Consider the following 57,671-nt stretch of genomic DNA (forward strand, 5'->3'; position numbering starts at 1 on the left):
TGAACTTGAACCAGTATGTCCTGAAATGGGCGTTGGTTTACCTACCCCGAGACCAACTATTCGTCAAACAAGACACCTTGATGATGTCATACATGTTTCTCGCCCAGATGGCACAGGAGACGTCACCCAAGAACTAATTGAATTTGGTCAGAAACATTCACAAAAAAGCCAGCACCTAGCCGGTTTCATCGTGTGCCAGAAAAGCCCAACATGCGGCATGGAACGAGTGAAAGTTTATCATCATCACGGGAGAGGATCTGAATCCACAGGTGTTGGTCTATTTACCCAACAGCTAATGGATGGAAATCCGCTACTTCCTATTGAAGAAAACGGAAGGTTGAATGACCCCGTGCTAAAAGAAAACTTCATGACTCGCGTGTTTACTTATTCTAAATGGTTGAACTTGGTAGATGAAGGGATCACCAAACATAAGCTCATTCAATTCCACAGTGCGCACAAATATTTGGTAATGAGTCATCACATAGCTGGATATAAAAAACTTGGCCAGCTGCTTGCTAACGCAGATCTTGATGTAGATACCATGGCCAATCAATACATCACAGGGTTAATGGAAGCGTTGTCTCACCACGCTAACCGAGGAAGCCATGCGAACACTTTGCAGCATCTCCAAGGCTACTTTAAAAAGCAACTAACTAGTATTCATAGACAAGAGCTTTCAACTCAAATTAATGATTTCCGAGAGGGGCTGATTCCATTGCTCGTACCACTCACGCTCATTAACCATTACCTGTTGGAATATCCAAACGAGTACTTACAGACACAAGTTTACTTAAACCCGCACCCTCAAGAACTCAAACTGAGATATGGCTATTGAACAACATACTTTGGGTAAGACGAGATCTAAGAACTCATGATAACCCTGCTCTGCTAGCCGCAATAGAAAATGGCGCAACATGCGCTGTTTTCATATCTACGCCAAAGCAATGGAATCAGCATCATCTTGCTCCCATGAAAGCCGATTTAATGTGTCGCCACTTACAACTGCTATCCGAACAATTGGATGAATTAGGTATAAAGTTTATACACATTACAGCCACTGACTTCGCAGACCAAGTCACCCAACTACAGGCATATTGTTCAAACAATAATGTCGAAAAAATCTTCGCCAATACAGAACCTGAATGCGATGAAGTAAAACGAGATCAGGCAGTGATTGAGCAAGGTTTACCATTGGAACTCTTCCAAAGCGATACCATTGTGCCTGTAGGAAAAGTACTCAATAAACAAGGCGAGATGTTTAAGGTATTCACGCCTTTCAAAAACGCCTGGTTAAAGCGCGTGCAGCAAACAGGAATTGAATGTAGCCCTTCTCCACCTAGTGATTCAACCTCAACTTTAGGTCCTGTAAGCAACCATTCAGATATTGATGGAAACAGTAAAGCGAATCACCATCTCGATATAAGTGCAGAGTCGAGTGGGAATTTCGATATAGGCTATCCTAGAGAATCTTCAGATCGTTGGCCACTTAGTGATACAGTCATAAAGCAGGTCATACCTGAATTCCTCGCGAACAAAGTGTCTAGTTATCACGACAGCAGAGATATTCCTTCAATCAAAGGAACATCCGGCTTATCCCCTTATCTCGCCATTGGTGCGATTAGCCCAAGGTGGCTGGCAATACAATTAATTCAGCAGAACCCTGAAGTATTGTTCGACACTCAACATTCGGCATTTTCATGGCTCAATGAATTAATCTGGAGAGATTTCTACAAGCACCTGTTGTTCCATTACCCACAGCTTGCCAAAGGAAGTAACTTCCAAACCAAATACGACGGTTTAATCTGGCACCCAGATCATCAAAACTTCAAAGCTTGGTGTGAAGGTAAAACAGGCTACCCTATTGTTGATGCTGCTATGAGACAACTCACCACCACAGGGTGGATGCATAATCGCCTAAGAATGATTGTTGCCAGCTTCCTAACCAAGCACTTACTCATCGACTGGAGATGGGGTGAACGTTTCTTTATATCTCATCTTATTGATGGTGATTTGAGCGCCAACAATGGCGGTTGGCAGTGGGCAGCAAGTACCGGTTGCGACGCTCAACCTTACTTCAGAATATTTAATCCGATAACTCAGAGCGAAAGATTTGATCCAAAAGGTATTTTCATTCGTAGATATCTACCAGAGCTTGCCGATCTGCCTGATAAAGATATTCACTTTCCTCATGACTATCTTAAAAAGCATCCAGATCAAGACCAGTATTGGGCACCAATAGTGGAGCACAAGCAAGCCAGGTTGAGAGCTCTAGCTTTCTTTAAATAGAAGCTTTCTTATAAATAAATGCCTGTGACGGCAAACAAGAGTTGAGAACGCTGGTTATGGATAATTCAGTTTGGTTACAGAATTTTTTAGTTGTATACCAAGAGCTTGGTACAACTGACTTTGATTCACTCAAGTCAGTTTATCACCCAGAGATTGAGTTCAAAGACCCAATGCACCGCGTTTATGGGTTACCAGCTTTGACCCACTATTTCGAGCAAATATACACAAAAGTAACGAGCTGTAATTTCATTATTGAACATACATTTGAATCAAAAAGTGGAGAAGCGGCTGTTTATTGGAGAATGACCTTTGTTCATAAGCAATTAAACGGTCAAGACCCGATAACCGTACATGGTCATTCTCATTTAAAAGAACAAGATGGCTTAGTTATCTTCCACCAAGACTACCTTGATGTGGGCGCCATGCTTTATGAGCATATTCCTTTGCTTGGATCTGCCGTCAAAGCCATCAAAAAAAGAGCGAGCCAATAATGCGTATTATGATCACAGGTGCTACATCTGGGATAGGGCACTCTCTAGCGCTGAGTTATGTAAATCAAGGTCATGATGTCATAGCATGTGGGCGCAGCCAGCCTAAATTAGATGCGCTGATGGAACAGCTACCTTCTCATGCCACCATCACGCCTTTATGCTTCGATCTTACCGACTATCACAACTACCCTTCTCTTGAGAATCAAGAACCTATTGATTTACTGATTCTCAATGCAGGGGACTGCGAATACATCGACGACCCGCTAAACTTTGACGCTCAAATGTTTGAACGTATTATCAATGTTAACTTGATATCCATTGGTTATGCTCTACAAGCTTGGCTTAAGCACCTAAAACCAGGAGGGCGCTTGGTTCTGGTTAGCTCCAGTGCGAGTTTACTGCCCTTGCCAAGAGCAGAAGCCTACGGTGCATCAAAAGCGGGATTAAGCTACTTAGGAAAAACACTGTCTGTGACGCTTACTCAGCACAATATTAACGTCACTCTGGTTCACCCTGGGTTTGTTGAAACCCCTCTCACCGATCGTAATACTTTCACAATGCCAATGCTGATAAGCAGCGAACAAGCGACTCACAGAATCATAAAAGGCATTGAACAAGGTAAAGCAGATATCAGCTTTCCGCGAAAGTTTATTTTCATCATGAAATGCCTACGATTTCTCCCAACGTCTCTCTGGCAAAAACTCGCAACAAGGATGGGTTAGCAAATGAAAAGAATCGCGATTATTGGATCTGGAATTTCAGGGCTAACTTGCGCCCATGTATTAGATGAACAGCATGATGTCACTGTATTTGAAAAGAATGACTATGTGGGTGGGCACACTGCAACTGTTGATATAGAACATAAAGGGCAAGCCTATTCTATTGATACTGGGTTCATTGTTTTTAATGACAGAACTTACCCAAACTTTAATCAGCTGCTTATTCAACTAGGGGTTGATCGCCAGCCTACAGAAATGAGTTTTAGTGTGCATAACACTACAACTAAGTTTGAATACAACGGACACGGTATCAACTCACTATTCGCTCAAAGACGTAACATCTTCAAACCCAAGTTTTGGAAGCTTATTTCTGAAATCATCAAATTTAATAAGCTATGTAAACAAGCCTATGAAGTGAATGACTTTCCTGAAAATGTCACGTTAGGTGATTTTCTAAAGTCTAATAGTTTTTCTGACTTTTTCAGCCAGCACTACATCTTGCCTATGGGCGCTGCAATTTGGTCAACTAGCTTGAATGAAATGGAGCAGTTTGAGCTCAAATTTTTCATTAAATTTTTCTACAACCACGGTCTACTAGACATTGTAAACCGCCCTCAGTGGTATGTTATTCCGAAAGGTTCGCGTTCTTATGTAGACGTAATTTTGTCACGATTAAGTAAACCGGTTCAGACAAATACCTCAATCAAAAAAGTGATTCGTGATGAACCCGAAAGCGAAAATCAAATCGTTATAGAATTTGAAAACGGTGAAAAACAAAACTTTGATGAAGTCATATTTGCGTGTCATTCAGATCAAGCACTGAGTTTACTTGAAGCCCCAACCTCCCAAGAGTATGAAGTATTAGGTGCGATTCCTTACAGCCGAAATGAAGTCATATTACATACCGATCTTAGTTTGCTTCCAGATAGAAAATTAGCTTGGGCAAGCTGGAATTATATGCTTGATGGGAACAGCCAACGCCCAGCCTGCGTGACCTACAACATGAATATCCTGCAAGGTATTCAAAGTGATGACACTTTCTGTGTCACGTTGAACCAAAGTGAAGCAATTGACCCAAGTAAGATAATCAGAAGCTACGTTTATCACCACCCGGTACTCAATACCACAACGGTTACAGCGCAGCACAAGCGTGAGCTAATTTGTGGCAAAAATGGCTGCCACTTTGCTGGTGCATACTGGTATAACGGCTTTCATGAAGACGGTGTACGCAGTGCTTTAGATGTGACTAAACGTTTTGGTCTCGGTTTATGAAAACGAATTCAGCACACTCTAGCTCGACACACTCTGACTCAGCACGTAGCGAAGATGAGTTCAGCGGCATCTATTGGGGCAATGTACGCCACCGCCGTTTCGGTGAGATTACCCATAAGTTCAGCTATCAACTGTTCATGATGGGTATTGATCTTGATGAGTTGGCTAAAACCTCATCGCGTAGCCTTGTTTTTGGGCTGAGGTGGTTTAACCCAATTCGATTTGTCGAATCCGACTACATTAGAAACGAGCCCGGCAATTTAAAAGATAGAATATCAGATAAAGTAAAACTATTGGGTGGTACTTGGGATACTTCAAACAGAGTGACAATGCTGGTTCAGTGCCGCTGCTTAGGGCTCTATTTTAGCCCTATAAATTGCTATTTTTGTTACGATTCAGCAGGAAAATGCCAGTATATGCTGGCAGAAGTCAGTAACACTCCTTGGCGGCAAAGGCACTATTACTTAATTGATATGGCGAAAGAGATGAAAGTAAAAAAGGACTTTCATGTGTCACCTTTCATGGATCTTAATATGATGTACCACTGGAAAATTAAACCGCCAGCGCATAGCACATTAGTCCATATTGAAAACCGAAAGCCCAATGACCAAAATATAGAACGCAAGGTATTCGATGCGACATTAGCCCTATCCAAAAGACCAATTTCGTCGCAAAGTTTATGGAATACTTTGCTTAGTATTCCTGCTATGACCTTCAAAATTGTGTTTGGTATTTACTATCAAGCCCTAAAACTCTTTATTAAAAAAGTCCCTTTCGTGGCACACCCTGAAACCAAAAGTGAGCCATCACAACGTTAGTTTTGAGACACAATAATCAATGTAATTTATGTCTCCAAGCCCCTCAACATCGAACACTATAATAAATAGTTATAGTGTCTATCTTTTAATCTCAATTTTTAGCCTATAATCTACACAAATACTGATGGTATAACGCGATTAAGGTTAACAGTCATTTGAACACCGATAAAATTAAAGCATTTGTGTACGCAGCTGAATGTGGCTCTTTTTCCGCAGCAGCCAAAAAACAAGGCAAAGCTCAGTCTTGGATTAGTAACGCCATCTCAGATTTAGAAATTGACCTAAATTTATCATTGTTCGATCGTAGTGGTTATAAACCAACTATTACTAACGAAGGTGCTGCCTTATTGTTTCATGCGAAGAACATGATCGCATCTGAAACGACGCTACTCAGCCATGCCCACCATTTATCTTCCGGCATTGAAGATCGGATTGTGCTTGCTATTGATGATTGGTTGATGACTAAAAAGATGCGCCAACTCATTGTCGATTTCCAACTAACATTCCCAACGGTTGAATTAGTGGTCAGGCAGTTAATGACTCAAGATATTGTTTACCTTATTGAGAAAAATGAAGTCGATGTAGGGCTCGCGACTGGACGCTGGTTCTTTGATAAAAGTATACGTTTTCAAACCATAGACTACATAGAAACCTGCTTAATTTGCTCCAAGGGTAATCCATTAACCAAAACACCTGTTGGGCATGCCGATTTGTTTGGTTTTAAACAAGTTTCACGCTCTAGTATCTATAACCTTGAACATAAATACATAGATTTACCGGATATCGAGAGAGTGAATGTTAGTGATATGGAGTCAGTGATCACCTTGGTTGAAAATGACATTGGCTGGGCAGTCATTCCAAAATCAGTCGCATTAGAAAATCAAGAACGAATCGATATCATTGAATCGGAAATCAGTGAAAAGGGGCACTTACTCAGAATTGAGCTTATCACCCCAGAGTTAAAGGCAAACGGAGTTGCAACGCAATGGCTTAAACGTCATTTGATTAATCATTACTAAATCGCCTTTAAAATTACGTCCTGGACTCCAATGCTAAATAAAACTCCAAAGTTAAAAAAATTGCTGGCTCTTAGCGCCTTACCTACCCTTATTGCATGTAACGATGTTGATGTTCAAAGCAAGGCTTCACTTCCAGAAAATAAACTAAGTGAAACCCAGATAGACAATAAACTAAAAGAGACTTATCAAGACGTTTCTGAACATTTAGGCATTGATTATGCGCACATTATTAGCATCTGCCACACCAATTACACCAATGCCATTGCTACGGATACAGCATACAATTTAAGTTGTCATTGGGACCCAACCACTGAAGATTTTTCTATCCATTATTCTGAGTTTGACGAACAAAATGAAGCCAATGCTCGTGGTGAGTTTTCAACCCTCAAACTCACCGTTAACCGCAGCCTTATAGAAGATAACCTAATCGGTATCGACGCTATGTTGTACTATCCAACCGGTTCAAAAATCAATGATGTCGAAAACTTGAATTTTGATATCACTGACGACTCAAAAAGCTGGAAAAATGCGCTTTCATATAGCTTTGATTTCGAGGCAATCTCGTCTGATAGCTCGTCTGTAATTAAAAGTACGAATGGTTCAACAACGAATGGGGTTCATATCTACAACCTTATCGATTCAGAACTGAAACGCTTTAGGATCTCTTCAGATGTTGAGTTGGCGAACAATCAAAAAATGATTAAAGATGAAATCGTCAATGATGTGCTTTTTTCAAACATCCATAACGCCATTGGTTATCTTTAACTCAAACGTAAATTAAAACTTATCATCCCATTTAGAATATCTACTTTAAGACTTTATAATATACTTAGGCTGTCTAAAATCAGTACCCCAAGGTAGGAAGTACTGTTATGATTATGCTCAATAGTCGGGGGGCAAATACAGTTATCTGAATTTGCTGAGATCGTGATTCGAGACCCGTTGAACCTGATTCAGTTAGCACTGGCGTAGGGAACTATAAGCATTGATCTGCGTAGTACTTCAATAGGGTCTTCACTCATTGTTCTCACTGCACGCCTTTCATCGATCTATGCCTGTTCTCCTGCGTCTTTTCGACAGTAGGAGCCATCATGACATCACCAATACAATCGCTTCATTCAGAATACCTTTCACAAAATACCATTTCAGATTTAACGACACCGATCGTTTTAACCATCGCAGGTTCAGACAGTGGCGGCGGCGCGGGTATTCAAGCTGATATCAAAGCTATGTCTGCAACTGGCAGCTTCGCTTGCTCTGTCATCACAGCTATCACTTCGCAAAACACTCAAGGCGTATCTGCCATTTTCCCCATCCCCTTAGAACACGTGGCAAGCCAGTTAGACGCTGTTTTCACCGATCTAAATATTGTGGCTGTCAAAGTCGGCATGCTGGCAGACTCTGAGATTATCAAAGTTGTTGCCGAAAAAATTAAGCAGTACCAACCAAAACATTTAGTTATCGACCCAGTAATGGTAGCGACCAGCGGTGATTTACTGCTGAAAGAATCGGCCATCAGTACATTAAAAGCAGAGCTGATCCCACTTGCGGATATTATCACCCCGAACCTACCGGAAGGTGCGGCTTTAACAGGGAAACCAGTGCCTGAAAGCGAATCTGACATGCAAGACATGGTTGAAGAGTTAAGAGCATTAGGCGCAAAGGCGGTTTTACTGAAAGGTGGTCATTTAGAGAAAGACGAAAACAGTAATGATTTGCTCATACTACCAAGTAGCTCATCTCTAATCAGTGCAAAGCGCTACCCGACCAAAAACACTCATGGTACTGGCTGTACCCTTTCTTCCGCTATTGCGTCTTTTCTAGCTCAAGGTAATGAACTAAACCAAGCGGTAAATTTAGGTAAAAAATACATATCTGAAGCGATTGCTCACGCGGATGAACTACAAGTTGGGCAAGGGCATGGACCAGTAAACCACTTCTATGCAGGGCATGCTAATGTCCGCTAATACTGCTGACATACAGGAAGCACCTGAATGTCAGCCAAAGAAACCAGTGCACGTAGACCATACAAGCCAGTTAAAAGTCGGTATTGAAATAAACAAGGTAGATGTCGAGATAAGCAAGGTCGGTATTGAAATAAATAATGCCAGCTTGCGTTACCAAGATAGTGCTGTAGATACCTTAGCTAACCTGCATTTACACCTTGAAGCTGGGAAATGGACAGTACTACTTGGTCGAAGTGGTTGCGGGAAAACCACCGTCTTACGTTATTTAGCTGGTTTGCTAGAAGACAAAGTCGAATGGAATGGCTCACTGTCTACCTCAGATACCCTGCCTTTGCAGGGTCGTATCGCCTACATGGCGCAGCAAGATCTTCTACTGCCTTGGCTTTCAGTGATTGATAACGTCTGTTTAAGTGAGCGTTTTATGACTCAGTCAAACGGCTCTATTTCTAAGCATTCAGCTTCTAAACACGATATTTCAAAACAGGCTACTTCTGCTAACAATGTTCAAGCAAAGGCTCTCTCACTCTTAAAAGCAGTCGGGCTGGCTGACTACGCAGATGCAAAACCTGCTCAACTTTCTGGTGGAATGCGCCAGCGCGTTGCATTAGCTCGAACGCTGATGCAAGACAAACCCGTCGTATTGATGGATGAGCCATTTTCAGCGCTTGATGCTGTCAACAGACATAAGTTACAAACTCTCGCCAGTGAGTTGCTTCAAGATAAAACCGTTGTGTTGATTACTCATGATCCCCAAGAAGCGGTCCGTTTAGCAAATAACTTGTATGTATTACAAGGCACTCCAGCTAATGCTCACCCTCTTTCAGTGCCTTCGACTTGTCCTCCTAGAATATTGGATGCGAAATGCGCAGAGCTCCAACAGGCGATACTCAATCAGCTGGAGCGTGATTATGAGTAACCAAACCAGTAATAACGCATTACAGAATACGGCATCAGTTGAAACGACGTTTAACCAAAAACAAGGCACCCACCCAGCGGTACGTTTGCTGATAAGTGGCACCGTGGTGTTAGGTTTATGGCAGCTCGTTGTAACGGCATTTGCCATGCCGAGCTTCATATTACCAGCCCCGCTAGAAGTCATGATAAAGCTCATAGAGCGCCATGACGTGTTACTCAAGCACACATGGGTGACCGCTCAAGAAATCATATTCGGCTTACTGCTTGGGCTTTCTATGGGGCTATTTTTCGCGTTGCAGATGTTGATGTTTGAGCCGCTCAAACGCTGGTTATTGCCCATCTTAATTGCTAGCCAAGCCATTCCTGTTTTTGCTATCGCACCAGTTTTGATGCTTTGGCTAGGCTATGGCATGGCTTCTAAAGTCGTGATGGCAGCCATCATAATCTTCTTCCCTGTCACCACTTGTTGTTATGACGGACTAAGAAATACGCCAAATGGCTACCTAGACCTTGCTAAAACCATGGGCGCATCTAAATGGCAACTACTCCGCCATATCCAATTGCCAGCAGCATTGCCAACATTAGCCTCTGGGATACGTGTCGCCGTTGTCATTGCCCCAATAGGCGCAGTCGTAGGCGAGTGGGTCGGCTCTAGTGCTGGGCTCGGATATTTAATGCTACAAGCGAATGCGCGAATGATCATTGATGAAATGTTTGCCGCACTATTCATTCTGGCGGTGCTATCCATCTCGCTTTATTTCATCACCGACAAAATACTAAAAAAAGCAATACCTTGGGAAAACCAATAATAAACCCAAGCTGCGAGCAATCTTAAAAGTAAAAACTCAGAACATGTCTCACAGACAACCATAATGCAAAAGGAAATGACAAAAGTGAAAAGTACTAATCTATTAAAGACTAAGCCATTAAAGACCAATTTACTAAAAACTAAGCTATTAAAAACCAAGCTAATGAGTGCTATCGCCCTGCTTACTTCTCTTACTTCAGGTCACGCGTTAGCAGCTGAAAAGCCAATGACACTTATGCTTGATTGGTTCGTGAACCCCAACCATGGTCCAATCGTTATTGCGCATGAACGTGGTTACTTTAAAGATCAAGGCATCGAAGTTGAGATACAAGAGCCTGCGGATCCAAGTACCCCAGCCAAACTGGTTGCAGCAGGTCGCGTTGATCTTGCGGTTACTTACCAACCAAGCTTAACCATGGATGTGGCAGCAGGCTTACCACTGGTTCGCGCTTCTACACTTATCGCAACACCACTCAATACTTTAATGGTGCTAGATAACGGCAAGAATGATTCATTAGCCGACTTAAAAGGTAAAAAAATTGGTATCGCGATAGCAGGCAATGAAGAAGCGACGATCGGCACTATGCTTGCTCAAGAAAATGTCGCATTTGAAGATGTTGAAACGATCAATATTGGCTGGGCGCTGTCTTCATCTCTTGCTTCTGGAAAAGTAGATGCTATTTGGGGCGGGTTACGTAACTTCGAAACCAACCAATTAGCACTAGAAGGGTTTAAAGCTAAAGCCTTCTTCCCTGAAGAGCACGGCGTGCCTGCGTATGATGAATTGGTTTTTGTCGCCAATGCAGATAAACATGATGCGAAAGCAATTCAAGCATTCAATAAAGCACTAGAACAAGCGACGACTTACATCGTCAACCACCCTCAAGAATCGTGGAAAGAGTTTGTGGCTTACTCGCCAGACACACTGAACAACGAACTCAACAAACGTGCATGGAACGACACACTTACTCGCTTCGCTTTGCGCCCGTCGGCTGTCGATCATAAACGTTACGATGACTACGCACAGTTTATGTATGACAAAGGCATCATCAAATCTCTACCTAAAGCGTCAAGCTACGTACCAACGTTTAACTAAGCTGATCTCAATAATTTAAGCCGAACTCATAAAATCATTCTGGATAAGTACCGAGAACTGGCTCTCGGTGCTTACTTCGATTAGGAAAGCACCATGAAATACCAAGATTTAATTCAAGCTTGCGAACAAGATTGGCAAGACTATACCGAGCATTCATTCGTTACTCAGTTAGCGAAAGGTACCTTAGAACAACCTTGTTTTTTACATTATCTCAAGCAAGATTTTTTGTTCCTGAAGCAGTATGCGCGTGCTTATGCCTTAGCTATTTATAAGGCAAAAACATTGGCTGATATGCGCCGAGCTTTACCTAGCGTCCATGCTTTGTTGGATTCTGAAATTGCCCATCATGTGACTTACTGCGAGCAATGGGGTTTAACCGAAAGTGATCTTGAAAATGAGCCTGAGGATTTCGGTACCGTTGCTTATACCCGCTATGTATTAGACGCGGGAATGACGGGAGACTTGGTTGATCTTTACGCGGCTTTAGCACCTTGCTCAATCGGCTATGCGGTCATTGGAAAAGCGTTAATAGAAAGTGACACTACGGTGCTGGAAGGTAACCCATACGCAAGCTGGATAAACCTTTATGGCGGTGAAGAGTTCCAATCAGGAGTAGCAACTGGCGCGGAATACTTCAACCAGCTACTGGCGGATATTGATATTAATAGCGAACGTGGCCAAAACATCGTTCATATTTTTAAAACCGCAACTCGCATGGAAGTGGCTTTTTGGCAGCAAGGGCTCAATATACTGAGTTCGATTAACAGCCAGTCTCACCCTATCCAATCTCAGGCTCAATCCGAGCACCCTCAGCCAAGCCATTCATGAATAAGGAACTAGCCGTGTTAATCGAAAAAATTACTCAAGCACTTAGTGCCGTTCGAGAGCAAAAGCCACTGGTCGTTAATATTACGAACTACGTAGTAATGAACAATACTGCGAATGCCTTATTGGCAATTGGTGCGTCTCCTATCATGGCGCATTCCACTCAAGAAATGGCAGAGATGATGTCATTTTCAGGCGCACTGGTGATCAACATTGGTACGCTAGACAGTGTATGGATCCCTCGCATGAGCTACGCTGTTGAGCAAGCGAATCTACACAATAAACCTGTCATTCTCGACCCAGTTGGCTGCGGTGCAAGCGCACTTCGCACTGAAACCGCACGTACTATCGCTCGACTAGCGAATAAACTCATTATTCGGGGTAATGCCTCTGAGATTATTGCTCTTGCCGGCGAGCAAGCACAAAGCAAAGGGGTCGATGCCCTAGATAGCAGCGATGCAGCGTTAGGAGCTGCGCAATGCTTGGTTTCAGAATACGGTGCTAACGTGGTTATTTCTGGCGAGACGGATTATGTCGTCACCCAAGACCAAATCGTAAAACTAAACAATGGGCACCAAATGATGCCCTACGTGACAGGTATGGGCTGTACTTTAACAGCACTAACTGGCGCATTCGCCGCGGTGGGTGATGATACTGGGCTAGCGGCGGCTGCAATTCTTGGAGTCGTGGGAGAAATCGCAGCAGAGCAATCTCGCGGTCCAGGCAGCCTACAAATGAATTTACTTGATGAGCTTTATCAACTTGATGAAGCAACATTGCTACAGCGTCTTAAAATACAAAATTAATCATCAATAAATAGCACTTAATCATATAGCCCTGCTCCTTAAATTAGAAAGAGGAAAGGGCTAATGCATCTCTCAGAACTTTGACTTGAAGGTCCCTATGAACCCTTACACACTTTATCTGGTTACTGATGACCAACAAGATCTCGATACCTTAAGGTTTGTTGTTGAACAAGCAGTGCAAGGCGGTGTCACTATGGTACAAATTCGTGAAAAGCATGGCGATGTGCGCGCCTTTATTGAACGAGCTCAAGCGGTTAAAGCAATTTTAGCGAACACTGATGTACCGTTAATCATTAATGATCGCGTTGATGTAGCACTCGCCGTTGATGCCGATGGTGTTCATTTAGGGCAATCGGATATGCCCGCCACTGTCGCTCGACAATTAATAGGACCAAATAAGATACTTGGGCTGTCTATTGAAAATGAGCAGCAGTTAGAAGAGTCCAATTCTTTGCCAATCGACTACATTGGGTTAAGTGCGATTTTCTCTACACCGACCAAGACCAACACCAAGAAACATTGGGGGATTGAAGGGTTAGAAATGGCGCTAAAAGCGACGCAATTACCGATTGTCGGTATTGGGGGGATTAATGAATCCAACATCCCACAACTCTCACAAACAGGCGTCCATGGTTTGGCTTTAGTTTCAGCCATCTGCCACGCTGAAGATCCGAAATCTGCTTCTGAACATTTACTGTCTTTGATAGAAAAATCGAAATAAGTAGGAAGTGAAAAACATAAAATAAAAAAAGAGAGTAAGGAACACTCTCAAATCACAAAGTGAGAGCCTAGCTAAGGGGAAACTAAGCTCTCATAAGCGTTCTGGCTATAATTCAGTGCTCAGGCTAGGATTCAGCGGTGAACAGCTCACCAGCGCCTTGTGCAGAACGTTGGCTCGACTCGACTAAGATAGCCGTCGCGGTTTCTTTCAATGTACTCCATTGAGAGTCATCAATATAAATCCCTTCATTCCACGCTTTTTTCTGTTTTTCAGCCAGCTTATGAGACTCAATATGAGTCGTGTAGCCTTGTGATAAATGCACCACATCAAAATCATGGACCGATAATTCAATCGTCATATTATGTAGGCTCTCTTCTGATTCCATAACCAAATCAGATAGAAACAGTTCAGGTGCAACACAACCACGGTTCAATACATACAAGGTGCGTTTTGGGCTAGTCCCGTTATCCCACTTCGCTGTGCATGCGATCCCTTTTGCTGCTAACTTAACTAGTTCACTGTATGCCAACCAACGGTTGTGACAGTTATTTAGTTCAATCTTTAATGCTTTAACACCAATCATTTTTTCGATGGCATAGTCCATTATTACAGGCAAATGGCACGCTAAGCTGCATTTGTGTAGATCGACTTCAATGGTATTGTCAGAAGTGACAGAAATATCGACAGGGCAATCATCTTCCAACCCCATAAAGTCACTCGCATTATTGAAATGGCGAACACCGTCTAACCCTACCATTTGTAGATCAGCCACCATACCGGCGATAACATCGGCTTCACCGCATGAGCGGCGCATACCTAAAAAGGCTTTGTTTACCGCAGCCACCAATTCATTGTGAGAAACGATCATAACTCAGCTCCCGGTACGATACCTTGGTGTTGTTGATGCTGTTGTTGACCTAATTCCAACTTGCTCGGAAGCAATGGGAATAACCACTCACCTTCGCTGATTTCATCCAGTAATGGTGCCCCTTGGAAGAAGGTCACGCGAACCCAGCGGTCCGATCTTGGATCAAACTTCGTGGCACCAAATACCGCTAATTTGCAACGTAGCAAATGCATAGGTAGAGATGACTGATGCAACACATTCATCTGAATATCACCCATCGCTTTATGACCCAATGTCCAAACTCGGCGAGCAATCGCACGATATTTAGGTCTCTGTATTAGAAACTCAGCAAGTGATAGCTCAGGCGCATGTTCCTGTAAAGCATGGTACAAACGATAAGCTTGGCGACCAATATCTAATGGTAGCTCGCGCTCTTCACCTGGCTCTTCGCCGCGTACTCCTAATCTTGGTTCTTCTTTATCTTGTGAGCGATACCAAAACCAGTAGTTATTATCAGGCTTAGTGAAATCAGTATTGATTGCCCAACCGTAATTCTCTTCTAAGATCACAAGTAGATCTTGGATTTTCTTGCCGCTTGGTAGAAACAAGGTTTCATCACAGTTCATATTATCTTGATGGGCGTCCACTAATTCTGGGTACAATTCCATCAAGCACGAGAGCAGGATTTCTTGGGCTTCCAAACTCATATGCTGTGTTTTATTAACAAGATCATTCCAAGTTGAGCTTTGGCTTTGGTTCGGATTAGAACTAAGGCTAGATTCAATATTGGTAGACATGAAAGAATCGAATTTGCTATTCAACTGTTTTAAATCGTGCACCGCTATCGCGTTCAGCTCTTTTTGGTGTTCATTGATAGTGATGACTTGCTCTAAATGGCTGATACCTTTTTGAATCAATGACTGCAAAGAATCATACAGTGCAGGTTCGCTTTCACAGGCAAGCACAGCAGCTAAAGCGGTTTCACGCGTCGTCATCCATTGATCAACAACACTTGGGTGATTAATCAGATAAGGCGCCATGCCAAGGCCCGTCGCATTACCAACACCAAGATATCGCTGTAAGCCTCGATGAAGTGGAATGGCAGCCGCACCACCTTGTTGCTCAGCCAAGTAGTGAACCCAGTCTAAACTAAATTCACGAAGCATATACACCGCGCACATTTGAGCACTAAATGACTGATTGAAATCTGGGTTATTTTCTAAAATCTTAAAGTCAGCAATACCGAACTTGCCATTACCATATACAGCGGTTGTGCGGAGAATATACCCAACTTCAGCAAGTTCATCAGTAGTGGGTTGAACACCTTTCGCTAAATGGCTAACAATATGCTCAAACACACGAACACTCTTGTTTGCACGCGCCAGCACCAAAACATTGTTTGGATTACGCCCCGCTTCTTGAAGCGGTACATTCGCTCGCAGTTGTTCCAGCAAGCTCACATCAACATCACCATAGACTAAGGCAAAAGTTACGTCCCACTTTTCAGCAATTACACGATCATTGCGTTCATCGTCGGCAATCTCATCACAAAATACGACTAAATGATAAACATGGTTAGGGGTCGCTAATTTGTAGATAACGTGGCCAAAACCGCGTGGGCATAGCTTCCATTCATGCTTTGTGACTTTCCATTGCTGTTGCGCCATTTTTCGAATCAGAGTTCTCACGAAACTGATTCGGTTTTGGTGCATTGCACCGAGCCTTTCAGGTGCCATGACGATGTCTGCATTGCGCAGTTGTGCTTCAGTGTAAGTAGAACGATGTGCATCCATTTTGCTCACCACCTTTATAGTTATAGAGTATTGCTCGTTATTGGATTTCATTGGAGGCGGACGATCCCGCCTCCTGCATTGGCTGCTTATTTGCAGCTCTGATCTATCGGCTTATTGCGAATTTTTATATAGCTTTTCGTTTATAGCCCTTGCTCTTTTGCCATCTTCATTGCTATTTGTGGTGCATTCCAAAGAGAAGGGAGCAAGATTAATGAAACCGGTACTGCGGTTATCACAATGAATGATTGCAGGGCAGAAATACCGCCAGATCCAAGGGAGATAAGGATTAATGCCGTTACCCCCATCATCACACCCCAGAACACTCGAATAACAGCATTTGGCTCAGTTTCACCACTGATTACTACACTGATGGTGTAGGTCATCGAGTCACCGGTTGTCACAATGAAGATTGTGGTCAAAATCAAGAACAAGATTGAAATCAGCATTGGCATAGGGAGTTGCTGTGTCACTGCCAGTAATGCTCCAGGTAAGTTAAACCCTTCGAATGCTTTACTTACTGTGCCTGGTTCTGCAATTTCAAACGCGAGACCCGTACCGCCAACAATCGTAAACCAAAAACAGGTAACTAATGGAGCAATAATGCTGATGGTGCTGACCAATTGGCGAATGCTACGCCCACGAGAAATACGAGCGATAAAGATAGCCATCATCGGGCCGTAACCTAGGAACCAGCCCCAGAAGAACACCGTCCACCAGCTTAACCAGCCTTCATCACCACGGTAAGTTGCCATTGGAATGAAGTTATCAATCATGCTGCCTACACCTTGAATGTAACCATTGAAGATGAAGTTAGTTGGACCAAAAATCAGGATGTAAATCATCAATGCCATCGCAAGGATAACGTTATAACGACTCAACATTTGCATGCCGCGATTCAAACCACTCAAAGCTGACAACGTATAAAGTGCAATCGCAAACAGAATGATGATGAGCTGAGTTGTGAAGCCGTCTGGAATATCAAACAAAGCGTTCAACGCATAGCTGACTTGTAAGCCAAGAAAACCAATAGGACCAATCGTGCCGGCCGCTACCGCGACAATACAACATGCATCAATTAAAGCGCCGGTATGACCTTTCAATGCTCGCTCGCCAAGTACTGGGTAAAGCAAGATTCGAGGTTTAAGAGGTAAACCTTTATCGTAATGTAAATGCATGACCACAATAGACGTTAAGCTGCCTACAATTGCCCACGCTAAAAAGCCCCAGTGCATAAAAGATTGAGATAAAGCGTTAACTGCACCTTGCTGGGTATTTTCTTGCGCGCCATACAATGGAGGAGGACTAACATAATGCGCGATAGGCTCAGCCGCCGCCCAGAACACACCGCCACCAGCTAGAAGAGTACAGAAGATAATCGCCATCCAACGGAACCCATCCATTTCAGGCTTTGCGATTCCCCCTAGAATCACCTTACCGGTTCGCCCTGCTGCCAAGCCAATACCAATCAGAAATGTCAACAGAAGAAGTATTTGCCAATAAGGGCCAAACACTTTGACTGACCATCCAAACCCCGAGTTCACTAGGCTTGATAACAGCTCCCCATCAAATAAAGCGAGGGCAACAAACAGAGCGATGAACCCGCCGCTGTACCATAAGGCAGGGTTACTTAACCCCAGTTTATCGGATGTTGATTCAGGCTGGCTCGCCTTATCTGAGGCAGAACGGTTTGCCGCAGATAGATTTGCATTTGCTACATTTGAAGCTTTCACGCTATTGGTTAAATCAGACATACTCTGACTCCAGAGGTTTCTTTGCAGCGCCATTAACAATGGCTACAAAAGGTTGTGTTTAACACCTGCCCTATTATTTTTTTGTTGAGCAGGAGGTCCATGTTCGGGTGACTTTTTAAACAAGCATTCGCCTTAATTTCACTAAAGGCCCGCCATTTCACTAGAGGTCTATGACACTAAAACGGCTCGTTAAATCGTTTTTGCATTTAGTTAAACTAGCTTGAGCCTTTGGTTAAATAGGTTTGAGCCCTTGTTTAAGAAAGTTAAACCAGTTTTCACCCAGTATTTGTCCCGCCTCAGATTCACTGAATCCGTGACGTATTAATCCGTTGTAAATATTCTCCATACCCGCACTTCCACAAAACCAAGGTAAAGCATCAGGCCAACCAGAGTTATTTGCCGATCCTTCACCGTAGTCCATCGCTTTTGACCAGCGACCATTACGCATCCACTCAAGTACGGCCTGAGGTTGGTTTAGGCATAAATCACTACCAATCCCTAAATGTTCAACACCGACAAGGTCTGCGGTAGTCGCCACCATTTGGCAAAAGTCTTCAAGGGTACATTGGCTACCATTAGGTAAATGGAATGGGTATAAGCTGAAACCGATTAAGCCATCACGAGCCGTTAAGGCTTTGATCACATCATTCGATTTATTACGAAGAGCATCATGAGCAAAAGTGGGATTGGCGTGGCTAATGCAAATTGGGCGAGAAGACATATCAATGGCTTCTAGAGTTGAACGCTCAGCACTATGAGACATATCGATGATCATGCCTACACGGTTCATCTCTTCGATGGCTTGCTTACCAAAGCGCGTAATACCCGTATCATTTTGCTCATAACAACCAGTCGCTAATAAGCTTTGGTTGTTATAAGTCAATTGCATGATCAACAGCCCTTGCTTACGCATCACTTCGATCAAACCAATTTCATCATCAATCGGTGAACAGTTTTGCGCGCCAAGGAAGATCCCTACTTTCCCCTTCGCTTTGGCTATTTCGACATCAGCCATAGAGTGGATCGGCATAATCAGGTCAGCATTTTGCTCAAACCTTAGGTTCCATTCAGCAAAGCGAGTCAGCGTTTCACGAGCCGTTTCGTGATACACCATCGTGGCATGTACCGCAGTAATCCCACTGGCTTTTAGAGTTTGAAAATATTCTCTATCCCAATTGCAATACTGCAATCCATCTATAACAATCCGTTGCTGGTACATAACCACTCCTTAATAAACCGTCTTAATATGTTGTGGGGGTAGTGCGTATTAATGACGCACCACCGACCTCAATTAGTACGGACGTTGATAAGCGGTTTTAACCACTGTGTAGAACTCTTTCGCATACTGACCTTGCTCACGAGGACCAAAGCTAGACTCTTTTCGTCCGCCAAATGGAACGTGATAATCGGTACCCGCGGTAGGTAAGTTGACCATGACACAACCAGTTTGAGCCTGTTGTTTAAACATGGCACTAGTGCGCAAGCTTTGAGTGATGATGCCGCCAGTAAGGCCAAAGCGAGTATCGTTTGTTGTTGCAATAGCTTCTTCCAAATCAGCAACACGAATCACGCTTGCCATTGGTGCAAAGACTTCTTCTTGGTTTACTTCCCAGCTGTTTTGGGTATTTAAAAATAGGGTTGGAGACATATAGAAGCCTTCATGCTCTAGGCTTAAACGTTCACCACCGAATGCTAATTCGCCTCCGCTTTGACGTGCTTTTTCTATCCAATTGAAGTTCGACTCCAACTGCTTACCGTCAACCACTGGACCCATGAATACGCCGTCTTGTAGAGCGTGGCCCACTTTTAGCTCACTCATGCGTTTAATCAGAGCATCGACATATTGATCATGAATACCATCCATCACCACTAAACGAGAAGACGCTGTACATTTTTGACCCGCACCAGAGAATGAACCCGCAATAGTCGCTTCAACGGCAGTTTGAATATCGGCATCATCGGCAATAACCAACGCGTTTTTGCTACCCATTTCCAATTGGCAACGTACAAAATTAGGCGCCGTCGCCGCTGCAACTTTACGACCAGTATCAACAGAACCAGTAAAGCTGACGCCGTTAATATCTTTAGAATGGATAAGCGCATCACCGACCTGAGAGCCGCTACCTAGCACTAGGTTAAATGTGCCAGCAGGGATGCCTTGTCGGTGGATGATCTCAGTCAGCGCAACGGCACTCGCCGGTGTTAAGTTCGCAGGTTTCCAGATAACGCTGTTACCAAACGCTAATGCTGGTGCAATTTTCCAAGCCGCCGTAGCCGTTGGGAAATTCCAAGGAGAGATAATGGCGATAACGCCCACAGCTTCACGAGTCACTTCAACGGAGACCCCTGGACGGACGGAAGCAGCGTTATCACCAATTTGACGAAGTACTTCAGCAGCAAAATATTGGAAGAATTGACCCGCGCGATAAATTTCACCACGACCTTCAGCAAAAGGTTTGCCTTCTTCACGAGAAAGTAACGTACCTAGTTCATCACAACGAGCAATCAGTTCATCACCAATTGCTTGAAGCACAGCTTGCTTACGTTCGATCGGTGTTTTTTCCCACTCAGGTTGAGCATGTTTTGCCGCTGAAATCGCTTGTTGAACCTGCTCTTCACTTGCTTGAGCAAATTGACCAAGGTTTTCAGAAATATCTGAAGGGTTGATATTTGCAACGGTACTAATACCAGATTGCCATTCACCTGCAATGTACAACGCATTTTCTGCTTGAGCGCTTTCTGTCTGATTCGTATGTACTTGAGTCATCATTCTTTCCTTGTGACATTTAGGCTGTATTTGAGTCTGGCAACCTAGTGTTTATGTATGGGAGATTTTTGAGCTTTATATCAATTTGATATTTATTTCAGTAATTGAGCTTTATACAATTTTAGTCGCTTATTCTTCTGGTTGAGAGGCCGAGGCGTAAACCACAAACTCCACCAACATTTCTTCGCGAGCTAATCCAGCCACCACAATGGCAGCTCGGTTCGGGTATGGGGCATTGAAATATTCAGCGTAAATACTGTTTACTGTTTTTAAGTACTCACGGTCAGTCACGTAGATAAGCACTTGTAAAACGGAATCCATCGATTCGCCAGCACACTCTAAAGTATGAACAAGGTTGCTAAAGGTTTGGCGTGTTTGAGCTTCAATTCCACCTTCAACTACCGCTCCAGTGTCATCAATTGGGATCTGAGCGGTATAAAGCGTACCGTTGTTAACAATCGCCCATTCAAGAGGCGCTTTAGATGCAAAAAGAGAGGTCTTTACTGGGTGTTTTTTAGTTTGTGCATTCACGGCTTTATCCAACTTTGTAACTAAGATGTTTCAAGATGGTTAAATACTGCACGTTGACACCTGATAAATCTAACGGTAAATTTTGTGCATTTGATAAAGAAAACTTATCACCATGAGAAAAGTACGGAAAATAAAGGGATGAGAAGGATGTTAGCCAATGAGTATTAAGCTCCAACAATTAAAACATTTTGTTTTAGTCATCGAAGAAGGTGGATTTAGAGCCGCATCTCACCGTGCAAATCGATCACAAGCCGCCCTTTCAACATCAATTAAAGAGCTTGAAAAAATTCTAGGGCAACCCCTTTTTGAGACTGGAAACAAGTCAACCCTAACCCCATTTGGTGAAATATGTTTACCAAAAATTATTCAATTCCTGAATGTTTACAATGCGTTAAACAATGATCTTCGAGCGGCAGCTGCGGGACAACAAGGTCGAGTTCGAATTGCTAGCGTACCCTCTGTTGCTGCAAAATTGATCCCTAGCGTACTCGGGGCTTTTTGTGAACAGTACCCAAGCGTTGAAGTGAGCTTAATTGATGATAATGCGGCGGGGGTTGAAGCGCGGTTACTCTCAGGGGAAGTGGACTTGGCGCTGGGAAATAGCTCTCATCTTGAAGAAGATTCCATTGAGTTTACCCCTCTTATTTCAGATCCCATCGGAGTCGTTTGCTTAAAAGACAACCCAATAGCACAACAACCTGAAGGGATTGAGTGGCAAACTTTGTTAAAACAACCTTTCATTCGAAACGGAACTTGCACCTTGCTTGATCCAACTCCGGCTCGAACATTAAGTGAGCAAGCTCTGTACTCGGTAGAGAACATCACTTCACTGTTTTCCGTGCTCGAATTAGGGATTGGAGTCACCACTTTACCTAAACTAGCCTTCCCAACGAATGAAACTCGGTTAGTTTGGGTGCCACTTATCGATCCACCATTAAAACGACAAATTGGCATCTTCCGTTTAACCGATAGAACTATCTCCCCACAGGCTCAAGCCTTCCATGACTTGTGTATTCAATATTTGAACTACAGTGACGAATAAAATGGCTTTAGTCACTCTCACTCGATTCTTTTAGCCATTAGTCGATACCAATGAAGGGGCTCTCAGTACCCTTCAATTTTACCTCACCGACTCCCCTATCAGATTTGTGAGCCCCCTTACTTTCTATAGCTCCAACTTATTCTTAAAAAATACTCTTTTTAAATGAACCCTTTTGCTAATCATCCCGTATACAACAATGAAACAGAGCATCACTCACTCATTTTACTCGCGGCTACCTCTTAGTACGGAGTTAAGCTTAAGCAGAAATAGGTTCAAGTGAGAGGGGCATCGCTAAGCATTTAAAAATAAATGAAAAAATCCAGTACACGTCATCAGACATTCGTTTATTTGTACTAGGATTTAAGATCAAGCAAACACGGCATTCTAATTAGATACGAGACCCGAGAGAGGTTTACATGGAACAGCTAGCAAAACAAAATCAAAATTCAGCACTAGCCCAAACGGACAAAGCGACCCACTCGAGTAAATACCGAACTCTCATATTTCGAGTATTGGATGAACTTAAAGACGCATGCATTGAAATCATCGAAGGAGACAACCACTCAATCTTCGGTGAACGTTCAGAATCATTACTCGGTCAAATCGTAGTGCACGATTCAACCTTTTATAAAGACGTAGTGATGGGAGGCAGTATCGGAGCATCTGAAGCCTATATTGATGGTAAATGGACCAGCCCAAACTTAACCCGCGTCATTCAAATCATGGCTAAAAATCAGTCTCAGTTGGATGAATTAGACAGCAAAACCCAATGGCTGACCCAATTCAAAAACTTATTACTTAGACGTAAAAATGCCAATACCGAGCAAGGTTCAAAGCGAAATATCCTAGCTCACTACGACATTGGTAATGAACTGTATGAGCGTTTTCTTGACCCATCGATGCAGTACTCATCGGCTATTTACAGCTCTGGTGCTCTGACATTAGATGAAGCCCAGCAAAATAAAATGCGCACTATCTGCGAGCGGTTAGAGCTTTCAGAAACCGATCACGTGGTAGAAATTGGCACTGGCTGGGGCGGTCTGGCTATTTACATGGCTCAGCATTACGGCTGCAAAGTCACCACTACAACTATTTCTGATGCTCAGCATAACCTTGCTGAACAGCGTATTAAGCACCTTGGGTTAACTAATAAGATCACTCTGCTGAAGCAAGATTATCGTAACCTTACAGGTCAATACGACAAACTGGTTTCAATAGAGATGATTGAAGCCGTTGGCCACGAATACATGCAAACCTTCTTTGAAACCTGCTCGAATTTGCTAAAGCCGACAGGGAAAATGTTGGTTCAAGCCATCACTATTGCCGACGGGCGTTACGAGAAATACCGCAAAGGCGTCGATTTCATTCAAAAATATATTTTCCCTGGCGGTTGCCTACCTTCTGTCTCTGTCATGAGCCATCACCTTGCCTCTCATACTGACATGGTGATTCACGAGGTGGATGACATTGGTTTGCACTACGCTCGCACATTAAATGATTGGAAAACCGCCTTTGATAAAAGTTGGGATGAACTGCAGACACTCGGTTACTCAGAAGAGTTCAAACGTCTCTGGACTTTCTATTTCTGTTATTGCGAAGGTGCTTTTTTAGAGCGAGTGATCAGTACCCACCACATTGTGGCGAGAAAACCTCGCTACTTGGGAGACAAAGATGAAACGATTTTGGATTATTAACCTCGTTTTATTTCAAGCGGCTTGGCTCTGTTCGGCTTTTTATACAGAGCAAGCTTGGTGGGTAGTCAGCGTGATAATCGCATTACACTTTGCTTTGTCTCCCACCAAACAAGAAGACTTAAAACTGCTACTGCTGCTGCCTGTAGGAATAGCAATGGATAGCTTACAACTGAGTATTGGCGGTCTGAGTGCTTTGCCACTTGAAACATCTTCACTCACAACTACTTCTTCATTATTAGTGGGTGAAGAAGTGGCCAATTTAGGGTTTCACTTCCCAGCTTGGCTTGTGATGATTTGGGTTTTATTTTTGATAAGCCTAAACCACAGTTTGCACTGGTTGGTGAATCGCTCAACCGTAACTCTTATCGTCATTGGAGCCATAGGCGGAACCAGTAGTTACTGGGGCGGCATTCAAGCTGGAGCATTACAAACTAATTGGCAAACCGAATGGATGCTCGCGTCGCTAATGATTGGCTGGGGAGCATTACTGCCTATCTTAGTTTCTGGTTATAACTACCTCCAAAAACCTATGACTTTTCAACCTCAGAGGTGATGCATGCGACAGCTACTAACCACTCGATCCCACATATCAAGACGCATAATCCTTGCTGCTATTTTGCTAGCGCTTTCAGGGGTCGCTTCTTCAATTAATGCCTCTCCAACTAGTGATTTTCAAAAACTGGGGGAAGGGGAAATGAACTATATGTTTTGGACGATTTACTCAGCAGAGCTGTTTTCTTCGGTATCCACTGGAGAACAAGCGCTGAAGATCGAATATCAAAAATCGATTGATAGCCAAGCTTTGATTGATGCAACGGAAGACCAATGGAATCAATTGGGTTACACGCAGAAGAACATTAATGCTTGGCTTGAACCTCTCAATGCCTTGTGGCCAAACGTCAAACCAGGTAACACGCTGACCATTATTGTTGCAGAAGATCAAACTAGCCGCTTTTACTTTGATGACCAGCCTATAGGAGTGGTCAGTAATAAGGAATTTGGACAGGCATTTCTTTCTATCTGGCTATCTGAAAAGACCTCTGAGCCAAAGCTTAGAAAGCAGTTACTTGGGCTCGTTAAATAAAAAACGATTCAAATACACTCAAGAATGCAGCTAACCATCTATCAACAGTTAGTGATTACAGATTAGCACTACATAATTAATACTTAAGGGATTAGTCATGAAACGACTCATTGGTATATTCTGCGCGTTGTTCCTATTTGGCTGTGGCTCCGCAAGCCTTGAAAAGCACGCTCAGACCACTCCAGAATTAAAGCTAGAGCAATTCTTTGATGGGGAACTCAAAGCCTATGGGATGGTACTGGATCGTTCTGGCAATTTACTGCGACGTTTTGAGGTGAAGTTGCTAGCGACATGGGAAGGCGAGAATGGTGAAATCAAAGAGTGGTTTACCTTTGATGATGGTGAGCGTTCAATAAGAAATTGGAATTTGACCCGAACCGGAGACAACATCTACACAGGCACGGCTGGGGATGTCGTTGGGGTGGCAAAAGGTACAACCGAAGGTTCAGCACTTTATTGGCAATATAGCCTTGAGATCGAAGTAGATGGCAGCCAGTACGAAGTCACACTTGATGATTGGATGTTTTTAATCGATGAAAAACGCCTATTTAACAAAACAGACATGTCTAAATTTGGCTTCAAAGTCGGCGAAATCATCCTGTATATCGAAAAGATATAATTCCAACAGCTGATTAATCAAGGCTCTCAGCCAGATAGCATAGCAAATTGCTCTGGCTATTATGCTAAAATGGTTTTATCAGCTATATGAATGTACATCTCATTTGTTTACCTGAGGGTAGTGACCAAACCTACCGTGATTAACTAATGAGGCAAATAAAAATGAGCAAATTAAGTGCTGCAGAGCGTAAAGAACGCGACAACGAGCGTTTTTCACAGCGTGTCAATGAACGCAGAGAAAAGGGCGAAGATGTTGTAGCGTATGCGCTTACTAACAAAAAAGCGGTGAAATTTCTGACCAAATCAGAAAAAAGAGCGCTGAATGAAAGAAAGGCTGAACGCCAAGAAGAAATTAAGCAAAAAGAGCAAGAAGAACTGAACCGAATTGAAGATTCGTTTGCCGTTAAGCAATACGAAGATTAAATCTTAGCCCTGTCTTCGATTAGGCAGGGTAAAGCCCAAACCCAAAGCGCATATCTATACCTTTCACTTTCACTTTCACTTTCACTTTCACTTTCACTTTCACTTTCACTTTCACTTTCACTTTCACTTTCACTTTCACTTTCACTTTCAAGTACAGTATCAAAATCAACTCTAGGTCTCAGCAATACCCAAACCTCAACCGTAAGATAACGGCTTAATCCAAATAGTACGAAATCTTATGATCTTAATTACCGGTGCAAGCAGTGGTCTTGGTGCTGCTCTCGCAAAGTTATATTCAATTGATAAACATCCATTAGCCATCACAGGGCGCAACGAGCGACGTTTAAGCCAAATATCGACGAGCCTTTCACACCCCGTAACCGTGTTGCCTTGCGATTTATGTGATCCTCAATCAGTATCTAACCTACTTGATGACCTTGATACACCGCCTAGCCTCGTCATTCATAGTGCTGGTAGTGGCTATTTTGGAAAGATTGAAGACCAAGATCCAAGCAGCATTACTGACATGCTAAACAACAACATTCACTCCACCATATTTTTGCTCCGAGAACTGGTGCAACGCTACCGCGACCAAGCCGTGACGGTTGCGGTTGTGATGTCGACTGCCGCACAAAGTGCAAAAGCAGAAGAATCCACTTATTGTGCGGCAAAATGGGCGGTAAAAGGATTCATTGAGTCTATTCGATTAGAGCTTAAAGGTAGTCCAATGAAAATTGTGGCAGTGTACCCAGGCGGCATGGCTACCGAATTTTGGGCATCCAGTGGTAAGCAACTCGATACCTCTAACTTTATGACCGCAAATGAAGCAGCAATCATGCTTAAGCAAGCATTAGTCAGTACCGAGCATGGTTTTGTCTCTGACATCACGATCAATCGCCAATAAAGATCATGTGAGGAATGCACGAAAGTGTGAGACAATGCACAATGTAAATTCATATAGAAATGGTTCATCATGAAACTTTTAGTTCGCAACCTATCGCGCGCAACAACAGAACAAGAACTTCGCGTTTTGTTTTCAGAGCATGGCTCTGTAACAGAATGTACAGTTGTACTAGACCAAGAAACTGGCTACTCGAAAGGCTTTGCTTTTGTTGAGTTACCAGAGCAAGAAGAAGCTCAAGCAGCCCTTAAAGCGCTGAACATGACTAGCTTCAACAAGAGTACAATTCGAGTTAAAATCGCTAACTCGTAAGTCGCGATCCGTTATTCTGGATAACCGCGTAAAACATGAAAGCCCACTCAATTAATACTTCTATTAAGTCATAATTGAGTGGGCTTTTTAGTTTATCTATTTTCTAGAATACTCAGAGATGAACCATACTTCCAACGTTACCTTTCCACATTTAACTCAACCCTTCAAATTCATCCATTGCTAAGCGAGCTTCTGCCATCGAACAGCCAGAAAGGCTCACTAGCTGTTTAAGCGTTAAATTGGGTGTATCAACTAGCAACCCCTCCAAACACACAATCGGAGTCGGCAAAGCTTTATCTATCGCATCTTTGATCCATAAATCATGCTCATCACTTAGCGTACTTTGCAGCTTCCTGAGCTGCTCTTCTGAGCCCGTTAGCAGCCAATGTCGTGAACGACGAACCCTCTTAAGAGAGCATGATTCACGAGAAACGTAATCGAGAACCTGTGCTTTATCATGCACTCGGTGGACAAAGCTGTTAAGTGGGACGCTGAACATAACCGGTGAAGCCTTCAATCAAAATTCACGAAAATACAGTATATTTGCGCACTCATTACATAATAATCTCGGTGGTAATTACCGTTTTTACTGAGTTAGCAATAAAGCAGTGTTGATGGGATAAATGATGCAACTTTTCAAGCTGTTGATAGGTCGGCTGTTTATCTCCTGAGAACACAATCTTGGGTCTTAGTGTCACTCTTGTCACCGATGTTACGCCTTCAGTGTCTTCCTCTAAGACTCCAACGGCGTCATCCACATATTCTTCAATCACATAATTACGTTTGGCAGCAATAGAGAGAAAAACCAGCATATGACAACTTGATAGGGCAGCAATAAAGGCCTCTTCAGGGTCGACATTCTCTTCAACAGAATAAGGCAAAGGAACGACATGAGGAGAAGAGGAAGCTGGTACTTTGACTCCACCATCAAATTCCCACATATGCCCTCGGCTATATTGATTGTCGCTAAAAGTTTCATCTTTTCCACGATTCCAGCGAATAACCGCTCCATATTCAGACATAACCATTCCTTTGTTCGTTCATTTGCATGTTTGTGCGCTCTACTTTAAATGAAGATGCCTTGAAGAACAAAAGGAGTATTAGGAATAAAGAGAAGCAATGAATTAAACCAATCAGAGATACCATTCGCATATAGAACGACATTCCGATAATATAATAAAAAGGTACGGATTCTGCACAGTTTGGAGAAAAAATGACATTCTTAGAAAAAATACAAGCCGCCCAAAAACCGGCTTTTATCCTTATTGATACTGACTTTGCGCAGCACCAAGGTGATAAATATGTTCATGATAAAGCGATTTATTACTACACTCCGGAAAAAGGCAGAGGTCGTGTGCATTTTGAAAAAATAGCCAAGGACCAAAAATGCGTTAGCCTACGTAAGAATACCGATGACACCATTACAGCTATCACCTTCACTTATATTGGTTCAACATTTGCTGGGCACTACATCAAAGACGACACACAATTTAGTACAGTTGAAGTGTTAGGTAACATGCTTTCAAGCGAGCACTTTGAGACTCGCTCAGCGGCTAAAGCGGCGTATCCTGAAGCGTTCGAATCCGTTAAAGATAAATTTAAGACTGGCGTATGCATATTACCTCTTTAATAAAACTCCAACTCTGGCTCAATCTATCTCAGTAACTCAAGGTGACCTATGCCCACACTGCGGGCTAATCATCATGCTGCCACCAGATATACAGCCAACGTGCTTAGGGTGTGGTAAGTCGCTGACCTGACCTGACCTGACCTGACCTGACCTGACCTGACCTGACCTAGTAATTGTCATGATTTTCGAGACACAGTTAATCAATTTTCGTGCTATATAAAAAACAAATATGTGACATAGTTCTCGCCTACTAATTGTAAGCAGGCATCAGCAGTGAACAAGTTATTTACAGCTATAGGTTTGGGAATTATCTCTTTTCAAACCCATGCACACCAACTTGAAGTGTCAGTCGAAGCATTAGATGGAACTTATGTCGGAGAGTCTACGTATTATTACGATACAGAATACAGTGACTTACCGGGCTTCTACCATGAAAAAAACAGTCTTGAGTATGGTATCCACGTTAAGTATATTTACGAGCTGGAAGATTGGGATATCTTCGCGAAATATGGTCTTGGCACATCAGAATTAAGAAACTCTCGAACCGGTGAAGGTGGCGTTAGATACCGCCTTGATGAGAAACATTGGTTCTCAGCAAAAGTCATAGGTCAGTACGCGAAAGAAGAGTATGAGATCGATGCAAAAGTGATAGACCCAGAGCACCAAAATACCATCACGAATGGTGAGTGGGCTGAATGGGTAATTCTCAGTTACCGGTACAATATGCCGAATATGTTCTCTTTCCCTATGTATATTGAAGCTGAAGGAGTGGTAGCCGATAATGACCCAGAGCTTATGCAAGATAAGCTGTCGATTGCGCTTGGATTCTCTCATGGGAAATATTTTGGTGAACTGAAAGCCGGTAAAGATTTGATTGGGCTGTCTATTGGAATGCAGTTTGACCTATCTGACTAAGACAAACACTAAGCCCTAAATCTCAATACTGTCTTGTCCTAAAATACGTAGACGATTTTTGTAAGCCCGTTACTTATGTGACGGGCTTTTTAGCTTAACAAGACAAAGATTTAACTTGCCAATACCCTTCGCCTTTTGTAGCCAATTCACAGTGTAAATATTCCAGTACTTCAGCTACTAAAGCAGCCATACCGGCTGGAGGATTAAACAACAATAGGCCACTGCCAATTAAGCGATCATCATCTTTTGGGTCTCTTAGCCTTAGCTCTGCTTGTATAGGAACGGGGAGCTGTTGCTCTTTTGAGGCTAATAAACTTCTTTGTAAAATCAATGAACTTTTATCTTCGGTATAAAGTGGGTACCAAATTAATGCCGTCACTTTTTCATTTTGCTTATACGCTTTACATAACGCATCTATCACCGCGATATATTCTTCATCCTCTTCATAAGGCGGATCAATCACAATAAGGTGATGAGAATGGTCCGTACCAACCGATAACGGCAGAGCTTTTAAACCATCGCCAGCGAGTATCGACAACGTACTCGATATATGAAGATCCGATCGAATTTGCTCGATATTCGTTTGAAGCAATGCTGCTTCATCGGATTGAATATCTGAAAAATGAAACGCATCCTGAGGTCTACCTTGCTGGAAACCTAGAGCGGCAGAACCAGGGTACAGTGTCAGTTGTTCGCCTGGATTAAAGGCGGAGAGAGTACGAAGAAATGCGTGAAACGGTCTAGGTAAGTGACCTTTATTTTGCCAAAGGTAGCCAACACCTTCTTTAAACTCAGCAGCATGATTATCTGGTGCGCTCGTTAAGTCATAACAGCCCGTTCCAGCGTGTGTATCGATAATATTTAAACTGGCATGCTGCGCAGCAAGTGATTGAATTAAAGCTGCAAGCACTGGGTGTTTAAGTGCATCGCCATGATCGCCAACGTGGCATTGATGTCTGTACTCCATGACTTACTCTCCATTTATTAAGCCTCAGATAAACATAATGCATAGAAATTAAAATGCCCTAGAATTGAGATAATTTTATGTGTTAATACACATATATTCACATCATAAGACCACCTCAGAGCTTAATGAATCATCCATAAAAAGAAAAAGGCTAGCGGTGATTAAAACTCATCGGCTAGCCTTATTATTTCTGTTTATCTGTTTATCTGTTTATCTGTTTATCTGTTTATCTGTTTATCTGTTTATCTGTTTATCTGTTTATCTGTTTAGGACAGGCAATCACGAATACCCTTCTTCGGTCTCTTCGATTGGCTTCACTTGATAGTGGCAAGGTTTAAGACCAAGTAATGTCGGTAAGGTAATCCCAACTGAAACTGATGACCAAGTACCACTCACGATCCCTACACATAATGCGATAGCAAACCCTTGCAGAGCTGCGCCACCTAGCAGCCATAATGCAGAGACTGTCATTAATGTGGTGCCTGACGTTACCATAGTGCGTGAGAAGGTTGCCTGAATCGAACGGTTGATCAAATTATCTGTTTCACCATTCGGGTTACCACGCAATACTTCACGAACTCTATCGGCAATGATGATCGAGTCATTAAGTGAGTAACCCAGAATCGCCAAGATTGCAGCCAGTACAGTCAGGTTAAATTCAAGTTGAGTGAGTGCAAACAACCCCAGAATCAAAGTCACGTCATACACTAATGCCGCCAAAGCACCCAATGCTAAACGCCACTCAAAACGTACACTCAAGTACAGCATAATAAGTACGAAACATACCAATAAGGCTAGACCACCTTGCTCCACCATGTCTTGGCCGACTTGCGGACCAACTACACTGCTATTGAGCACTTGAACTTGGTCACTAACCTGGTTCAGCACTTCGACTAAGTTAGGTTGAACTGCAGTATTTGATGGTTCCCCTTGTGCGACTTGGCTATAACGTATCGTCCAACGATCTTGCTCGCCCATGCCAATTACTTGCACGTCTTGGCTTAAAGCTTGATCAAGTGTGAGCTTCAATTCATCTTTGGATATATGCTCAGAAAGCTGAACTTCCGCAACCACACCTCCGGTGAAATCAAGCCCCCAATTGAAGCCCTTCACCGTCACTAACATCACTGAAGCAAAAAATAGCACTAGTGATAACCCGCACATCGCCAGACGTGATGTTGTCATTATTTTATCGGTAATTTTCATGCTTAAATCCTTACGTCGTGGCGTTGATCACGCCCCCAAACCAAATTGATGATGGCGCGTGATGCGAAAATGCCAGTAAACATACTGGTAAGAAGACCTAAGCCGAGTGTTAATGCAAAGCCTTGAATTGGACCATTACCAATTGCGTACAAAGCAATAGCAACAATCATCGTGGTGAAGTTCGCATCGAAGATAGACGAAAAAGCACTGCTGAATCCGCAATCAATCGCGCTAGCAAAGCTTCGCCCCTCTTTCATCTTGTCGCGGATACGTTCAAATATCAGAACATTGGTATCCACTGCCATCCCCACCGTAAGCACTAAGCCAGCAATACCAGGTAATGTGAGAACTGCGCCAGGTAACATGGCAATTAAACCAAATAATGTGGTCATATTGATGATAAGAGCAAAGTTAGCTACCCAGCCTAAGCGTCTGTACCACAAGGCAATGAAAGTCAGAGTCAACCCAAGCCCAAGAGCGAGAGCAGCAAAACCATTAGTGACATTCTCGGCCCCTAATGATGGACCAATCGTACGCTCTTCAATAATGGTCACAGGCGCTGTCAAAGACCCTGCACGCAGCAGTAACGCGAGCTCATGCGCCTCATCCATGCTGCCAGCACCGGTAATACGGAAACGACTACCTAGCTGAGACTGAATATTAGCCACACTAATTACTTCACTAGTTTGCTCACTATTCCCTGCGCGGTCACGGCTGTATTCACTATAGACGGTCGCCATTGGCTCACCAATATTGCGACGAGAGAAGTCCGACATCTTTCGACCACCAGCGGAATCTAAAGTGATATTCACTTCAGCGCTACCCATCTCCCCAATGCCACTTCTCGCATCAATAATATGCTCGCCACTCAGGACTGCTTTACGAGCAACAATCACTGAGTTGCCTTCTTTATCTTTAAGAGTCTGCGTGCCTCTTGTCGGCGTTTCATAAACGGAATAGAACGCCAAAGAAGCGGTTGCTCCAATCACATCTTTCGCCGCTGCCGGGTCTTGAACTCCTGGTAATTCAATTCGAATTCGGCTTTCACCTTGGCGCTGAATTGACGCTTCCGTTACCCCCAACTCTTCAATACGGCTACGCATAATTTGGAGGTTTTGCTGAACGGTTAAGTTGCGCAATGTGCGCTGCTCATCTTCTGTTTGAGTAAGAGTTAAACGTTTATCAGAAGCATGCACTTGCCACTGCGGAAAACGTTCCTTAATCAATGCTTGAGCTTGGTGGTAATCCGCTTCAGTCCTGAAAGTCAGCTCAGCGGCATCACCTGCAATACGGCCTCGTGTATAGCGCACTTCGCTGGTCACTTCATCAATCACAGACTGAACTTGCGCTTGGTACACAGGTGCCATGTCCACTTCTAATAAGAACTGCACACCACCACGTAAATCCAAGCCTAATTGGATTGGCGAAAACCCCATATCCGTCAACCAAGCAGGAGCCGCCGGTTCCATGGCTAACGCAACCGTTGCATTACTGCCTAAGCTTTCGGTTAATACTTGCTTCGCTTTAGCTTGCTGCTCAGCATCCTCTAAGATCACGACCAGTCGCTTATCTTTCTGATGAGCAGATTGAGCCTTAATACCTTGGCTTGCTAGTGTTTGCATGACCTTTGTCGCATCTAATACATCGCTTCCTAGCATGCTATTTGACGATCCACTCTGAGAAGTCGAGCTTGAACGCTGGCTAACCTGGATAGCTGCATTTTCGCCATACCATGACGGTAGAGCACTAAAAATCATAATGATGATGGTGGCGATGAGCACCACGTATTTCCACTTTGAATAGCGGTTAATGGGTTGTCTTCTGTTGTGTTTTTTCACAAGCAAGATCTCTTATTTTATTTACTAATACTGAACCCACACGTAAAACCGCCCGATCAAATTTGGCTGTAGTTACGGTGAGTTTTACTTCATTGCGAGTTAATTTTTATTAGGCGATCGACTGGCAAGCTGAATTGTTGTATTTCAGTGCGGCAGACTTACCTAAAAAGGAAGTGATTAGTAAATAGAGTCTCGGAAATGCGAGTATTGAATATTGCCTTCTTTCCAGCCTGATAGCCGTGATGGAGGCGATTGAATAAGACTGGTCCAATGCAGCTTAGAATCAAGCAGCGGTACGGCTGCTAATACTAACGCGAGCAATGATGGAGGAAAAAAGTCGATAAGTAGATGATAAACAGGCTCTAGATCAGATGAGGCATCTTGATCATTACTGAGTATTCGCCTGAATGTGTTCCACTGAACGCTCATTTCAGTGTCATGATAGTGGGTACTATCATGAGAAGACCCCGCGATTTGGTTAACACACTCAGAGGCTGAGCCTACATCACTGCTAGAAGGCTTACCTTCAAGTGAAGCTGCACTATCACTGGTTACTGGTTTAAATTGAGCTTGAGCATCGCAGATTTTCTGAGTAGTCGTATATTGCGTAGTTTGAATGGAATTAAACGCATGCCCATGCAGGTTCACTAAGCCAAGGCTCAGTAACAGCAAAAGTAGCACAAGTCGAAAACCCAGTTTCAGCAAATCAATTAACACTCAAAAGGTATAAGTGGCGACAATATAGAACATCCGTGAGAGTGACAATTGATTTAAAAGCAAACTCATTCATATTTGACATAACGCTGACAATGATGGTCCATCACTTCGATGGCACCTATTGTGTTTTACTCCTAAACTTTTAGCTCCCTTATATTTTTTATCCCCTACAAAAAAGCCAAGCAACAAGTGCTTGGCTTTGAAATACAGAGTAACTTGTTCACCCTAACTTAAACGTAACAAATAGACGTTTGTCTTAATTAGTTAAAATGCAAAGCACTTAAGTTTAGCTTTTAGGACGTAAGATACTCTTGACCTGTCGGCTATGCTCACCAAAAATTCGTTCTGCAAGCTCATTCATTTCTTGGCTAGAAATTGAATTCACCATCTTATTAACATCAAACAAAGCTTCGACTCCGTAACCATGTATAAGGTAACGAGACACAACCCATGCTTGATCAACCGGGCTTATTTCTAACGGGGTGAAGTCGTTCTCCAATTGTTTACCCGCAGATCTAATTTCATCGTCAGAGATGCCCTTCAGCAGATCAGTAATCACTTTATCAATGGCAACTTCTATTTTATCCGCATTTTCAGGTGCGATTAGTGCTCCCACAAACCAGTCATAACTTGGCTCACCGTCTTGTGATATTGAATAAGCATAAGGCGAGTAATCTAAACTCAGCTCTTCACGAATATATCCATCTAAACGAATAGTCAGAATACGCTGCAGAAGATCTTCCATGAAGACTTCTTTCGCTGATTGCTTTTCTGTATGCCCTGAACTCGGCAATTCAGTTTCAGACACCGCTTCTGATGACTTCTCAGAAATCACTCTCAATATGTACTCAGTGCTATCTTCATTGTTAATCGCCATATCAATGCGCTCTTTGAGCTTAGTATTGTAAGCGACTTTAAAATCAGGCACTGCAGCCTTTTCCAATGGAATAGAAGCGGCATATTGACGCACAAGAGGCATCAACTCACTTGGGTCAATATTCCCGACAACCACGATTTTATTATTGCGAAATTGACCAAACAGTTGCTGGTGGACACTAAACACATCATCAGCCGAAACAGACTCAACACTTTTTCCGTCTAATAAAAAGTGACGGCTATTCGGCGCAAAACTGTTCTGGTTCATAGCTTGATCAAATTGACCAACAGGGCTTTCCAAGAAAGATTCTCGAGCTTCTATAAATTCTTGTTTGACTGCTTCCAGTTGGTCTGGTGATACATTGGGAGATGTCACAATAGCGTTTAAAGCAGCAAACGTTTCTGCTAACCCATCTTTATTCAGCTTAAACTCAATGCCATGACGAGTAGAATCAATAAATGGATACACCTGAATGCTTTCACGATCCATATGAGCTTCAAGTTCAGAGCCCGTGAAACTGCCAACACCACTTCTTGCAATGGCAGGGAGCGTCACTTCAACCGCAGGGTATAAGCTAGGGTCTAACGCATCTTTACCACCTAAGCTAATGTAATACAGCCCAACTTGCTCACCAGCAAGAGAGTCACGCAGATACCACATTTCAATACCATTACTTAGCATCCACTTCTGGATATGCGGGTCTGTATACATTTGCTCTTTAGTAACAATGTCCCCTTGAGCACTAGGAATCGCAAAGGCACTGCTGGTCATGGCAAATAATGGTTGAATTCCAGGTTTGCTGTATTCAGCTTTCAAGCTATCGATGCTGCTTACTATTTCAGCTTGGTCTTCACTCTTATCCACCCCTACAACCAAGAAATAATCACTAGATAGTAGCGCCTCAATATTGTCATTAATCACATCGAGATCTAAATTTTCAAGGAATGCTTCAAGGCTAGCTTGGTAGTCACGTTGTGACTGTACTTTTTGATCAACCTCTAAAGCTGTGGTTTTATAATCAGCGTGAATCACACTGTCCATTTGATCCCAATCTTTCTCAACATTATAAAGCAAGCCTTTGTAAACCTGGACTTCACTCACAATCTCGTTTTCCGACACTCCATAATCGCGCAGTGACGCTAAAGTCGACAATAGCTTTTGCTGTGTCACTTCTCGCTCACCTGCTGGGAATGCCACACTGGTTAACGAATAACGCTGATATTCCATCAAGTAATTTTGCGATATCACCCATTGAGTAGGCAGTGCTGCGTCATTAAATGCTTTGTTTAGCCGCTGTTGAATCATTTGCTGAGAAAACTCATCAAGCCACAACTGATGCTGTTGGGCATGATTTTCAATCACACTAGGTGCACGTTTCGTCATCAAAGAGATGCTCGGGGGCTCACTACTACCCACATATTCAATAAAGTCACCTTCATTAAACGTCGTGATTTTTTGTTTTGCAGGCTTAGGTGTTTGACCACGTTCCCAATCTGAAAACTGTTTTTCAATGAGTGGTACCACATCATTAATGTTTATATCACCAGACACTATCACCTCAACTAATTGAGGCTGATACCAAGTTTGGTAAAAGCTTTTTAACCCTTGAGAATTCGCTTGAGTCACCGACTCTTTCGTACCCAGAGCATCTTTAAATTCATATGGTCCACCTTCAATGAAGTGATCATAGAATTTATCTGCAACTTGTTTGTCTTCTAAACGTGAATAACGGAATTCACCTAAAATGACGCCTTTTTCTTTTTCCACTTCGCGACTTGCGATTTCAAGGCCATCACCAATATCTCGCAACCAAGTTAAAGCAGGCTTCAACTGAGTGTTATCAGGTAAATCTAATTGATACACCGTTTGTTGATAAGAAGTGTACGCATTCAGATCCGCACCAAAGCTGGCACCAGCATGCTCGAATAAGCTAATAACATCATTTTGAGAGAAGTTCTTGCTGCCATTGAAAGCCATATGCTCAACAAAATGGGCATAGCCTTTTTGCTGCTCATTTTCTTGGAATGAACCTGCATGAACCAATAATCGAACAGAAACAGATGCTTCATGATCTGGATAAACATGGTACGTAAGACCATTGTCTAGCTGACCAGAAGTCCAAGCAGGATCAGGTTGGATTTGGGTATTTTGGGGAGTTGAGCTACAGCCAATCAAAGTTACGCAAAGCGCTGTCGCTAAATAATAATTTTTCATAACAACCTCTTAATGTCATTCAGTGACAATATACAGGCTGAGCTAATGATTATTATTTAATATTAAATTGTACGAATAGCTTTGTGATCACGATCTTCATTTTATAAATTATTTAAGCTTACATCACTCCTAAATTTCGTAGTAAATAAGCCATTTTCATTCTAGTAATACAAAAAAGTGAGAGCGACTTCTCGACTCTCACCTCTATTTGGATAAAATTAATACAGAGTTTAATTTACAACTTAGGTCTCATTACATTCTTAGAAGTCCAACTACCACTACCAAAAATGTCTTTAGCATGTTGAGACATATCCTCTTGAGAAATGGAATCTGCCATTCCTTGAATATCCATCAATGCATTCACACCATAGCCATGAATTAGATACCGTGAAAGAAACCAAGCTTGTTGGGTTGGATTATCTTTAATAGGGTTCAGATCCACCACCAACTGCTTTGCTGCAACCTGAGTTTCTTCTTCTGAAATACCCGTTAAAATATCTGTAATCACTTTATCGATGGCTATTTCTATCTGATCTATGTTCTCAGGTGCCGTTTGCGCACCTAGGAACCAGTCATGGCTTGGCTCGCTATCTTGTGACGCTGAAAAAGCATACGGTGCATAATCCAAACTGAGCTCTTCACGCACATATGAAGTTAAACGGCGGCTCAATATTCTTTGCAACATATCATCCATAAACACATCCTTCGCTGATTGGCTAGTATGGTTGTCTGATATGACTCTTAGAAAATATTGGCTACTGTCTTCTGTATTTACGTTAACATCCACTCTAGGCAAAGCATTTTTTTGATAAGCGACGGTAAACTCAGGCGCCTCAATGACTTCCAAAGGTATCGATGCAATGTATTGACGAACCAAAGGCTTCAGCTCTAATGGGTTAATATCAGCCACAACCACCAGCGTATTGTTACGCCTCATTTGGAACAGTTGATGATGAATCGCTTCCACTTCTTTTGCCGTGACACGCTTTACATCATCAGCTTCCAACATGAAATGTCGGCTGTCGCTTTTATAACTATTCTTGTTCACCATTTGCGTAAACTCGCCAAGAGGTGTCGCTAAGTAAGCACTGCGATTTTGAGCAAATTCTTCTTTCACAGCTTCTAGCTGAGCAGGGTCAACCTTAACATCATTCATGATAGCATTAAGAGCGGCGAAACTTTCAGCTAGCCCTTTTTTCTTGGCGCTAATTTCTAGCCCATGATGAGTAAAATTAATAAATGGGTAAATTTGAATATCATGGCGTTTTAGGTGAGCATCCAATTGAGGACCAGTAAAATCCCCGACTCCACTTCGGATCACGACGGGAACAGCCACTTCGGTCGCAGGAAACAAACTAGGGTCTAATGCAGCTTTACCACCTTGGCTAGCGTAATATACACCGACTTGATTCCCCGCCTTGCTATCACGTAAATACCATACGTCCACGCCATTACTTAAAGTCCACTTCTGCAAACTTGGGTCTTGGTTAATTTGTTTCACCGACACTATTTCACCTTGCTTTCCAGGTGCGCTAAACGCATTGCTGGCGGTGACTAATAATGGCTTTGAGCCTGTTTTCTTAAACGTAGATTTCAATCCAGATAGCTCTTCCTGTATTGCCGCTACGTCTTCACTTTCATCTAACCCTACGCCGATAAAGTAAGAACTTGATAACAGTTTGTCGAGGTTCCGGTTGATCGTCTTCACGTTCAAATCAGCCAAAAACACTTTCATACTGGCGATGTAATCCAACTGAGATTGCACTTTTTGATCAATAACTAACGCAACCGATTTCCCCTCTGCGTGACCAATACCATTCATTTTATCCCAATTGCTGTTCACGTCTTCTAAATACGATGTGTATTCCTGTAAAGGAACTTTCAGTTCATTTTCTGTCACACCGTAATCACGTAAAGAAGCCAATGTGGTGAAAAACTGTTGTTGGCTCTGCTCACGGTGCTGAGTAGGAAAGGCAACACTGGTTATCGAGTAACGCTGGTACTCGATTAAATAACTGGTCGAGAAAGCCCACTGAATGGGTAACGCCGCATCAACAAATACATCAGAGAGACGTTGCTGAATCAACTGTTGTGAGATTTCATCTAACCATAACTGGTGTTGTTGCTCATGACTGGTGGTAACTCTTGCACCACGATCAATCACGATTCCGATGCTTGGAGATTCACTGCCCCCAACATAATCGACAAAGTCATTATTATTGTACGTGGTGTGTTTTTTCTTATTGGGGAACGGGGTCGTCCCTCTTTTCCAGCTTGAAAATTTTTCTTCTACAAGTGGTATCGCTTCACTAAGCGTGATATCACCAGATATAACCAGTTCGGTCAATTGAGGCTGATACCATGTTTGATAAAAATCTTTCAGACCTTGAGCATCCACATTGGATACTGACGTTTTAGTGCCAAGAGGATCGTGTTTGGCAAATTGATTATCTTGAATTAAGTGGTCGTAAAACTTGAAGGCGAAGGGCTTATCTTCTTTACGGGAATAGCGAAACTCACCAAGTATCACCCCCTTCTCTTTTTCAACCTCTTCCTCAGAAATACTTAAACCATCACCGATATCGCGCAACCAAGTAACCGCTTTTTCTAATTGGCTATTATCAGGGAGATCAAGTTTATACAGAGTTTCTTGGTAGGAAGTATACGCGTTGAGATCTGCACCAAAACTTGCGCCAGCCTGTTCAAACAAACTTACTACATCATTTTGAGAAAAATTGGTGCTGCCATTAAAAGCCATGTGCTCTACAAAATGAGCATAGCCTTTCTGCTGTTCATTTTCTTGAAGTGAGCCGGCATGTACAAGCAAGCGTACCGAAACAGGCTGTTCTTTGTCAGGATAAATATGGTATTTAAGACCATTATTCAATTCGCCAGTAACCCAATACGGGTCAGATTTTAATAAGGTTTGGGTAGGCTGAGTGCTGCACCCGGCTAATGCTACGCAAAGTACAACAGCGGCATAATGTGCTTTCATGACGACCTCTTTAAGTGGTATTTCCCCCTAATATATCGCCTTCAAATATCATTATTCTTCGCTATCCGCTCTACTTTTATTTTTTGCAACCCATCGTTATTTTTTTTGAAATTGTTGGTTTTATAAATTACAGACCATGCAGCATGAGTACCGAGTTAAAGTGGAATCACATACCTTTAAATAAGGTTTGAGATGAACGGCTTACCGGTAGTTTTCTACCTTCAATATGAACCAACATTTGCCCGGAAAAGTCTTTTTTCACTTTTTGAATAGACGATACTTTCACTACTGTAGAACGATGAATTTGCCAGAATTCATCTGGATTAAGCTGACTAAGAAGCTCTTTTAAAGAAGTTCGTATAATGAACTCTTGGAGCTTTCCGTTTTCATCTTTTTTAAACACAGAGACATATTTATCTTCGGCTTTAAAAAACAACACATCATCAATAGAAATTAAGTGAAGATCATCACCTACGTTCGCTTTCACCCAATTTAAGTACTGTGGTGCTTGAGCCGGTTGCGAGAGTTGCTGTATTTGCTCCATCAAAGCCGCTAAGTCTGGTGCCTGTATGGCGGAAGCAGATAACGATTCATTTTGTTGAGAACCATTTATTGGAGAAGAATGTAAACCGACAAGCCTCGATTGCAACTTCTCACAGGTTGCACTTAAACGAGCCTCATTAATTGGCTTGAGTAAGTAATCAACCGCATTTTGTTCGAATGCTTTCACGGCGTATTCGTCATAAGCAGTGATAAATACGACAAGTGGAGGGGAAGGTAGCGCCTGCAATTTCTGGGCGAGTTTCATGCCGTCAATTTCAGGCATTCGAATATCGAGAAATGCTATATCAGGGTTGAGGGTTTCAATGTCTTGTAATGCTTTTAATCCATTATCGACGCAAGAAACGATGTCTAGTTCTGGCCACACTTCCGCTAATGTTTTATCTAGATGTCGCCTAAGCAATGCTTCATCATCAGCAATGATTGCCGTCACGTTTTTTGGTTGCTCAGCCCTAGCCATGCTTGTCATTCCTTTAAATTCACACTGTAAATTGCTCGATTAAATAGGCAGCGATAACGTAGAAATTACACCACCAGTACTTTGCTCTTTGATAGACATACTTGCCTTACCTTCAAACAAAGTTTCAATTCGTTGTTTTATGTTACTAAGCCCCACACCATGCCCAGTAGTACTTGAGCTAGGTTCAGGATTCAACCCTGCGCCATTATCAGAGACTTCAATCACCAGATGCGAATCTTTGCGAGTAATTTGAATAGACACATTACCACCCACAGCCCTTGGTTCAATACCATGTGTTAGTGCATTTTCAACAAGAGGTTGAATCAAAAACGGAGGTAGAATCTGATCATCAGATATCCCTTTACTGTTGATAGAAAACGTTAACCTTTCACCCAGTCGAATTTTTTGGATTCCGAGATAAGCGTTAATCAAAGCTAGCTCTTGTTCAATAGTAGATTGCTCATTTCGGCTGTTTTTTAGTGTCACTCGTAATAACTCTGTCAGCTTCTCAAGCATAAGCTTGGCTTTGTCATTATCAGTTTCAATCAATGCGCTTATAGTCGCTAGCGTGTTAAATAAGAAGTGCGGCTCAATTTGGCTTTGTAATTGTTTGAGTTGACTTTGAACCAACGCTTTATCTTGATCGGCTTGTCTTCGTTTCGCAGTTTCTAGGGCATTTTCAGCCACAAGCTTTTGTTCTTTTGTATAAAAGTAGTAATAACAAATGGTACAAAAAACAATACCAAGTAACACTACAGATTTCATACCTGACTGGCTGTCATCTAAATATTCATCCAACCAAAATCGCGCGTTCAGCGTCCCGACAATCAATGAAAAAACCATAGAGGTCGAAGCTTCAAGTAACTTTGAGATATTCGGAAATAAGCGGACAATGACGAATGAAGACAATATTGCGCTATAACCAAAACCAAAACTGATTAATAAGTGATGTGCGATCCCACCTTCCCAAACCGTTTGTGTGGTAAACGCAATTAATACACAAAACAAACTAGTCAGTAATACACTTTTGATCCACGGAAAGTGCTTAGGTTTGATTCGTTGAGAAATGTTAAGTGCCATTAGAATCGTCCTTTGATATTTAAAATGAATATATGGCTATCTGGTAGGTTGGCGTAAGCAGAATCACCTTTACCAGCTAAAAAGCGTGCAGCAAGTTCCAAATCAACCGAAGATGATCCGCTATCGACCATTTGGTAGTTGATCCATTGAGTCACAATAAAACCACCATCTTCAGGCGAAATCAGCACATCTAAGGTTGGAGTCACATTGCTTAGCCATCCCCACGAATCACCTTGAGGTGTTTCATTCATGCCATCTGAAAAAATATGCGCCCATGCAGTTGAGTCTAATGTCCAATGAAACATGAGGTTATGCTGAACAATATTGGCGTGCTGATAACCCTGAGCATAGGAACCAGCCAGTGTGGCGGTTGCTGGGTTACTTTTTAATAGCGTTGCACTGTTGATTGCTTCTTTCCATTCAGAGCCGCTCCATGCTCGGCTATCAAACCAGTATTCAAGAATAATGCTATTGCCGATTTCATTCGCCCACGTTAAACCGACAAGTGCTTGATAAGCCTCATCCTTCTCGGATAACGTTACAGCCTGTAGGTTATTTGGTTGTGTCTTGGGCTGCAGATAGCCAAGGCTGTGGCGCTGATACACCGCTGAACCATGAAACTCCCAAGCAAGATCCAGTACAGAAACCACACTTGCCCCAAGTAAGCCATGCCTAACGTCATCATAATAAGCGAGCCATTGGTATTCATGCTCTCCAACTAAGCCGTAACGGCGTATACCAAACCCTTGCTGTTCACTTTGTTGTTCTAATTCGTTGGTGTATTGAGAGTCGCTGTCATGAGATGTCCAAGAAGAATCACTATAAATAAGCGTCCACTCCCCTAGCCCATCAAACGAAGAAAGAGAGAACACGCCAGCCCCTTCTTCCGCCACAATTCCAACAGGGTTACGGCGGTAAGGTTTAATCACATCAAGTGGGCGATAACCATAACCGACTCCCCAATCTAAACGAACTTTACCCAAGGTTACATCGAGATAGTGATCACCAAGCCAGTCAGTCGATAAATCCCATTCACCTTGCCAAAATAGCTCTCGAATAATGAACTCAGCCTCAAAGTCCGTTTGTGATGCCCCATAAGTAGAGTTGCTATCAATAGAGGTGAAATGAGAACTATGGCTGTATAAATCGTTACCTTTAATCGCAAATAGCCCAAGCCAATTTTCATAACCGACTTCTAAATCAAGCAACGCATTCACTGATTGGTAGCTATGCTTGCTTTGTAAGCTAAACGGCGTTTCTCTGGATTGTGTGGTATCCGCACTGATTTGCCAGTCCCACGCCAATGTCACTTCTTGATCTGTTTGAGTACCTCCATGATAGACAGCTTCATGATAGACAGACTCGGCATAAGCATTCATGCCAACACTTATTAAGCTCAATAAGCCCAAAGAACGAACCTGTTCCCATGCTTTTTTCATATACGTTTCCATACGACCAAACATGATTAAAGCCCTGACACACTATTTCGTGATAGGTAAGCTGGGTTATAGAACTTATCCTCTAGCTTTTGTTCTGAGATTTCCAGGTACTCAATTACTGTCTTTTTATTAGGTTGGATCTTATCAAGTAGCGTCATCGCAACGACACTTGGCAATTCATTGCGTACACCTTCTTCAAACCACGCTTGTTTGGCTATTTTCCCTGAACGTAAGTACAAATCAGCTTTAATAGGAAAGGCTCTGTCGACACTCACCCATAAATCGATGGTTTGATAACTTGCCCCTTTGGTTTTCGATATCAACTTCAATTGATGCGCTTGTAAGCTTTCACCAGAAGGTAAAGTTAGGCTTTGCTGTTTCACCCAAGAGCCTTGGTAATCTTCACTCCATGTCAAAGTCGATATGTCCCCTACCGACGCTTCACCCAATAGTTTTTGCATTGGTGTAATACGAATAGGACGACGGCTTTTCGGCATCAATAGCCAGTAGTTATCTTCTATCATGAGCATTTTTTGCCCCGCCTCTACTGCGGATTTAAACACAACTAATGATTCTCTATTTGGGCGCGTATATACATTGTACTGACGCGTTTTGTCCAATTGCCCGCTTTCGTATAAGTTGACTAAGGAAATTACCTTTGAAGCCGCTTCTGAGTTGAGTCGGTAGCGATCTGCTTTAGCGATCATTTCAGTTACTGTTTGCTGGTCTAAGCTTTGTGATGCATTCGCGATGTTACCGATGAACAAAAACACTATAAAAAAGCTGCGAATCAGGAAACGTTGAGAGCGTCTTATCTCTTTGAAGTTATACATACACTAGTGCCTCTGTAATGGGTTTATTCACGCCTTTTCTTGCAGAAAAGTAAGCCGCCGTTAAGCAAATCAGCATCACACACAAGGTTGCTGCACCAACCAACTCAAATGAGAAATAGATATTCAGAGGATAACCTTCTGACCTTCCCGGTGGTGGTGGCATTTGAATATCAACCACCAGTAACAATAAGCTGACGAGCGCACTGGTTATCGCGCCTACAGCACTGCCTATCAATGCCAATAGTCCCGCTTCTCTTAAGAAGCCAGAAACAATTTCTGATGGATAACTGCCAAGCGCTGCTAAAGTGCCTATTTCACGAGTACGCTCGGTCACCGACATGGTCATGGTGTTGAACAAAGACACAAAGACGACCAATGCCATCACAGCGCCCATGATCCCGAAAATGCGGTCATACAGATCTTTCACTTTGGTATAGAAAAATGCGCGATCTTGCCAAGGAGTGATCTCGATCTTCTGTGAGCCAAGATCATTCAAGAAAGGAGGGGCAGACAATTTACTTTCCAAACGGGTTTGCACTGAGTCCGTCAAACCTGTCTCAAATAAGAAAACTGATAAGGTACTGACTTTATCTGATGCCAGAAGTTCTTGAGAACTGGTTACATGAATATATAGCTGGCGTTTATCTAGATCAGGAACACCTGTTGAGTAAATCCCTTGTACTTTGAAGTCGAAAGCGTTCAATGCGCCGTCACTGGTGGTTGCCAGTAAAGTCACCCAATCACCGACTTCCACTTTAAGGTTACGGGCTAAATCAATACCCAACATAACTTGCGGTTCTTGAGAATCATATCGAGGTGAATTCACATCTGATAGCGTGCTGCCGCTGCGAACGTCTAAGAACGGTCCTTTCATATCAAATTCACGTTCATTCACGCCCGTACCCATGAAGATATTCGTCTTGGTACCATTAGACACCAAACCACTGAAATACACTCTAGGCTGCACACCACGTACATCTGTATCACCAATGATGTTTTGAATTAACGCTTGAGCACTATCTAAACCATTACTCAGCGGCATCTCCTCATCTTGCTCAAAGTATCCAGGTACGCTCAAAGTTAAATGTCCGGTATCACGAGCTGTTGATTCACGTAAAGACTCGTAGGTGTATAAGCCATACCCACCAGCACTGGTTAACGCAAAAACAGCAATTGCGATAATTAAAACCGACAATAAACTTCGGCGACCATTACGCAGTAAATTCAGCCAAGCTAAGCGTATAGGAGCCCAAACCGTTAATGCTTTCATAACACCGCCTCCAACTTAGGTGAGTTTTGTAATTGTGCTCCTAGAAGTTGACCATCCAACAATTCAATCACTCGATCACAGCGCTCGGCCATTCGAGAGTCGTGTGTCGCAACCACAAAGGTTGTCCCCATCTCATGACCGAGTTCTTTCATAATATCGATCACCATGTTGGCTGTATGGCTGTCTAAACTCGCTGTAGGTTCATCAGCAATAACCAATGTAGGTTTATGTATCAAAGCTCTCGCAATCGCCACTCGTTGCTGTTGCCCACCAGAAAGGTTATCTGGACGATGGTGGATGAAGTCACCTAAACCAACACGCTCTAGCATGTCGATTGACATGGATTCCTGCTGTGCTTTATCCAGACCGTTTAACATAAGCGGGTAAGCCACATTTTCTAGAGCGGTCATCACAGGTACTAAGCTGAATTTTTGAAATACAAAACCCAGTTGCTGACGACGGAAGGTTGCAGCCGCGATTCGTTCTTTCGGATAAGGTTTATTATCCAAAGTGATTGCCCCTTGATAGTCCATATCCAGTAAACCTAATATGTTAAGTAACGTACTTTTTCCTGAACCAGAAGGACCACACAAGGCCACCATTTCGCCCTTTTGGATAACCCCGTCCACACCTTGTAGCGCAGCCACAGTTTGAGTACCTAACTGGTAACTTTTCTTAATTTGATTGAATTGAATCATGCCGCTTCCCTCTAGCTCTTTGGACTTCATTCTGTGATTAGCTTTGTGAAACTGCTTTTTCGACTAAGGCTTTTGCTGTCATGGTTTCAATATTTGAATCATCTTGCGTTTCCATTTCAGCTAACCATTCTTTTGCTTGCTTCATATCTTCAGCTCGAATCGCAGCTTCAATTGCATAGCGGTAAACCCATGAAGTGGCAGCAAAGTGCTGTTGGCGGAAATTATCTTCAGCTAGTAGGGCAATAAATAGGTCATAACCACGCTCAAAGTGGTTAAACATGTCTGGAAGTGATGAATAAGTAACAGCAGCCATAGCTCGGGTCAGGTACGACTCTGGTAAGCCTTGAATTCTCTCTTGTTCATGAATTGGCGTTTCAAAATCACTCAACAAGTGCAAAGACTTATCAATGGTCGCTAGCCCTTTTTCTACAAACTTCATTTTATTCCAAGGTAAAAAAGCATCTCGACCCATTAAGGTTTCAGTACTACCTAGATAAACCAAGGTAAGAGGCGTCGCCCCTTCTTTTTCTAAAGTTGCATTCAATTGCTCGTAAGCCACATCAACCAAATCTTCATCACCTTGAGCAGCTTGGTTGTAAATAGAAAGCGTTTCATTATTGGGATTCGCATTCACCGTAAATGGCGCGACAAAAAGTACCAATGCCGCCAAACCTAGCACTGGTACTTTAAGCGCAGAGCTCAGGGAGTTTTTTACTTGCTTGAAACTAGAAGTAGTAGAGAAGGTCGTTGTTTTCGAAGTTAGATGTGTCATAGCTGCGGTTCCTTTCATAAGTTGACGATGAAAGGTTAACCGTAAATTGTCATGGATAAAGTTGAATGCGATGAAAGGTATTTAATCGGCGTGAATGGTCATCAGTCAGGGTAAACGGAAATTAGAGCGCTTAGTTGGATGGAGGAAAATGGATTGAAGCTAGAAAGGAGCATGGATACATAGCACCAAGATTAAACAAAACAATGGCTGTACAAACAGCCATTGTTATTATGAGTTAGCGCTGCAATTTATTCTTAAATACTTAAGCTTAGTGATGAATCATTAATATTCGACTTAACCATCGATTAAAAAATCCTGATTCAAATACACTATGATCAGCTAGGCTTTTGATTCTGCTGTGACAGCTTTCATCAATACAGAGGTATCCATACGCCCTTCACCTGATTCAGATAACGCTTTATACGCAGCCATCGACTTTTCTGTTAGCGGTAAACGCACACCTTGACGTTGAGCTTCATCTAAACAGAAACCTAGGTCTTTGATCATCCAATCAATAGCAAAACCGAAATCGAATTTGTCTTGTGCCATGGTCACTGCACGGTTTTCCATCTGCCATGAGCCAGCTGCACCATTTTTAAGGCAATCCACCAATGTCGGAATATCTAGACCTGACTTTTCAGCTAAGATCAAACCTTCAGACAAACCATTCAACACACCCGCAATGCAGATTTGGTTGACCATTTTGGCACGTTGCCCTTGCCCTACACTGCCCATCAAAACAGAAGATTTACCATACGCTTCAAAGATAGGTTGTAGTTCATTGAACAAGGCATCATCACCACCACACATGATCGTTAAAACACCGTTGTCAGCGCCTGCTTGTCCGCCAGAAACTGGCGCATCCATAAAACGAACACCGACTCCTTGAGCTGCTTTATCTAACTCTTCAGATAACAAAGCTGACGTAGTTGTGTGGTCAACAAGAATCGCCCCAGGTTTCATTTCAGCTAAAGCACCAGTTTCACTGTTCGTCATGCTGCGAACGTCATCATCGTTGCCAACACAAACCAATACCACGTCAGCTTGGGCAACACACTCAGCCACGCTCTCAGCAGCTTTACCTTGGTGTTTATCAGCCCAGTCTAGCGCTTTGCTGTGAGTGCGGTTAAATACCGTAACTTCAAAACCGGCTTTGACTAAGTGACCTGCCATTGGGAAGCCCATAACGCCTAGCCCGATAAAACTTACTTTCATTTCTTTCTCCTTTTATTTGACCAAGTCATCGCTATGAAAAGATCGAACACTCTCAATCAATGCATCAATAAGCAGGGTCAAAGCCTTTGGCTGATATTTTCTTTCTTTGTACACTAAATACGCTTGGCGATCACCCCGATGGTACTCAGGGAGCACTTGAATCAAATTCATCTCAGGGGATATGTGGCGAAAAGGTAATGAAGCAAGCCCCAAGCCTTTTTGCGCTGCGGCCGCCACCGCATGAATATCGTTAACGATGAACTTAGGTTTAATCGTGATCATCTGCTCTAGGCGGTCGGATTTGTAGAGCGGCATATCAAACACATCATCGACGTTAATCCAGTCTTGCAGCTCTAGATCGTCCGGCTTTTCTATTGTCTCACGCGAATCTAAGTATTCTTGGCTCGCGAAAAATCCGTGCTTGGCTTTGAAAAGTGGCCGAGCAATCATGTCTTCCATACCCGAGATCTTAAACGTGATCAGCAAATCACGATCAGTCTGCGGAATGAGTTGTTGCTGGCTCAAGGTAAGGTCGAGTTGAACGTTCGGGTATTGAGAGAGGTATTGCTCTACAGTCGACCGTAGAAAGCCACTATAGAAATTATGAGGCACTGCGAGCTTTATCTTGCCTTGAATAGCATCACGCTCTTCCAGCAAGCTATTAAAGCCGTAATGAATCGACTCCATGCCACTGCTCAGTGCAGCAAAGGCCGCCTCACCATCTTTGGTGGCCACCAGCTCACGACCTTTCTTTTCTAATAGCCGTATATTGAGACGTTCTTCCAATGCGGTTAACCGACGCGACATGGTCGACACAGGCAGTTGCAGCCGCTTCGATGCAGACAGCAAAGAGCCTTCTTCAACCACAGCACAGAATAAGAAGAGATCATCAATGTTTCCAAATATGGAATTCATACTTCTACATATGCCTATTTTTCTCACTAATGGATAGATGTAACCTTATCTCATCAACAACAGAAAATCACGGGAGAAACATAATATGAACAACAAACAATTTTGGGTAACCGCGATTTTATCCTCTCTGACCATGGCGACTATCATGTCTGGGGTAATTTCTGGCTATAAAATGGGATTCAGCCACGAATGGCCACCAATCTGGCTACAAAGCTTCTTTCTTGCTTGGCCGTGTGCAATCGTGCTCAACCTCACCGTGCTCCCTTTGATTAGAAAACTATCAGCATGGATTTGTCGCCCGAGAACGCTTTGCCAACCTAAAATCACGGAACAATGATCAAGGGGCTATCCGTTCAAAGAACCATGTCACAGACAAACGCCTGAATTACACCCATAAAAAAACCGAGCACTAGGCTCGGTTTTTTGTATTCTGCATTCTACTCACAAGAGCAAAGCTATCAATTATAGATTGATATTACTGCTCAGCGTTATGGTAAACCTGCTGAACATCATCACAGTCATCTAGCATATCTAAGAATTTCTGGAACTTCTCAGCATCTTCTTCTGGGATTTCAACGTGGTTTTGAGGTACGAATGTGATCTCTTCAACATCCAGAGTTAGCTCTGGGAACGCAGCGTTTAGTGCAGTCTTAGTTTTAAAGAACTCAGTCGTTGGAGCAAATACAGTGATCACACCGTCTTCTAGCTCAACGTCAGTCACGTCGATGTCTTCCATCATCAGAGTTTCTAGAATGATTTCATCATCTTCACCTTTGAACTGGAATACAGCTTGGTGAGCGAACATGTGAGAAACCGTTCCTTCAACACCAATTTTCGCGCCAGTTTTTACGAAACATTGGCGAACATCTTGGAATGTACGGTTACCATTATCTGTTAGGCAGTCAACGATTACGCTAGTGCCACCTGGGCCAAAACCTTCGTAACGAGCTGGTTGGAAGTCTTCACCACCGCCGCCATTCGCTTTATCGATCGCTTTGTCGATAACGTGTGCTGGTACTTGGTCTTTCTTCGCTTTAGCAATCAGGTGCTTAAGAGGTAGGTTCATGTCTGGGTCAGAGCTGCCGTTCTTAGCCAGTACGTAAATCTCTTTACCGTATTTAGAATAAACTTTAATTTTTGCGCCTGCAGTTTTCGCCATAGAGGCTTTGCGCACTTCAAAACTTCTTCCCATCGGGATGTTCTCTCTAATTCAATTAACGGGGCAAATTCTAGCAAAAAGCTGTGTCATTTCAATTCAACAGCCTTGCTGAGTAACAGAAAGCCGCAATTATGCGACACCCATTACTCGTTTGTATTTATCTACAGACTGCTCAAACCAAGCCTTTTCTTCTGGATCACCTAGCTTCATTGCTTCTTCAACAATGGCTTCAGGGCCACATTTAGCTTGCTTCAATTTCCATACAAGAAATGATGCTTGCTTATCCAGTTCGATTTTATTTTTCTCACTGGGCGGAAGGAGTGAAAGGTTGATAGACATTGCTAGCCTTCGTCTGTAATACACTTGGTCGGGAAATATAGCACATAGCCACCCAGTAAAACCAACATATTGAGCACAATCTCAAGGCTTAACCCTTAATGCTAGGGGATGAATCAAAGTTAGTTATTAATTTTTGAATCTTTAGCGGATCCCGTGCTCGTTCTTACCCGTTAGTATTTCTAAATCCGGTATATAACGGCGAACCACCTCTTTTAAAGCATTGTGGTTCACAGGCTTGGCAAGAAATTCATCCATACCGACATCAAAACATAAGTGCTTATCTTCCATGACAACATTAGCGGTTAGGGCTGCAATAGGAGTCGGTTTACGCCCGCTTGATGACTCTAGTTGGCGAATCTGTTTAGTGGCTTCAAAGCCATCTAACACAGGCATTTGGCAATCCATGAAAATCATTTGATAGTCATACAATTTATACATATCTACGCCAATTTTACCATTCTCAGCAATATCGACGTGTAAGCCAAGCTTGGTTAACATCATTTTAGCCACCTGTTGATTAACTAACGAGTCCTCAACAACCAACACTTTATAAGCTTCCTTTTCCTGTGACGGCTCTGAAAGTGGATGAATGTTACTGTTCTCAATGGAATCATTAACAGATTTTTGCTTTTTAATGGGGGTAAATACATCTGTTCTCGATGTCCCAGATCTAGGCGTTTCAACTTTTGGGACCTTGGCTCTTGGCGTCTCAGATCTTGTCGAAACAAAGGTAGCCGCTCTATCGTGAGAGTGAGAAAGGTGGTCCTGCGTATACTGAACTTCAATGTTTTCTGATAGTGCTTTTCGGATGAGCCACTTGAGCTGGTTGTCTTGGTATGGCCGAGCCAAATAAGCGACAAAGCCAACTCGTTTTGCCAATTCTTCATCACGGGTCTCTGGACATGCTGACACCATAACTAAACGTGGGCATTGCGATTTAAATCGATTAATTAAAACTTTAGCAAGTTCAAAACCATCCATTCCAGGCATGACTTTATCAATTAAAATTAGATCATAATTCTTGTTATCTATGATGGACTGCTGAACCAAGTCAACCGCTACTTTGGCGTGCTCGCAGCACATAGAACTGGCACCAAATGATTGCAATTGTGATGACGTAATACGCATGTTGAATTGGCTGTCATCCACCAGCAATACCGATAACGATTCAAAATCGACGTTTCTTTTACCTAAGACATCACTCGAGTCAAAATCAATCGTGAAGTAAAAAGTACTTCCTCTATCCTCTTCACTGATGACTTTCAGTTCTCCTCCCATTAACGCGACGATTTTCTGGCAAATTGCGAGCCCTAGCCCTGTTCCGCCATAATTACGGGTCGTGCTGCCATCGGCTTGCTGAAACTTGTCAAATACTGACTGAATCTTATCTGACGCAATACCAATACCGCTGTCTATCACTTCAAAACGAATACTCACTCTGCCCATATCAACGGGCTCTTTATCCAGCTGCATGTGGAGATGTACGTAGCCACTTTCGGTAAATTTAATGGCGTTGCCGACTAGGTTATTGAGTACTTGTCTTAGCTGAGTGCCATCTCCACTCACCATACAAGGAATACGATGATCGACAGTCAATTTGAACAACAACCCTTCTTGTTCGGCTTTTACTCTAAAAGTGGATTCAACGTCAGCAACAATATCGGCAAGTTTTAAAGGTTCATATTGTAACTCTAACCGCCCAGCTTCAATTTTAGAGAAGTCGAGAATGTCGTTAATCAAGTCCAACAGAGTGAGTGAAGAAGTGTTGAGCATCTCAATGTATTCTTTCTGCTCTTCAGGCATGTCCATATCAGAAAGAAGTGAAGAAAGCCCTATTATCCCATTCATTGGAGTTCGAATTTCATGGCTCATATTGGCTAAAAATTCACTCTTGTTTCGGTTGGCATTTTCAGCCACTTCACGGGCTTTTTCTAATTGTTCATAATGCTTACGCACTTCTTCTATCGATTGATTGTAGTTGTTTTCTAAAACGGTAATTTCATCATAGTAATGAGACTTAGAGGGTTTCAATAATACTGGTTTATTACCTTCTTCAAAATGACGAATTTCGGAGGACATTGCCATCAAGCGTTTTACGACTAAGTGGTAAACCACTGACAAACAAACAATAGAAAGAAGGAAAATTTTAATGGCTTCAAACAATAATAAAATGCCGATTCGCTGACCGAAGTCTTGCAGAATCATACTTAAATCCGACTCAACAGTAAGAGTCGCAAGGTAATACTCTTTTCCGCCCATCTCATAAACCATATCCCATGATTGAGAGTGCGACTGCTCCGCAGGTGAAGTACCAAGGTCAACTAAGGTTTCATTCTTATCTTGGATAAATACATGACTAACAGCTGGTAAACGAAATATCCCTTCAGCTTGAACTAAAAGTTGATCTCTATCTTCCACCCATAAACTAGAACTTAGTCCGGAAAGGTAACCGGCTTCAACCTGCTCAATTTGAGAGCTGATGTACGAAACTCGATTTTGATATTCAACATATAAGCTTAAAGCTGTCACTATTACCGTAAATAGGGTACTGATAACAATGATGACTCCCAGTAACTGGCGAGATAATCCTACATAGCGTCTATCCATTTTCACCATACTTTAGTACCTATTTCTATCTCAAACATTATATATTCAACTAGTATTATAGTAGTAAATCATTAACTACTCAGGGAAGGTTATGCACAAATCCATTATGATCACTTCATTAGTCAGTTTATTCTCAAGCTATGCTCTGATGGCTTCCGAATCCGTCCACTATTACGTGATAGCAAACCAGGCTCAACCTTTTCAAATCGAAACTAATGGTAGTGACCACAGCGGAATGGTGACTGATATTGTTCAAGCGGTCTTTCAAGGTTCACAGTATGAATTGGAATACCACACCTACCCTTTTAACAGAATGATCACATTATTAGAATCTCAACAACAAAATAACTGGATAACCTATGGTAGCCCTACCTGGGGGAATATTCAGTCTAGGAACTTGTCTGACATCCCTATTTACAATGTAAAACACACATTATTGAGCAGCCAATCTAAACCTTTTGATTTTGAAAACATGGATGATCTAGAAAACAAAGCCGTTGTATTGTTGTTAGGGTTTGAGTACCCGAACCTTGACCCCTACTTTCAGGAAGGGCAGATAGAAGAATTAAGAGTTAAGGACTACACAGCAGCCTTCCGAGTACTAAAACGAATTCCGGGAGACACCGTCTTCGTTGAAATGGAATCGCGAGTAAAATATAACTTAGCGCAGCAAAACTTAGATCCAAGCACCTTCCAACTTCAAAACTTTGATTCTGTCATTCCTAATTATCCCATTCACCTTGCTTTTGATCCTCAAATGGACCCAGAACTACAAAGCTTTATTAATCAGCGACTCGTTGCTCTCAAAGCAAATGGTAAATTGGATAGGATCGTTCAACAGTACTGATAAATGCCATGACATAAGCGTCATTTTTATTATCAGAGAAACAAAAAAGCCCCACTCCAGTTTGGGGCTTTATTTTACGTTCTACCTAGGCTTTGAAATAACTAATGACTAGCGGATTTTTAAATAACTAGCGGACAAAGCTCTCATCAAACATATGCCCTAACTTTTCTGCTTTCGTTTTCAAGTAGTGGTTATTGTGCGGATTATTCCCTTCTTGTAGAGCAACACGCTCCACCACGTTTATGCCTGACTTCTCCATCGCTTTAACTTTTCGAGGGTTATTTGTCATAAGGCGTACAGAGTTAATATCCAAGAAGCTCAACATACCGCGACAAAAAGAATAATCTCTCATGTCTGCCTCAAAACCCAACCTCTCGTTTGCTTCTACTGTGTCTGCCCCATCATCTTGTAGATGATAAGCCCTTATCTTGTTAATCAGCCCTATTCCACGCCCCTCTTGCCTCAAATAGAACAAAACTCCACTACCAGCTTCCACTATGTTTTCCATCGCTCTAGAGAGCTGGAAACCGCAGTCACAACGGGCACTAAATAAAGCATCACCAGTTAAACATTCAGAGTGAAGGCGTATAAGTGGTGAAGCTTGTTCAGATAAATCACCGTAAACTAATGCCAAATGCTCTTTACCCGTTGCCCGCTCAACAAACCCATACATTTGAAATGTACCCCATTGAGTGGGGAGCTTGGCTTTATCAACAAAATTCACATGATTGAATGGCTCGGTTTCTTGGAGATTTTGCCGAATATCCATAAGAATATGACCCAGCTTATTTTGCCCCGAGCCGTCTCCTCCATCTCCCCAAAAAGAATCAATATGCGAATGCTCTTTAATGACCGAATCGCCCGTACTGGCAAGTAAATGCGAAAAGTATCGATTTTGTTTAAACTTTTCCGTGACAATAAAACGCATTACGTCCACTTTAATTTCATCCCACTCGTTACGAACTTGATCTTCATATTGACGGCTTAAGATAAACGCATCTTCCGGGGAAGCGGCATAATATATTTTTTGCCTCAGTTCAGAAGAAGCAAATTTCATTGCCTGATAATAATGTTCACTCGTTGCCCAAACTTGATCATTCACTTCAATGGGTGAACTGGCGAAATTTGAAAGGTAACCGTTACTATCTTCTGGTTCATAGAAAAGTACATCGCTTGACATAGCTGACTCCTAGCACAACAAATAGTGTAAAACCTATGCAGTAGGTTTTATATTAATAGTTTTCATTTTAAAGCTAGTGTGGGGAATGATGGGTGTCAAATTGAACGGCGAATATAAGAGGTAGAGGCTAAGCAAGAACTTTACATTTTCAGACATTATGGCTGGTGGTGATCATTTATCTAAGTGATTATCATTAATTAATATGTAATAAAAAGGGCGGCTTCCTGCCCCCCTGTCAAATAAACCAAACAATCATTAAACTCAGGAAATTTAAGCTTAATGAATCAAGCCTAACTCACGCGCTTCTTCAAGGCTCAATCCACTTTCACGGATCTCTCTGAGCGCTTCAATGCGGCGACGAGCTTCTGCTGACTTCACCTGTTTTTCTGGTTTTAGGGATATCTGTTCATCCGCATCCCATTTGTTTGTTATGTTTGTCATTTCATCATGGTTGATAGAATTAATGGACATATTTTCCTCCGAAAGCACCATGTAATGGACAAGTAATCTGTAGCAAATGCTCATTCGGTTGTTAAGAAAATCTGTACCAAAATGTGATGATTTCGACTGTTCGCAAAGCGAAATAATAATTTCATCAATTATACTTTGCCAAAGCCATTTTCTAGAATTACAGTTAAAAGATTCCCCGTCGAAAAAGTCATTTGATCCAACTCTCATTTCTCAAGTCATCCTTCCTGTCTTTATTTGAAAATTCCTTACATTCTCTAAAAATATTTACGAGTCAGTTCAATATTTTTTAGTTGCTCACTTCTCTTTAAAGTCACAAAAAGATAATGATAATAATTATCATTACATTAAGAGTAACTTCAATGACTGCTGAACTCACCCCCCCTCCACTTCTCGATGTGAAGAACCTTTGTGTCGACTACATTACCGATGATGGCGATTTCAACGCCGTTAAGTCAGTAAGCTTTTCTATTGCACCTGGCGAAATATTTGGGCTTGCAGGCGAATCTGGTTGTGGAAAAAGCACGATAGCTTTTGCTATCAACCGATTACACAAGCCGCCAGCATTTATTTCAGGCGGAGAAATCATCTTCAATGGTTGCGATCTGCTGAAACTGTCTGATTCATCACTTAATACCTTGCGTTGGAGTGAAATTGCCATGGTATTCCAAAGCGCGATGAACTCTCTCAACCCTGTTCTTCCAATTCAAGAGCAGTTTGCTGATGTATTACGCCACCACCAAGGCATGAGTGATGAACAAGCAAAAGACCGCGCAGAAAAGCTGTTGGATCTCGTCAATATACCTCGCCACCGTCTTACCGAATATCCACACCAATTCTCTGGAGGTATGCGTCAAAGGCTAGTCATTGCTATCGCTTTATCGCTCAATCCGAAGTTGATCATCATGGATGAACCCACGACTGCGCTTGATGTGGTTGTACAACGTGAAATCTTGCAGCAAA

The 57,671-nt window shown here is 42.5% G+C and carries 57 protein-coding genes and 1 riboswitch (2 of these 58 cut by a window edge); of the genes, 28 read left to right on the forward strand and 29 right to left on the reverse strand.

Features of this window, described 5'->3' with window-relative positions:
* The 15 genes from OCU78_RS21795 to thiE all read left to right on the forward strand — a co-directional run.
* Window positions 1-835, forward strand: partial view of a YbgA family protein gene (locus OCU78_RS21795; protein ID WP_137371749.1) — the 3' portion only. It extends 113 nt beyond the left edge of the window; the window shows 835 of its 948 coding nt (coding positions 114-948); its start codon lies beyond the left edge, outside the window; its stop codon occupies window positions 833-835.
* The gene (gene phrB / locus OCU78_RS21800; protein ID WP_137371750.1) at window positions 832-2,286 is read left to right on the forward strand and encodes a deoxyribodipyrimidine photo-lyase; all 1,455 of its coding nucleotides are present in this window, start codon (window positions 832-834) and stop codon (window positions 2,284-2,286) included. Before OCU78_RS21795 ends, phrB begins: the two co-directional genes overlap by 4 nt.
* Window positions 2,287-2,342: 56 nt before the next feature.
* On the forward strand, window positions 2,343-2,777 hold the full coding sequence (locus OCU78_RS21805) for a nuclear transport factor 2 family protein (protein WP_137371751.1): 435 nt from the start codon (window positions 2,343-2,345) through the stop codon (window positions 2,775-2,777).
* Window positions 2,777-3,499: an SDR family NAD(P)-dependent oxidoreductase gene (locus OCU78_RS21810; protein ID WP_137371752.1), complete on the forward strand. Its 723-nt coding sequence runs from the start codon at window positions 2,777-2,779 to the stop codon at window positions 3,497-3,499. The genes OCU78_RS21805 and OCU78_RS21810 overlap by 1 nt, the downstream gene beginning before the upstream one ends.
* A gap of 3 nt (window positions 3,500-3,502) precedes the next feature.
* The gene (locus tag OCU78_RS21815) at window positions 3,503-4,768 is read left to right on the forward strand and encodes an NAD(P)/FAD-dependent oxidoreductase (RefSeq protein WP_137371753.1); all 1,266 of its coding nucleotides are present in this window, start codon (window positions 3,503-3,505) and stop codon (window positions 4,766-4,768) included.
* On the forward strand, window positions 4,765-5,586 hold the full coding sequence (locus OCU78_RS21820) for a DUF1365 domain-containing protein (protein WP_137371754.1): 822 nt from the start codon (window positions 4,765-4,767) through the stop codon (window positions 5,584-5,586). Before OCU78_RS21815 ends, OCU78_RS21820 begins: the two co-directional genes overlap by 4 nt.
* A gap of 155 nt (window positions 5,587-5,741) precedes the next feature.
* Window positions 5,742-6,605 (forward strand): LysR family transcriptional regulator, encoded by an 864-nt coding sequence (locus OCU78_RS21825; RefSeq protein WP_137371755.1) that lies wholly within the window; start codon window positions 5,742-5,744, stop codon window positions 6,603-6,605.
* Between the two features lie 30 nt (window positions 6,606-6,635).
* The gene (locus OCU78_RS21830; RefSeq protein ID WP_137371756.1) at window positions 6,636-7,370 is read left to right on the forward strand and encodes a hypothetical protein; all 735 of its coding nucleotides are present in this window, start codon (window positions 6,636-6,638) and stop codon (window positions 7,368-7,370) included.
* Window positions 7,371-7,485: 115 nt separating this feature from the next.
* Window positions 7,486-7,597, forward strand: a riboswitch (TPP riboswitch).
* A gap of 99 nt (window positions 7,598-7,696) precedes the next feature.
* Complete coding sequence (gene thiD / locus OCU78_RS21835; RefSeq protein WP_167493980.1) at window positions 7,697-8,572, forward strand: bifunctional hydroxymethylpyrimidine kinase/phosphomethylpyrimidine kinase; 876 nt, start codon at window positions 7,697-7,699, stop codon at window positions 8,570-8,572.
* Complete coding sequence (locus OCU78_RS21840) at window positions 8,562-9,488, forward strand: ABC transporter ATP-binding protein (RefSeq protein ID WP_137371757.1); 927 nt, start codon at window positions 8,562-8,564, stop codon at window positions 9,486-9,488. The genes thiD and OCU78_RS21840 overlap by 11 nt, the downstream gene beginning before the upstream one ends.
* Complete coding sequence (locus OCU78_RS21845) at window positions 9,481-10,296, forward strand: ABC transporter permease (RefSeq protein ID WP_137371758.1); 816 nt, start codon at window positions 9,481-9,483, stop codon at window positions 10,294-10,296. Before OCU78_RS21840 ends, OCU78_RS21845 begins: the two co-directional genes overlap by 8 nt.
* 162 nt (window positions 10,297-10,458) lie before the next feature.
* A complete protein-coding gene (locus OCU78_RS21850) occupies window positions 10,459-11,391 on the forward strand; it encodes an ABC transporter substrate-binding protein (RefSeq protein WP_167493993.1) in 933 nt (310 codons plus the stop codon).
* Between the two features lie 93 nt (window positions 11,392-11,484).
* A complete protein-coding gene (gene tenA / locus OCU78_RS21855) occupies window positions 11,485-12,219 on the forward strand; it encodes a thiaminase II (protein ID WP_240701681.1) in 735 nt (244 codons plus the stop codon).
* A 14-nt stretch (window positions 12,220-12,233) separates the two neighbouring features.
* On the forward strand, window positions 12,234-13,022 hold the full coding sequence (gene thiM, locus OCU78_RS21860) for a hydroxyethylthiazole kinase (protein WP_137371759.1): 789 nt from the start codon (window positions 12,234-12,236) through the stop codon (window positions 13,020-13,022).
* Window positions 13,023-13,119: 97 nt separating this feature from the next.
* On the forward strand, window positions 13,120-13,743 hold the full coding sequence (thiE, locus tag OCU78_RS21865) for a thiamine phosphate synthase (protein ID WP_137371760.1): 624 nt from the start codon (window positions 13,120-13,122) through the stop codon (window positions 13,741-13,743).
* A 124-nt stretch (window positions 13,744-13,867) separates the two neighbouring features.
* Here the strand turns inward: thiE and OCU78_RS21870 are convergent, their stop codons facing one another.
* The 6 genes from OCU78_RS21870 to OCU78_RS21895 form a co-directional block, all read right to left on the reverse strand.
* Window positions 13,868-14,611 carry a DUF3726 domain-containing protein gene (locus tag OCU78_RS21870; protein ID WP_137371761.1) on the reverse strand — a complete coding sequence of 248 codons (744 nt, stop codon included), beginning with the start codon at window positions 14,609-14,611 and terminating at the stop codon, window positions 13,868-13,870.
* A complete protein-coding gene (locus OCU78_RS21875; RefSeq protein ID WP_137371762.1) occupies window positions 14,608-16,434 on the reverse strand; it encodes a hypothetical protein in 1,827 nt (608 codons plus the stop codon). Before OCU78_RS21875 ends, OCU78_RS21870 begins: the two co-directional genes overlap by 4 nt.
* A gap of 89 nt (window positions 16,435-16,523) precedes the next feature.
* Window positions 16,524-18,134 (reverse strand): BCCT family transporter, encoded by a 1,611-nt coding sequence (locus OCU78_RS21880; protein ID WP_137371763.1) that lies wholly within the window; start codon window positions 18,132-18,134, stop codon window positions 16,524-16,526.
* Window positions 18,135-18,366: 232 nt separating this feature from the next.
* Window positions 18,367-19,353 (reverse strand): membrane dipeptidase, encoded by a 987-nt coding sequence (locus OCU78_RS21885; RefSeq protein WP_137371764.1) that lies wholly within the window; start codon window positions 19,351-19,353, stop codon window positions 18,367-18,369.
* Between the two features lie 72 nt (window positions 19,354-19,425).
* On the reverse strand, window positions 19,426-20,901 hold the full coding sequence (locus OCU78_RS21890; protein ID WP_137372250.1) for an aldehyde dehydrogenase family protein: 1,476 nt from the start codon (window positions 20,899-20,901) through the stop codon (window positions 19,426-19,428).
* 129 nt (window positions 20,902-21,030) lie between these two features.
* The gene (locus OCU78_RS21895; RefSeq protein WP_137371765.1) at window positions 21,031-21,432 is read right to left on the reverse strand and encodes a RidA family protein; all 402 of its coding nucleotides are present in this window, start codon (window positions 21,430-21,432) and stop codon (window positions 21,031-21,033) included.
* A 157-nt stretch (window positions 21,433-21,589) separates the two neighbouring features.
* On the opposite strand from OCU78_RS21895, the gene OCU78_RS21900 reads away from it, so the two are divergent.
* The 6 genes from OCU78_RS21900 to OCU78_RS21925 all read left to right on the forward strand — a co-directional run bounded on the left by OCU78_RS21900 (window position 21,590) and on the right by OCU78_RS21925 (window position 26,293).
* Complete coding sequence (locus tag OCU78_RS21900) at window positions 21,590-22,474, forward strand: LysR family transcriptional regulator (protein ID WP_137371766.1); 885 nt, start codon at window positions 21,590-21,592, stop codon at window positions 22,472-22,474.
* A 416-nt stretch (window positions 22,475-22,890) separates the two neighbouring features.
* The gene (locus tag OCU78_RS21905) at window positions 22,891-24,168 is read left to right on the forward strand and encodes an SAM-dependent methyltransferase (protein WP_137371767.1); all 1,278 of its coding nucleotides are present in this window, start codon (window positions 22,891-22,893) and stop codon (window positions 24,166-24,168) included.
* Window positions 24,146-24,721, forward strand: a complete 576-nt coding sequence (locus tag OCU78_RS21910; protein ID WP_137371768.1) for a DUF2878 domain-containing protein — start codon at window positions 24,146-24,148, stop codon at window positions 24,719-24,721. Before OCU78_RS21905 ends, OCU78_RS21910 begins: the two co-directional genes overlap by 23 nt.
* 3 nt (window positions 24,722-24,724) lie before the next feature.
* Window positions 24,725-25,252, forward strand: coding sequence for a chalcone isomerase family protein (locus OCU78_RS21915; protein WP_137371769.1), 528 nt, complete (start codon window positions 24,725-24,727; stop codon window positions 25,250-25,252).
* Between the two features lie 97 nt (window positions 25,253-25,349).
* Complete coding sequence (locus tag OCU78_RS21920) at window positions 25,350-25,871, forward strand: DUF3833 domain-containing protein (protein WP_137371770.1); 522 nt, start codon at window positions 25,350-25,352, stop codon at window positions 25,869-25,871.
* 161 nt (window positions 25,872-26,032) lie between these two features.
* Complete coding sequence (locus OCU78_RS21925; protein ID WP_137371771.1) at window positions 26,033-26,293, forward strand: DNA polymerase III subunit epsilon; 261 nt, start codon at window positions 26,033-26,035, stop codon at window positions 26,291-26,293.
* Window positions 26,294-26,312: 19 nt separating this feature from the next.
* Here OCU78_RS21925 and OCU78_RS21930 read toward each other — a convergent pair whose 3' ends face one another.
* Window positions 26,313-26,456, reverse strand: coding sequence for a hypothetical protein (locus tag OCU78_RS21930; protein WP_261856046.1), 144 nt, complete (start codon window positions 26,454-26,456; stop codon window positions 26,313-26,315).
* A 75-nt stretch (window positions 26,457-26,531) separates the two neighbouring features.
* Between OCU78_RS21930 and OCU78_RS21935 the strand changes: the two genes are divergently transcribed.
* Together OCU78_RS21935 and OCU78_RS21940 are read left to right on the forward strand one after the other, a co-directional pair.
* Complete coding sequence (locus OCU78_RS21935; RefSeq protein WP_137371773.1) at window positions 26,532-27,197, forward strand: SDR family NAD(P)-dependent oxidoreductase; 666 nt, start codon at window positions 26,532-26,534, stop codon at window positions 27,195-27,197.
* A gap of 69 nt (window positions 27,198-27,266) precedes the next feature.
* Entirely contained in the window at window positions 27,267-27,506 is a 240-nt protein-coding gene (locus OCU78_RS21940) for an RNA recognition motif domain-containing protein (RefSeq protein ID WP_137371774.1), read from the forward strand.
* Window positions 27,507-27,657: 151 nt separating this feature from the next.
* Here OCU78_RS21940 and OCU78_RS21945 read toward each other — a convergent pair whose 3' ends face one another.
* Both OCU78_RS21945 and OCU78_RS21950 read right to left on the reverse strand, forming a co-directional pair.
* On the reverse strand, window positions 27,658-28,005 hold the full coding sequence (locus OCU78_RS21945; RefSeq protein ID WP_137371775.1) for a ribosome recycling factor family protein: 348 nt from the start codon (window positions 28,003-28,005) through the stop codon (window positions 27,658-27,660).
* A 55-nt stretch (window positions 28,006-28,060) separates the two neighbouring features.
* Window positions 28,061-28,528 carry an OsmC family protein gene (locus OCU78_RS21950; RefSeq protein WP_137371776.1) on the reverse strand — a complete coding sequence of 156 codons (468 nt, stop codon included), beginning with the start codon at window positions 28,526-28,528 and terminating at the stop codon, window positions 28,061-28,063.
* Between the two features lie 191 nt (window positions 28,529-28,719).
* Between OCU78_RS21950 and OCU78_RS21955 the strand changes: the two genes are divergently transcribed.
* Both OCU78_RS21955 and OCU78_RS21960 read left to right on the forward strand, forming a co-directional pair.
* Entirely contained in the window at window positions 28,720-29,136 is a 417-nt protein-coding gene (locus OCU78_RS21955; RefSeq protein WP_137371777.1) for a hypothetical protein, read from the forward strand.
* A 273-nt stretch (window positions 29,137-29,409) separates the two neighbouring features.
* On the forward strand, window positions 29,410-30,051 hold the full coding sequence (locus OCU78_RS21960) for a hypothetical protein (protein ID WP_240701682.1): 642 nt from the start codon (window positions 29,410-29,412) through the stop codon (window positions 30,049-30,051).
* Between the two features lie 94 nt (window positions 30,052-30,145).
* On the opposite strand, the gene rlmJ is transcribed toward OCU78_RS21960, so the two are convergent.
* The 15 genes from rlmJ to OCU78_RS22035 all read right to left on the reverse strand — a co-directional run bounded on the left by rlmJ (window position 30,146) and on the right by OCU78_RS22035 (window position 50,108).
* Window positions 30,146-31,018 (reverse strand): 23S rRNA (adenine(2030)-N(6))-methyltransferase RlmJ, encoded by an 873-nt coding sequence (gene rlmJ / locus OCU78_RS21965; protein ID WP_137371779.1) that lies wholly within the window; start codon window positions 31,016-31,018, stop codon window positions 30,146-30,148.
* Window positions 31,019-31,297: 279 nt separating this feature from the next.
* Entirely contained in the window at window positions 31,298-32,224 is a 927-nt protein-coding gene (gene secF / locus OCU78_RS21970; protein WP_137371780.1) for a protein translocase subunit SecF, read from the reverse strand.
* Window positions 32,225-32,226: 2 nt separating this feature from the next.
* Window positions 32,227-34,068 (reverse strand): protein translocase subunit SecD, encoded by a 1,842-nt coding sequence (gene secD / locus OCU78_RS21975; RefSeq protein ID WP_137371781.1) that lies wholly within the window; start codon window positions 34,066-34,068, stop codon window positions 32,227-32,229.
* A 171-nt stretch (window positions 34,069-34,239) separates the two neighbouring features.
* On the reverse strand, window positions 34,240-34,779 hold the full coding sequence (locus OCU78_RS21980) for a hypothetical protein (protein ID WP_137371782.1): 540 nt from the start codon (window positions 34,777-34,779) through the stop codon (window positions 34,240-34,242).
* 286 nt (window positions 34,780-35,065) lie between these two features.
* Window positions 35,066-37,870, reverse strand: a complete 2,805-nt coding sequence (locus tag OCU78_RS21985; RefSeq protein ID WP_137371783.1) for a M16 family metallopeptidase — start codon at window positions 37,868-37,870, stop codon at window positions 35,066-35,068.
* Window positions 37,871-38,105: 235 nt separating this feature from the next.
* A complete protein-coding gene (locus tag OCU78_RS21990; protein ID WP_137371784.1) occupies window positions 38,106-40,865 on the reverse strand; it encodes a M16 family metallopeptidase in 2,760 nt (919 codons plus the stop codon).
* 166 nt (window positions 40,866-41,031) lie between these two features.
* Entirely contained in the window at window positions 41,032-41,886 is an 855-nt protein-coding gene (locus OCU78_RS21995; RefSeq protein WP_137371785.1) for a LytR/AlgR family response regulator transcription factor, read from the reverse strand.
* Window positions 41,887-41,925: 39 nt separating this feature from the next.
* Window positions 41,926-42,966 (reverse strand): sensor histidine kinase, encoded by a 1,041-nt coding sequence (locus tag OCU78_RS22000; protein WP_137371786.1) that lies wholly within the window; start codon window positions 42,964-42,966, stop codon window positions 41,926-41,928.
* Window positions 42,966-44,345 carry a hypothetical protein gene (locus OCU78_RS22005; RefSeq protein ID WP_240701692.1) on the reverse strand — a complete coding sequence of 460 codons (1,380 nt, stop codon included), beginning with the start codon at window positions 44,343-44,345 and terminating at the stop codon, window positions 42,966-42,968. Before OCU78_RS22005 ends, OCU78_RS22000 begins: the two co-directional genes overlap by 1 nt.
* 86 nt (window positions 44,346-44,431) lie before the next feature.
* A complete protein-coding gene (locus tag OCU78_RS22010; RefSeq protein ID WP_372265973.1) occupies window positions 44,432-45,181 on the reverse strand; it encodes an outer membrane lipoprotein-sorting protein in 750 nt (249 codons plus the stop codon).
* A gap of 49 nt (window positions 45,182-45,230) precedes the next feature.
* Window positions 45,231-46,508, reverse strand: a complete 1,278-nt coding sequence (locus OCU78_RS22015) for an ABC transporter permease (protein ID WP_137371788.1) — start codon at window positions 46,506-46,508, stop codon at window positions 45,231-45,233.
* Window positions 46,505-47,206 (reverse strand): ABC transporter ATP-binding protein, encoded by a 702-nt coding sequence (locus tag OCU78_RS22020; RefSeq protein WP_137371789.1) that lies wholly within the window; start codon window positions 47,204-47,206, stop codon window positions 46,505-46,507. The genes OCU78_RS22015 and OCU78_RS22020 overlap by 4 nt, the downstream gene beginning before the upstream one ends.
* 37 nt (window positions 47,207-47,243) lie before the next feature.
* Window positions 47,244-47,978: a hypothetical protein gene (locus OCU78_RS22025; protein ID WP_240701683.1), complete on the reverse strand. Its 735-nt coding sequence runs from the start codon at window positions 47,976-47,978 to the stop codon at window positions 47,244-47,246.
* 339 nt (window positions 47,979-48,317) lie between these two features.
* On the reverse strand, window positions 48,318-49,193 hold the full coding sequence (locus tag OCU78_RS22030) for an NAD(P)-dependent oxidoreductase (RefSeq protein ID WP_137371790.1): 876 nt from the start codon (window positions 49,191-49,193) through the stop codon (window positions 48,318-48,320).
* Between the two features lie 12 nt (window positions 49,194-49,205).
* Window positions 49,206-50,108 carry a LysR family transcriptional regulator gene (locus tag OCU78_RS22035; RefSeq protein ID WP_137371791.1) on the reverse strand — a complete coding sequence of 301 codons (903 nt, stop codon included), beginning with the start codon at window positions 50,106-50,108 and terminating at the stop codon, window positions 49,206-49,208.
* 85 nt (window positions 50,109-50,193) lie between these two features.
* Between OCU78_RS22035 and OCU78_RS22040 the strand changes: the two genes are divergently transcribed.
* A complete protein-coding gene (locus tag OCU78_RS22040) occupies window positions 50,194-50,445 on the forward strand; it encodes a DUF2798 domain-containing protein (RefSeq protein WP_137371792.1) in 252 nt (83 codons plus the stop codon).
* A gap of 138 nt (window positions 50,446-50,583) precedes the next feature.
* Here the strand turns inward: OCU78_RS22040 and OCU78_RS22045 are convergent, their stop codons facing one another.
* From OCU78_RS22045 to OCU78_RS22055, 3 genes are all read right to left on the reverse strand, one after another.
* The gene (locus OCU78_RS22045; RefSeq protein WP_137371793.1) at window positions 50,584-51,300 is read right to left on the reverse strand and encodes a YebC/PmpR family DNA-binding transcriptional regulator; all 717 of its coding nucleotides are present in this window, start codon (window positions 51,298-51,300) and stop codon (window positions 50,584-50,586) included.
* 96 nt (window positions 51,301-51,396) lie between these two features.
* Window positions 51,397-51,606 (reverse strand): DUF3283 family protein, encoded by a 210-nt coding sequence (locus OCU78_RS22050; RefSeq protein ID WP_137371794.1) that lies wholly within the window; start codon window positions 51,604-51,606, stop codon window positions 51,397-51,399.
* A gap of 141 nt (window positions 51,607-51,747) precedes the next feature.
* Window positions 51,748-54,222 carry a response regulator gene (locus OCU78_RS22055; protein ID WP_137371795.1) on the reverse strand — a complete coding sequence of 825 codons (2,475 nt, stop codon included), beginning with the start codon at window positions 54,220-54,222 and terminating at the stop codon, window positions 51,748-51,750.
* 82 nt (window positions 54,223-54,304) lie between these two features.
* On the opposite strand from OCU78_RS22055, the gene OCU78_RS22060 reads away from it, so the two are divergent.
* On the forward strand, window positions 54,305-55,060 hold the full coding sequence (locus tag OCU78_RS22060) for a substrate-binding periplasmic protein (protein ID WP_137371796.1): 756 nt from the start codon (window positions 54,305-54,307) through the stop codon (window positions 55,058-55,060).
* A 127-nt stretch (window positions 55,061-55,187) separates the two neighbouring features.
* Here the strand turns inward: OCU78_RS22060 and ribA are convergent, their stop codons facing one another.
* Both ribA and OCU78_RS22070 read right to left on the reverse strand, forming a co-directional pair.
* Window positions 55,188-56,240, reverse strand: coding sequence for a GTP cyclohydrolase II (gene ribA, locus OCU78_RS22065; RefSeq protein WP_137371797.1), 1,053 nt, complete (start codon window positions 56,238-56,240; stop codon window positions 55,188-55,190).
* A gap of 276 nt (window positions 56,241-56,516) precedes the next feature.
* Window positions 56,517-56,711 (reverse strand): PA3496 family putative envelope integrity protein, encoded by a 195-nt coding sequence (locus tag OCU78_RS22070; RefSeq protein ID WP_137371798.1) that lies wholly within the window; start codon window positions 56,709-56,711, stop codon window positions 56,517-56,519.
* Window positions 56,712-57,070: 359 nt separating this feature from the next.
* On the opposite strand from OCU78_RS22070, the gene OCU78_RS22075 reads away from it, so the two are divergent.
* A protein-coding gene (locus OCU78_RS22075) for an ABC transporter ATP-binding protein (protein WP_137371799.1) crosses the window boundary here: on the forward strand, window positions 57,071-57,671 show its 5' portion. It continues 224 nt past the right edge of the window; the window shows 601 of its 825 coding nt (coding positions 1-601); its start codon is at window positions 57,071-57,073; its stop codon lies beyond the right edge, outside the window.

Source organism: Vibrio gallaecicus (genome assembly GCF_024347495.1).
In the GTDB taxonomy this organism is placed as follows: domain Bacteria; phylum Pseudomonadota; class Gammaproteobacteria; order Enterobacterales; family Vibrionaceae; genus Vibrio; species Vibrio gallaecicus.

Coding starts and splice junctions, on each gene's coding strand:
- OCU78_RS21870 (WP_137371761.1), bottom strand. CDS start 14,611: ATGATCGTTTCTCACAATGAATTGGTGGCTGCGGTAAACAAAGCCTTT.
- OCU78_RS21885 (WP_137371764.1), bottom strand. CDS start 19,353: ATGTACCAGCAACGGATTGTTATAGATGGATTGCAGTATTGCAATTGG.
- OCU78_RS21900 (WP_137371766.1), top strand. CDS start 21,590: ATGAGTATTAAGCTCCAACAATTAAAACATTTTGTTTTAGTCATCGAA.
- thiE (WP_137371760.1), top strand. CDS start 13,120: ATGAACCCTTACACACTTTATCTGGTTACTGATGACCAACAAGATCTC.
- OCU78_RS21830 (WP_137371756.1), top strand. CDS start 6,636: ATGCTAAATAAAACTCCAAAGTTAAAAAAATTGCTGGCTCTTAGCGCC.
- OCU78_RS21950 (WP_137371776.1), bottom strand. CDS start 28,528: ATGTCTGAATATGGAGCGGTTATTCGCTGGAATCGTGGAAAAGATGAA.
- OCU78_RS22025 (WP_240701683.1), bottom strand. CDS start 47,978: ATGACACATCTAACTTCGAAAACAACGACCTTCTCTACTACTTCTAGT.
- OCU78_RS21845 (WP_137371758.1), top strand. CDS start 9,481: ATGAGTAACCAAACCAGTAATAACGCATTACAGAATACGGCATCAGTT.
- ribA (WP_137371797.1), bottom strand. CDS start 56,240: ATGTCAAGCGATGTACTTTTCTATGAACCAGAAGATAGTAACGGTTAC.
- OCU78_RS21880 (WP_137371763.1), bottom strand. CDS start 18,134: ATGTCTGATTTAACCAATAGCGTGAAAGCTTCAAATGTAGCAAATGCA.
- secF (WP_137371780.1), bottom strand. CDS start 32,224: ATGAAAATTACCGATAAAATAATGACAACATCACGTCTGGCGATGTGC.
- OCU78_RS22060 (WP_137371796.1), top strand. CDS start 54,305: ATGCACAAATCCATTATGATCACTTCATTAGTCAGTTTATTCTCAAGC.
- tenA (WP_240701681.1), top strand. CDS start 11,485: ATGAAATACCAAGATTTAATTCAAGCTTGCGAACAAGATTGGCAAGAC.
- OCU78_RS21905 (WP_137371767.1), top strand. CDS start 22,891: ATGGAACAGCTAGCAAAACAAAATCAAAATTCAGCACTAGCCCAAACG.
- OCU78_RS21810 (WP_137371752.1), top strand. CDS start 2,777: ATGCGTATTATGATCACAGGTGCTACATCTGGGATAGGGCACTCTCTA.
- OCU78_RS22005 (WP_240701692.1), bottom strand. CDS start 44,345: ATGAATGCTTATGCCGAGTCTGTCTATCATGAAGCTGTCTATCATGGA.
- OCU78_RS21840 (WP_137371757.1), top strand. CDS start 8,562: ATGTCCGCTAATACTGCTGACATACAGGAAGCACCTGAATGTCAGCCA.
- OCU78_RS22070 (WP_137371798.1), bottom strand. CDS start 56,711: ATGTCCATTAATTCTATCAACCATGATGAAATGACAAACATAACAAAC.
- OCU78_RS21820 (WP_137371754.1), top strand. CDS start 4,765: ATGAAAACGAATTCAGCACACTCTAGCTCGACACACTCTGACTCAGCA.
- OCU78_RS22015 (WP_137371788.1), bottom strand. CDS start 46,508: ATGAAAGCATTAACGGTTTGGGCTCCTATACGCTTAGCTTGGCTGAAT.
- OCU78_RS21940 (WP_137371774.1), top strand. CDS start 27,267: ATGAAACTTTTAGTTCGCAACCTATCGCGCGCAACAACAGAACAAGAA.
- OCU78_RS21945 (WP_137371775.1), bottom strand. CDS start 28,005: ATGTTCAGCGTCCCACTTAACAGCTTTGTCCACCGAGTGCATGATAAA.
- OCU78_RS22035 (WP_137371791.1), bottom strand. CDS start 50,108: ATGAATTCCATATTTGGAAACATTGATGATCTCTTCTTATTCTGTGCT.
- OCU78_RS21925 (WP_137371771.1), top strand. CDS start 26,033: ATGAGCAAATTAAGTGCTGCAGAGCGTAAAGAACGCGACAACGAGCGT.
- OCU78_RS21985 (WP_137371783.1), bottom strand. CDS start 37,870: ATGAAAAATTATTATTTAGCGACAGCGCTTTGCGTAACTTTGATTGGC.
- OCU78_RS22020 (WP_137371789.1), bottom strand. CDS start 47,206: ATGATTCAATTCAATCAAATTAAGAAAAGTTACCAGTTAGGTACTCAA.
- OCU78_RS21890 (WP_137372250.1), bottom strand. CDS start 20,901: ATGACTCAAGTACATACGAATCAGACAGAAAGCGCTCAAGCAGAAAAT.
- OCU78_RS22000 (WP_137371786.1), bottom strand. CDS start 42,966: ATGGCACTTAACATTTCTCAACGAATCAAACCTAAGCACTTTCCGTGG.
- thiD (WP_167493980.1), top strand. CDS start 7,697: ATGACATCACCAATACAATCGCTTCATTCAGAATACCTTTCACAAAAT.
- OCU78_RS21805 (WP_137371751.1), top strand. CDS start 2,343: ATGGATAATTCAGTTTGGTTACAGAATTTTTTAGTTGTATACCAAGAG.
- OCU78_RS21935 (WP_137371773.1), top strand. CDS start 26,532: ATGATCTTAATTACCGGTGCAAGCAGTGGTCTTGGTGCTGCTCTCGCA.
- OCU78_RS22055 (WP_137371795.1), bottom strand. CDS start 54,222: ATGGTGAAAATGGATAGACGCTATGTAGGATTATCTCGCCAGTTACTG.
- OCU78_RS22030 (WP_137371790.1), bottom strand. CDS start 49,193: ATGAAAGTAAGTTTTATCGGGCTAGGCGTTATGGGCTTCCCAATGGCA.
- OCU78_RS21815 (WP_137371753.1), top strand. CDS start 3,503: ATGAAAAGAATCGCGATTATTGGATCTGGAATTTCAGGGCTAACTTGC.
- OCU78_RS21850 (WP_167493993.1), top strand. CDS start 10,459: ATGAGTGCTATCGCCCTGCTTACTTCTCTTACTTCAGGTCACGCGTTA.
- OCU78_RS22050 (WP_137371794.1), bottom strand. CDS start 51,606: ATGTCTATCAACCTTTCACTCCTTCCGCCCAGTGAGAAAAATAAAATC.
- OCU78_RS21955 (WP_137371777.1), top strand. CDS start 28,720: ATGACATTCTTAGAAAAAATACAAGCCGCCCAAAAACCGGCTTTTATC.
- OCU78_RS21990 (WP_137371784.1), bottom strand. CDS start 40,865: ATGAAAGCACATTATGCCGCTGTTGTACTTTGCGTAGCATTAGCCGGG.
- OCU78_RS21920 (WP_137371770.1), top strand. CDS start 25,350: ATGAAACGACTCATTGGTATATTCTGCGCGTTGTTCCTATTTGGCTGT.
- OCU78_RS21915 (WP_137371769.1), top strand. CDS start 24,725: ATGCGACAGCTACTAACCACTCGATCCCACATATCAAGACGCATAATC.
- OCU78_RS22045 (WP_137371793.1), bottom strand. CDS start 51,300: ATGGGAAGAAGTTTTGAAGTGCGCAAAGCCTCTATGGCGAAAACTGCA.
- OCU78_RS21995 (WP_137371785.1), bottom strand. CDS start 41,886: ATGGCTAGGGCTGAGCAACCAAAAAACGTGACGGCAATCATTGCTGAT.
- OCU78_RS21910 (WP_137371768.1), top strand. CDS start 24,146: ATGAAACGATTTTGGATTATTAACCTCGTTTTATTTCAAGCGGCTTGG.
- OCU78_RS22040 (WP_137371792.1), top strand. CDS start 50,194: ATGAACAACAAACAATTTTGGGTAACCGCGATTTTATCCTCTCTGACC.
- OCU78_RS21875 (WP_137371762.1), bottom strand. CDS start 16,434: ATGAAATCCAATAACGAGCAATACTCTATAACTATAAAGGTGGTGAGC.
- rlmJ (WP_137371779.1), bottom strand. CDS start 31,018: ATGGAGTACAGACATCAATGCCACGTTGGCGATCATGGCGATGCACTT.